This window comes from Leeia aquatica, assembly GCF_012641365.1.
In the GTDB taxonomy this organism is placed as follows: domain Bacteria; phylum Pseudomonadota; class Gammaproteobacteria; order Burkholderiales; family Leeiaceae; genus Leeia; species Leeia aquatica.
This window is the reverse complement of the sequence record NZ_JABAIM010000005.1, coordinates 111,696-167,197: the sequence shown is the minus strand read 5'-3', so window position 1 is coordinate 167,197 and position 55,502 is coordinate 111,696. Positions and strand designations below refer to the sequence as shown.

At 61.0% G+C, this 55,502-nt stretch carries 58 protein-coding genes and 1 tRNA gene (2 of these 59 cut by a window edge); 28 read left to right on the top strand and 31 right to left on the bottom strand.

Annotation, left to right across the window (positions count from 1 at the left end):
* Window positions 1-188, top strand: partial view of a DUF599 domain-containing protein gene (locus HF682_RS17310; protein WP_168878594.1) — the 3' end only. The gene continues 511 nt to the left of window position 1, outside the view; the window shows 188 of its 699 coding nt (coding positions 512-699); the start codon falls outside the window, past its left edge; it ends in the stop codon at window positions 186-188.
* A 507-nt stretch (window positions 189-695) separates the two neighbouring features.
* On the opposite strand, the gene HF682_RS17305 is transcribed toward HF682_RS17310, so the two are convergent.
* Both HF682_RS17305 and HF682_RS17300 read right to left on the bottom strand, forming a co-directional pair.
* On the bottom strand, window positions 696-1,556 hold the full coding sequence (locus HF682_RS17305) for a class I SAM-dependent methyltransferase (protein ID WP_168878593.1): 861 nt from the start codon (window positions 1,554-1,556) through the stop codon (window positions 696-698).
* A gap of 179 nt (window positions 1,557-1,735) precedes the next feature.
* Window positions 1,736-2,281 (bottom strand): DUF4442 domain-containing protein, encoded by a 546-nt coding sequence (locus HF682_RS17300; RefSeq protein ID WP_168878592.1) that lies wholly within the window; start codon window positions 2,279-2,281, stop codon window positions 1,736-1,738.
* A gap of 116 nt (window positions 2,282-2,397) precedes the next feature.
* Here HF682_RS17300 and HF682_RS17295 point away from each other — a divergent pair.
* From HF682_RS17295 to HF682_RS17285, 3 genes are all read left to right on the top strand, one after another.
* A tRNA-Gly gene (locus tag HF682_RS17295) sits at window positions 2,398-2,471 on the top strand.
* Window positions 2,472-3,065: 594 nt separating this feature from the next.
* A complete protein-coding gene (gene gstA, locus HF682_RS17290; protein WP_168878591.1) occupies window positions 3,066-3,668 on the top strand; it encodes a glutathione transferase GstA in 603 nt (200 codons plus the stop codon).
* Window positions 3,669-3,840: 172 nt separating this feature from the next.
* On the top strand, window positions 3,841-6,375 hold the full coding sequence (locus tag HF682_RS17285; protein ID WP_168878590.1) for an AsmA family protein: 2,535 nt from the start codon (window positions 3,841-3,843) through the stop codon (window positions 6,373-6,375).
* 66 nt (window positions 6,376-6,441) lie between these two features.
* Here HF682_RS17285 and HF682_RS17280 read toward each other — a convergent pair whose 3' ends face one another.
* The 9 genes from HF682_RS17280 to hutH form a co-directional block, all read right to left on the bottom strand.
* Entirely contained in the window at window positions 6,442-7,590 is a 1,149-nt protein-coding gene (locus HF682_RS17280; RefSeq protein WP_168878589.1) for an ABC transporter substrate-binding protein, read from the bottom strand.
* Window positions 7,591-7,652: 62 nt separating this feature from the next.
* Window positions 7,653-8,840, bottom strand: a complete 1,188-nt coding sequence (locus HF682_RS17275; protein WP_168878588.1) for an ABC transporter substrate-binding protein — start codon at window positions 8,838-8,840, stop codon at window positions 7,653-7,655.
* Window positions 8,841-9,048: 208 nt separating this feature from the next.
* Complete coding sequence (locus tag HF682_RS17270; RefSeq protein WP_168878587.1) at window positions 9,049-9,549, bottom strand: MarR family winged helix-turn-helix transcriptional regulator; 501 nt, start codon at window positions 9,547-9,549, stop codon at window positions 9,049-9,051.
* 94 nt (window positions 9,550-9,643) lie between these two features.
* Entirely contained in the window at window positions 9,644-10,588 is a 945-nt protein-coding gene (hutG, locus tag HF682_RS17265; RefSeq protein ID WP_168878586.1) for a formimidoylglutamase, read from the bottom strand.
* Window positions 10,589-10,600: 12 nt separating this feature from the next.
* Window positions 10,601-11,815, bottom strand: a complete 1,215-nt coding sequence (hutI, locus tag HF682_RS17260) for an imidazolonepropionase (protein ID WP_168878585.1) — start codon at window positions 11,813-11,815, stop codon at window positions 10,601-10,603.
* Window positions 11,805-12,440 carry a HutD/Ves family protein gene (locus HF682_RS17255; RefSeq protein WP_168878584.1) on the bottom strand — a complete coding sequence of 212 codons (636 nt, stop codon included), beginning with the start codon at window positions 12,438-12,440 and terminating at the stop codon, window positions 11,805-11,807. Before HF682_RS17255 ends, hutI begins: the two co-directional genes overlap by 11 nt.
* A 1-nt stretch (window position 12,441) precedes the next feature.
* Window positions 12,442-14,121 (bottom strand): urocanate hydratase, encoded by a 1,680-nt coding sequence (gene hutU, locus HF682_RS17250; RefSeq protein WP_168878583.1) that lies wholly within the window; start codon window positions 14,119-14,121, stop codon window positions 12,442-12,444.
* A 23-nt stretch (window positions 14,122-14,144) separates the two neighbouring features.
* Complete coding sequence (gene hutC / locus HF682_RS17245; RefSeq protein WP_168878582.1) at window positions 14,145-14,840, bottom strand: histidine utilization transcriptional repressor HutC; 696 nt, start codon at window positions 14,838-14,840, stop codon at window positions 14,145-14,147.
* Window positions 14,841-14,842: 2 nt separating this feature from the next.
* Entirely contained in the window at window positions 14,843-16,372 is a 1,530-nt protein-coding gene (gene hutH / locus HF682_RS17240; protein ID WP_168878581.1) for a histidine ammonia-lyase, read from the bottom strand.
* A gap of 114 nt (window positions 16,373-16,486) precedes the next feature.
* On the opposite strand from hutH, the gene mutY reads away from it, so the two are divergent.
* Genes mutY through HF682_RS17215 form a run of 5 tightly spaced genes read left to right on the top strand, consistent with a single transcriptional unit; the run spans window position 16,487 to window position 20,894 of the window.
* Window positions 16,487-17,539 (top strand): A/G-specific adenine glycosylase, encoded by a 1,053-nt coding sequence (gene mutY / locus HF682_RS17235; protein ID WP_168878580.1) that lies wholly within the window; start codon window positions 16,487-16,489, stop codon window positions 17,537-17,539.
* A gap of 58 nt (window positions 17,540-17,597) precedes the next feature.
* Entirely contained in the window at window positions 17,598-18,836 is a 1,239-nt protein-coding gene (argJ, locus tag HF682_RS17230) for a bifunctional glutamate N-acetyltransferase/amino-acid acetyltransferase ArgJ (RefSeq protein WP_168878579.1), read from the top strand.
* 5 nt (window positions 18,837-18,841) lie between these two features.
* Window positions 18,842-19,702 (top strand): ATP-binding protein, encoded by an 861-nt coding sequence (locus HF682_RS17225; RefSeq protein WP_168878578.1) that lies wholly within the window; start codon window positions 18,842-18,844, stop codon window positions 19,700-19,702.
* On the top strand, window positions 19,699-20,469 hold the full coding sequence (gene mutT, locus HF682_RS17220; protein ID WP_168878577.1) for an 8-oxo-dGTP diphosphatase MutT: 771 nt from the start codon (window positions 19,699-19,701) through the stop codon (window positions 20,467-20,469). Before HF682_RS17225 ends, mutT begins: the two co-directional genes overlap by 4 nt.
* Window positions 20,466-20,894 (top strand): hypothetical protein, encoded by a 429-nt coding sequence (locus tag HF682_RS17215; RefSeq protein WP_168878576.1) that lies wholly within the window; start codon window positions 20,466-20,468, stop codon window positions 20,892-20,894. Before mutT ends, HF682_RS17215 begins: the two co-directional genes overlap by 4 nt.
* Window positions 20,895-20,902: 8 nt before the next feature.
* Here HF682_RS17215 and HF682_RS17210 read toward each other — a convergent pair whose 3' ends face one another.
* From HF682_RS17210 to HF682_RS17175, 8 genes are all read right to left on the bottom strand, one after another.
* A complete protein-coding gene (locus HF682_RS17210; protein ID WP_168878575.1) occupies window positions 20,903-21,094 on the bottom strand; it encodes a DNA gyrase inhibitor YacG in 192 nt (63 codons plus the stop codon).
* The gene (gene zapD, locus HF682_RS17205) at window positions 21,094-21,849 is read right to left on the bottom strand and encodes a cell division protein ZapD (protein ID WP_168878639.1); all 756 of its coding nucleotides are present in this window, start codon (window positions 21,847-21,849) and stop codon (window positions 21,094-21,096) included. Before zapD ends, HF682_RS17210 begins: the two co-directional genes overlap by 1 nt.
* A gap of 67 nt (window positions 21,850-21,916) precedes the next feature.
* Window positions 21,917-22,549: a dephospho-CoA kinase gene (coaE, locus tag HF682_RS17200; RefSeq protein ID WP_168878574.1), complete on the bottom strand. Its 633-nt coding sequence runs from the start codon at window positions 22,547-22,549 to the stop codon at window positions 21,917-21,919.
* A gap of 2 nt (window positions 22,550-22,551) precedes the next feature.
* Window positions 22,552-23,460 (bottom strand): prepilin peptidase, encoded by a 909-nt coding sequence (locus HF682_RS17195; RefSeq protein WP_168878573.1) that lies wholly within the window; start codon window positions 23,458-23,460, stop codon window positions 22,552-22,554.
* On the bottom strand, window positions 23,460-24,698 hold the full coding sequence (locus HF682_RS17190; protein WP_168878572.1) for a type II secretion system F family protein: 1,239 nt from the start codon (window positions 24,696-24,698) through the stop codon (window positions 23,460-23,462). The genes HF682_RS17195 and HF682_RS17190 overlap by 1 nt, the downstream gene beginning before the upstream one ends.
* A 19-nt stretch (window positions 24,699-24,717) precedes the next feature.
* A complete protein-coding gene (gene pilB, locus HF682_RS17185) occupies window positions 24,718-26,409 on the bottom strand; it encodes a type IV-A pilus assembly ATPase PilB (RefSeq protein WP_168878638.1) in 1,692 nt (563 codons plus the stop codon).
* A gap of 132 nt (window positions 26,410-26,541) precedes the next feature.
* On the bottom strand, window positions 26,542-27,807 hold the full coding sequence (locus tag HF682_RS17180) for a CNNM domain-containing protein (RefSeq protein ID WP_168878571.1): 1,266 nt from the start codon (window positions 27,805-27,807) through the stop codon (window positions 26,542-26,544).
* Window positions 27,808-27,830: 23 nt separating this feature from the next.
* Window positions 27,831-28,631, bottom strand: coding sequence for a cytochrome C assembly family protein (locus HF682_RS17175; protein ID WP_168878570.1), 801 nt, complete (start codon window positions 28,629-28,631; stop codon window positions 27,831-27,833).
* A 136-nt stretch (window positions 28,632-28,767) separates the two neighbouring features.
* Here HF682_RS17175 and ffh point away from each other — a divergent pair, with 136 nt between their 5' ends.
* The 18 genes from ffh (at window position 28,768) to HF682_RS17085 (ending at window position 47,335) form a co-directional block, all read left to right on the top strand.
* The gene (gene ffh, locus HF682_RS17170) at window positions 28,768-30,126 is read left to right on the top strand and encodes a signal recognition particle protein (protein ID WP_168878569.1); all 1,359 of its coding nucleotides are present in this window, start codon (window positions 28,768-28,770) and stop codon (window positions 30,124-30,126) included.
* Between the two features lie 151 nt (window positions 30,127-30,277).
* Entirely contained in the window at window positions 30,278-30,517 is a 240-nt protein-coding gene (gene rpsP / locus HF682_RS17165) for a 30S ribosomal protein S16 (protein WP_168878568.1), read from the top strand.
* 30 nt (window positions 30,518-30,547) lie between these two features.
* On the top strand, window positions 30,548-31,078 hold the full coding sequence (rimM, locus tag HF682_RS17160; RefSeq protein ID WP_240947329.1) for a ribosome maturation factor RimM: 531 nt from the start codon (window positions 30,548-30,550) through the stop codon (window positions 31,076-31,078).
* A gap of 23 nt (window positions 31,079-31,101) precedes the next feature.
* Window positions 31,102-31,920 carry a tRNA (guanosine(37)-N1)-methyltransferase TrmD gene (gene trmD, locus HF682_RS17155; protein ID WP_168878567.1) on the top strand — a complete coding sequence of 273 codons (819 nt, stop codon included), beginning with the start codon at window positions 31,102-31,104 and terminating at the stop codon, window positions 31,918-31,920.
* A gap of 4 nt (window positions 31,921-31,924) precedes the next feature.
* Window positions 31,925-32,317, top strand: a complete 393-nt coding sequence (gene rplS / locus HF682_RS17150) for a 50S ribosomal protein L19 (RefSeq protein ID WP_168878566.1) — start codon at window positions 31,925-31,927, stop codon at window positions 32,315-32,317.
* 169 nt (window positions 32,318-32,486) lie between these two features.
* On the top strand, window positions 32,487-34,148 hold the full coding sequence (locus HF682_RS17145; protein ID WP_168878565.1) for a hypothetical protein: 1,662 nt from the start codon (window positions 32,487-32,489) through the stop codon (window positions 34,146-34,148).
* Between the two features lie 2 nt (window positions 34,149-34,150).
* Complete coding sequence (locus HF682_RS17140) at window positions 34,151-34,624, top strand: methylated-DNA--[protein]-cysteine S-methyltransferase (RefSeq protein ID WP_168878564.1); 474 nt, start codon at window positions 34,151-34,153, stop codon at window positions 34,622-34,624.
* Window positions 34,593-35,528: a site-specific tyrosine recombinase XerD gene (gene xerD / locus HF682_RS17135; protein ID WP_168878563.1), complete on the top strand. Its 936-nt coding sequence runs from the start codon at window positions 34,593-34,595 to the stop codon at window positions 35,526-35,528. Before HF682_RS17140 ends, xerD begins: the two co-directional genes overlap by 32 nt.
* A gap of 61 nt (window positions 35,529-35,589) precedes the next feature.
* Window positions 35,590-37,473, top strand: a complete 1,884-nt coding sequence (locus HF682_RS17130; protein WP_168878562.1) for a potassium transporter Kup — start codon at window positions 35,590-35,592, stop codon at window positions 37,471-37,473.
* 217 nt (window positions 37,474-37,690) lie between these two features.
* Window positions 37,691-39,310, top strand: a complete 1,620-nt coding sequence (locus HF682_RS17125) for an ABC transporter substrate-binding protein (protein WP_373282899.1) — start codon at window positions 37,691-37,693, stop codon at window positions 39,308-39,310.
* A 195-nt stretch (window positions 39,311-39,505) separates the two neighbouring features.
* Complete coding sequence (locus HF682_RS17120) at window positions 39,506-40,975, top strand: ABC transporter substrate-binding protein (protein WP_168878561.1); 1,470 nt, start codon at window positions 39,506-39,508, stop codon at window positions 40,973-40,975.
* Window positions 40,976-41,180: 205 nt separating this feature from the next.
* A complete protein-coding gene (locus HF682_RS17115; protein ID WP_168878560.1) occupies window positions 41,181-42,227 on the top strand; it encodes an ABC transporter permease subunit in 1,047 nt (348 codons plus the stop codon).
* Between the two features lie 36 nt (window positions 42,228-42,263).
* Window positions 42,264-43,181 (top strand): ABC transporter permease subunit, encoded by a 918-nt coding sequence (locus HF682_RS17110; RefSeq protein ID WP_168878559.1) that lies wholly within the window; start codon window positions 42,264-42,266, stop codon window positions 43,179-43,181.
* A gap of 15 nt (window positions 43,182-43,196) precedes the next feature.
* Complete coding sequence (locus HF682_RS17105; protein WP_168878558.1) at window positions 43,197-44,195, top strand: ABC transporter ATP-binding protein; 999 nt, start codon at window positions 43,197-43,199, stop codon at window positions 44,193-44,195.
* On the top strand, window positions 44,192-45,175 hold the full coding sequence (locus HF682_RS17100) for a peptide ABC transporter ATP-binding protein (RefSeq protein ID WP_168878557.1): 984 nt from the start codon (window positions 44,192-44,194) through the stop codon (window positions 45,173-45,175). The genes HF682_RS17105 and HF682_RS17100 overlap by 4 nt, the downstream gene beginning before the upstream one ends.
* Window positions 45,176-45,296: 121 nt before the next feature.
* Window positions 45,297-45,791, top strand: a complete 495-nt coding sequence (gene coaD / locus HF682_RS17095) for a pantetheine-phosphate adenylyltransferase (RefSeq protein WP_168878556.1) — start codon at window positions 45,297-45,299, stop codon at window positions 45,789-45,791.
* The gene (locus HF682_RS17090) at window positions 45,788-46,780 is read left to right on the top strand and encodes a class I SAM-dependent methyltransferase (RefSeq protein ID WP_168878555.1); all 993 of its coding nucleotides are present in this window, start codon (window positions 45,788-45,790) and stop codon (window positions 46,778-46,780) included. Before coaD ends, HF682_RS17090 begins: the two co-directional genes overlap by 4 nt.
* Window positions 46,781-46,795: 15 nt before the next feature.
* Window positions 46,796-47,335: an adenine phosphoribosyltransferase gene (locus tag HF682_RS17085; protein ID WP_168878554.1), complete on the top strand. Its 540-nt coding sequence runs from the start codon at window positions 46,796-46,798 to the stop codon at window positions 47,333-47,335.
* Between the two features lie 24 nt (window positions 47,336-47,359).
* On the opposite strand, the gene HF682_RS17080 is transcribed toward HF682_RS17085, so the two are convergent.
* The 3 genes from HF682_RS17080 to upp form a co-directional block, all read right to left on the bottom strand.
* Window positions 47,360-47,932 (bottom strand): TMEM165/GDT1 family protein, encoded by a 573-nt coding sequence (locus HF682_RS17080; protein ID WP_168878553.1) that lies wholly within the window; start codon window positions 47,930-47,932, stop codon window positions 47,360-47,362.
* Window positions 47,933-48,146: 214 nt separating this feature from the next.
* The gene (locus tag HF682_RS17075) at window positions 48,147-48,641 is read right to left on the bottom strand and encodes a 2-thiouracil desulfurase family protein (protein ID WP_168878552.1); all 495 of its coding nucleotides are present in this window, start codon (window positions 48,639-48,641) and stop codon (window positions 48,147-48,149) included.
* 9 nt (window positions 48,642-48,650) lie between these two features.
* The gene (upp, locus tag HF682_RS17070; protein ID WP_168878551.1) at window positions 48,651-49,283 is read right to left on the bottom strand and encodes a uracil phosphoribosyltransferase; all 633 of its coding nucleotides are present in this window, start codon (window positions 49,281-49,283) and stop codon (window positions 48,651-48,653) included.
* A 117-nt stretch (window positions 49,284-49,400) separates the two neighbouring features.
* On the opposite strand from upp, the gene HF682_RS17065 reads away from it, so the two are divergent.
* A complete protein-coding gene (locus HF682_RS17065) occupies window positions 49,401-50,579 on the top strand; it encodes a BaiN/RdsA family NAD(P)/FAD-dependent oxidoreductase (protein ID WP_168878550.1) in 1,179 nt (392 codons plus the stop codon).
* A gap of 14 nt (window positions 50,580-50,593) precedes the next feature.
* On the opposite strand, the gene tatC is transcribed toward HF682_RS17065, so the two are convergent.
* The 9 genes from tatC to hisH all read right to left on the bottom strand — a co-directional run.
* The gene (tatC, locus tag HF682_RS17060; protein WP_205882154.1) at window positions 50,594-51,313 is read right to left on the bottom strand and encodes a twin-arginine translocase subunit TatC; all 720 of its coding nucleotides are present in this window, start codon (window positions 51,311-51,313) and stop codon (window positions 50,594-50,596) included.
* 5 nt (window positions 51,314-51,318) lie between these two features.
* Window positions 51,319-51,828 carry a Sec-independent protein translocase protein TatB gene (tatB, locus tag HF682_RS17055; RefSeq protein WP_168878548.1) on the bottom strand — a complete coding sequence of 170 codons (510 nt, stop codon included), beginning with the start codon at window positions 51,826-51,828 and terminating at the stop codon, window positions 51,319-51,321.
* A gap of 30 nt (window positions 51,829-51,858) precedes the next feature.
* The gene (gene tatA, locus HF682_RS17050) at window positions 51,859-52,089 is read right to left on the bottom strand and encodes a Sec-independent protein translocase subunit TatA (protein WP_168878547.1); all 231 of its coding nucleotides are present in this window, start codon (window positions 52,087-52,089) and stop codon (window positions 51,859-51,861) included.
* A gap of 22 nt (window positions 52,090-52,111) precedes the next feature.
* Window positions 52,112-52,444 (bottom strand): histidine triad nucleotide-binding protein, encoded by a 333-nt coding sequence (locus HF682_RS17045; protein ID WP_168878546.1) that lies wholly within the window; start codon window positions 52,442-52,444, stop codon window positions 52,112-52,114.
* A 14-nt stretch (window positions 52,445-52,458) separates the two neighbouring features.
* On the bottom strand, window positions 52,459-52,788 hold the full coding sequence (locus HF682_RS17040; RefSeq protein ID WP_168878545.1) for a phosphoribosyl-ATP diphosphatase: 330 nt from the start codon (window positions 52,786-52,788) through the stop codon (window positions 52,459-52,461).
* On the bottom strand, window positions 52,781-53,191 hold the full coding sequence (gene hisI, locus HF682_RS17035; protein ID WP_168878635.1) for a phosphoribosyl-AMP cyclohydrolase: 411 nt from the start codon (window positions 53,189-53,191) through the stop codon (window positions 52,781-52,783). The genes HF682_RS17040 and hisI overlap by 8 nt, the downstream gene beginning before the upstream one ends.
* A gap of 79 nt (window positions 53,192-53,270) precedes the next feature.
* Window positions 53,271-54,041, bottom strand: a complete 771-nt coding sequence (gene hisF / locus HF682_RS17030; protein WP_168878544.1) for an imidazole glycerol phosphate synthase subunit HisF — start codon at window positions 54,039-54,041, stop codon at window positions 53,271-53,273.
* Between the two features lie 60 nt (window positions 54,042-54,101).
* Window positions 54,102-54,836 carry a 1-(5-phosphoribosyl)-5-[(5-phosphoribosylamino)methylideneamino]imidazole-4-carboxamide isomerase gene (hisA, locus tag HF682_RS17025; protein ID WP_168878543.1) on the bottom strand — a complete coding sequence of 245 codons (735 nt, stop codon included), beginning with the start codon at window positions 54,834-54,836 and terminating at the stop codon, window positions 54,102-54,104.
* 20 nt (window positions 54,837-54,856) lie between these two features.
* Window positions 54,857-55,502: the 3' portion of an imidazole glycerol phosphate synthase subunit HisH gene (gene hisH, locus HF682_RS17020; RefSeq protein ID WP_168878542.1), read on the bottom strand. 8 nt of this gene lie beyond the right edge of the window; only the last 646 of its 654 coding nucleotides appear in the window; its start codon lies off the right edge, out of view — the gene reads right to left on this strand; it ends in the stop codon at window positions 54,857-54,859.

Below are 55,502 nucleotides of genomic sequence, written 5' to 3'. Positions count from 1 at the left end.
CCCGCATTAACAGCTACGCCGGGGATGAGTTCAACCGGGGAATCCGGGCCTACTACTTTGGGCTGGCAGCGGCGAGCTGGTTCATTCAGCCCTGGCTGGTGGTGGGGCTATGCACGCTGGTGGTGTGGATTCTGTATCGGCGGGATTTTGCCTCCCCCGCCTTGTGGGCGCTGCGTGGGCAAGCCTGAAAAACTGAGCCCCGCTGTTACCAGCGGGGCTCAGGGTCTCTACTCTTTTTTCGTGCAGCACCGGCGTACAGGATGGTCGCGGGTGTCTGCATCTCCTTTGTGTTTGCGCTTTGCGTCCGGCGTTAGCGGTGGTGGGTGCTGAGGCCGGCTACTCAATCGGTGATGAGTTTCGCCATTCTCCAGTATTCGGAAGCAGCGTCAAGCAAAAAGTGAAAGCCATATTTACGTTTACGTTAACGTAAATATTAAGGGTTAACGTTAACGTTAATTAAGTGTAATGCATTGTTACTATTGAACAATTTGTTATTACCATATCGATATCCATGCAACGGGCATGAAAGTGACTTGCTGACCTGATGGTTTTTAATGTCTATGGCATGTTAAATATCCATATAAAACATAGGGATATAGGTTTTATGAAAATTTTCTCGGGGTGGATGCACTGCTGGGTTGTAAACTTATGTTCATATTTCAAATTGTCGTGAAATCACAACAATCGGGCAGGCCTTAGTGAACCTCGATCTGCAAGCCTTGTGTCAGCGCCATAACCGGTGCACCGGCTGCGTAGTTCGCACGTATTGTCAGTTTCATGCCGGGCTGCAGTTGCATCGGCTTGGGCAGGGGCCAATGCAGGTACTGACTGTGCCAGTCGATGCTGCGTGCAGTGTCCGGCAAGATGGCGAGCAAATGCTTGGTGATCAGCCTCAACGCGTTACACAGGCCGCTCTGCTCAATGTGAAAGGTATGTGCCCACTGCATGGACGCTGGCAAGGGCTGCCGATAATCCAGTGACAAGACACACTGTGCCTCGGAGCGAAGCCGGACGTGCTCGTCCAGGCTGTCGGCCTGGCGAAATAGCGGGACCGGTGCGTGGTAACCAGCAAAATCGTACTGCTGTTCAATCAGCTGCACGCCGAGCAAGGTAGCCTCAGGCAGAAAGCGGGGCAGGTTGCCAAAGTGTGCCTGATAGCGCTGACAGAACGTGCGCATGACAGAGAGTTGGGATTCCTGCAGCAGCGCACTGTGTAGCATCTCGCAGATCACCACATCCACCGGCTCGGGCGGCAGATAGTCATGCGCATCCGCGTGAATGACCTCTACTCGGTCCGCTACGCCATTTTGGGCCAGCAAATGCCGACTGGTGTTGACCATTTCTGGCAACAGTTCTACCGCCCACACTTTCCGGGCGCGCTGCGAAGCCAAAAACGACAGCACGCCGGTGCCACAGCCCAGCTCCAGTACCACTTGCCCTGGCTGAACCACGGCGGCAATGGCTTGCTGAAAAGCCCCCAGTCGTGCCTGATCGCTCAGCATGTGGTAATGGTACTGCAGCGGGATCAAGGCGCCGGGCAGGGCGGGTGAAGGCATGGGCAGTGCTCCATGGAAGGGCATGACACATTATAGGTGGGGATCGCACTGATCCGTGTCATGAACCTGTCATGCTTGCCTGCTAATGTTGCGCCCGTGTAACCGGCGCCAGACGCCGCACCGCTCCGGGCCGGGGGAGCGGAATGCATACCCGGCACCAGATTCCTTGAGGGCAACCGTTAGCCAGCTGCATTCGGTTCCGCCCGTCGCGCCGCCAGTTTGGATTCATAGACATGGCGGTGTGCGATGTACAGCACCCGCTCAATTTCCGCGTAGACCTGCCCTTCCGCGTCCACCAGTGGTACACGATAGTGGCGGTCAATCTCCGGCTTTTGTGTCAATGCCTCTCGCACCGCAGCCAGTTCGGCATCGTCCAGCCGGAAGTCGGCGTACAGGGTGCGTTTGCCAGGGCGCTTGAAGCGGATGCTGCCTTCCTTGTCCCACACCACATAGTCATTGCCCAGATTGAAATAGAGCAGGCTCATGTAGATCGGGTCGGTGATGGCAAACATGCTGCCGCCAAACAGGGTGCCATTGATGTTGCGGGTGCGCCAATTCAGGGGCAAGGTGACCCGGACATGCCGGACATCGGGCGAGACGTGGGTGATGCGCCCACCGGTACGGCGGATGGCCGGAAACCAGTTAAAGCCCAGCTTCATGACGCGTGCCGCCAGCCGCGGGCGGGCAGCAACATATAGGGCAAGCTTGCGGAACAGGGGATTCATGCCACCACCTCGCGTCAACCAAGCAAGCGCTTTATAGAATTTATATGCGATGCTGTCAATGGCTCTGTTCGTCCCTTGTGCATAACGGACTGCCTGTCGTACAATACCCCTCCTTCGCGGGCGTCGTATAATGGTAATACCCAAGCTTCCCAAGCTTGTGCCGTGGGTTCGATTCCCATCGCCCGCTCCAACGCGAATTCTGACAGCGCATACCTGTCCAAAAGGCCAACCGGAAGCGGTTGGCCTTTTGCTATAAGGCTTTTTGCATGGAATGCTGAGGCTATACGGGGAGAAGATGTGCGATTCATCCGAGTAAGCGATTACATTGGAGTGGTGAGAATCACAGGGGCCGCACATAATTTGCTGTTGCTACAACTTGCAGAGGGGCCGCAAGCCAACTTACTCTGTGAGAGCTTGTCTGTAGGTACCGGAGAGCATGAGGCGCTAAATGAGTGCGACATCATTTCTGCTGTCCTTGATGGTGTGGCGGAGGCCAATGAAAGGCTAGGTGGCGCTCATGCGGTAACCCACATTCAATACCTTGCCACGGATACCAAGCCCGAAAGTGTTTATCGGTATCTGGCACAGCGAATAGTTGAGCATTTGAATGCAGGCTTATCCTTCGAAGCGTGTTGATCTGCTGGTAAAGGTTGAGCAACACTGAGGGCGAGCATGGCGCTTTTATTAGCCCCTCGAAAAGTGCATGGCGTGTCAATCCGCCGATTGCGACGATCATCCCCGCCTGCTATGGTAGCCCTTCATCCCGTTGCAAGGAGTCATTGCCATGAAACTGTATTTCGCCCCCGGTGCCTGCTCGCTGGTGCCGCATATCATCATCAAGGCCACCAATCAGGATGTTGAGCTGGTGAAGGTGAGCAAGTACAAGACGCCGGATGGTGGAGATTTTTTCCAGATCAACCCCAAGGGCAGTGTACCGGCATTGCAGCTGGATGATGGCAGTGTGCTGACCGAAGGGCCAATCATCGTGCAGTATCTGGCAGATCGGGCGGGTGAGGTGTCGCTGATGCCTGCGGCGGGCAGCATGGCGCGCTACCGGGTGATGGAGTGGCAGAACTACATTACCTCCGAGTTGCACAAGGGCTTCAGCCCAATGTTCAACCCAGCGGCGGATGAGGCCACCAAGGCTTACCACCATGCCACCCTGCTGAAGAAGTTTGCATGGGTGGATCAGCAGCTGGCGGGCAAGACCTGGCTGACCGGCGATACGTTTACGGCGGCCGATGCCTATCTGTTTGTGGTGAGCGGCTGGGCACGCTATGTGAATATGGATACCCAGCAGTTTGCAAACTTGAGCGCCTTCCTGCAGCGCGCTGCTGCGATGCCTGCGGTGCAGGCGGCCATGAAGGAAGAGGGCTTGCTGGGTTGAGACTTGGCGGCCTCGAAAAACCCACAGCCTGGCTGTGGGTTTTTTATTGTCTGCTAGGGAGCAACTGCACTGAGACGTGACGAAGTTTTGCAGTCAGTAGACCCGTCTTCCGTTAGACTGTTGGCATGGGGCAGCACGGGCTGTCGGTATTTGAGTGTGAGGGTAAATGGGCATGCGCTGGGTAAAGCGGATTGCAATCGGGTTCGGGATTTTGCTGGTGCTGCTGGCGGTGGGCATCGGCATCCTGTTTGCTACCTTTGATCCGAATGACTACAAGGATCGTATCGTCACGGCCGTGCGCGACCAGACGCAGCGTGAGCTGAAGATCGGCGGCAAGATCGAGCTGGTGATTTTTCCGAACATTGGCCTCAAGCTGCATGATGTGTCGCTGTCGGAATACCAGAAGCCGGACGAGTTTGCACGGCTCACCGAGTTGCGTGCCGGGGTGCGCCTGATGCCCTTGCTGGATCGGCGGGTGGAGGTGGATGCGGTGACGGTGGATGGCCTGCAGCTGCATCTGCGCCGGGATGAGCAAGGCAAGCTTAACATCGACGACCTGATGCAACCAAAACCCAAGCCCGCCGGGGAAGAGCGCAAGTTCTCGCTGCAAATGGCCAGGCTGACGCTGACCCAGGCGCAGCTGGACTGGCAGGATGCGGTGAGCAAGCAGACGGCTCGTGTGCAGGGCCTGAATCTGGAAGCGACCGATATAGACCCGGAGAAAGGGGCGCAGCTCAAGCTGGACACCCAGCTGAGCGCCGGAACGCTGGAGGCCCCCACCGCGCTGGTGGAGGGTAAGCTGGGCCTGAGTGGGGCGCTCGCCATGCAAGCCTCGACCAAAGCGCTGGATGCAAAAGGCTTGCTGCTGACCTTTAATGGCAGCGCCCAGCAGCAAAAGGGTTTGGCGCTCAAGGTGACGGGAGATGCGCACTATGAGGCGCAACAACTGGCCGCCAATCAGCTGGAGGTGTTGCTGGATCAGTCCGCAGGCGGACTGACGCGCCACGTGGCACTCAAGCTGCCCAAGCTGCAGGCCACCCCGACCGAACTGCTGGTGGACCAGCTGGATGCCGAGCTGAAGCAGCAAGGGCAAGGACAGCAGCTCAGCGCTGCCGTGCGGGCACCCAAACTGCGGGTCACCCCGGCGGAATTGCTGGTGGATAAACTGGACATGCAGTTTGCACAAGAAGGCGCCGGGCGAAAGCTGAGTGCTTCGGTGCAGGCCCCTAGCCTGAAAGCAACCAAAGCGGCAGTCAGCGGGCAGACCATTCAGCTGAAAGCCAACTTTGCCCAAGGCAAGGACAATATGGTGCTCCAAGGCAGCATCTCGGGCCTGTCGGGCAGCCTGCAGCAGATTGAGGCCAAACAGGTGGCGCTGACAACCCATGGCCAAATGGGTGGCAACGGGCTGGAAATGCGGCTGGATGCTGCGCTGCAAGTGATACTGAAGCAAACCCCGAACTTGAAGCCCGAGCTGCTGCGTTTGACAGGCCTGTCCACCCAGGGCAAGGCTGTCTTGCCCGGTGCGCCCGCGCTGAGCTGGAAGCTGGCGGGTCAGTTGCAGACTAATCTGGCGACCCAGCAACTGGATACGCAGCTCAATGGCGTTCTGGATGCGTCGACCTTGAAGCTTGCGGCTTCGCTGCAGGGCTTCAGTGGCATCCCGGCCTTCAAGCTGGACGCTTCGCTGGATGCGCTGGATCTGAACCGCTATCTGCCACCGTCGAAGCCGGGTCCGGCGACGCCCTCGCAAGGTGGTGGCGTGATCCTGCCGGATTCTCCGTTATTCCATAAGTTGAGTGGTGTGGCAGACATTCGCATCGGTCGTTTGAGCAAGGCACCGTGGGTGGTGAATGACCTCAAGCTGCACTTTGACGCCAAACCCGGCAACTGGCGGCTGGACCCGTTCTCGGCCCAGCTGCTGGAAGGCCAGCTGCAAGGTAGTGCATCGGCACGCTTTGGGGCGCAACCTGTGCTGTCGTTGACACATCAGTTCAGCGGGGTGTCCGTCGGCACCCTGATGAAAACCGTCAGTGGCGAGGATAAAGTCACCGGCACCGGCAACCTGTCCGGTACCCTCAGCATGAGTGGTCGCACTGTGCCACAGTGGCTGGCCAGTCTGAATGGCAACAGCAAGGTGCGGGTGCAGAATGGGGCCATCAAGGGTATCAGCATTGTCGATACAGTGCAGAAGGCTCAGTCTTCCATCAACCAGCTGCGGGAAAAGGCCAAGCCGGAAGCCAAGTCCAACGCCAAGACCGAGTTTTCTGATCTGTCCGCCAGTTTCAATATTCACAATGGTGTTGCCCAAAACGACGACCTCAGCATGGTCGGCCCCTTGCTCAAGGGTAGCGGCAAAGGCCACTTCAATCTGCCCGCCCAGACCATAGACTACGGGCTGCTGGCCGGGGTGGAGTACAAAAAGGATGCGGGTGCACTGGGCGGTGTCACCGTGCCGGTGAAAATTGGCGGCACCTTTGCTGCGCCCACGTTTACCGTGGATTACGGCGCGCTGGCCAAGCAGTTACTGGAAAACAAGCTGAAGATTGATACCAAGGCGGCGGAAGAGAAAGCCAAAGCGCAATTGCAGGCTGAGCAGGACAAGGTCAAACAGCAGCTGGCAGACGAGAAAGCCAAGCTGAAACAGAAAGAAGATGCCGAGAAGGCTAAGCTGAAAGACAAGCTCAAGGGACTGCTGGGTAAATAAGCGGCACCCTGCCATGCAAAAGGCCCACCGTATGGTGGGCCTTTTGCATGGTGGCCGTTGTACCGTTTAATTCAATACCCTGCCATCCTTGCTGATGACAGCGATGTCTACGGCGCTGGAGCCGCGATGGTCACCCGTGCTGTATTCAATGGTGTAGCCGCCCAGGTCCATGCTACCCATGGACTCGGCAATCTTGCTCAGCTTGTCGGGGCTCCACTGTGCACCGGCTTTCTGCAGGACTTCAATCAGGCTGCGTGCGCCCAGATACCCTTCCAGACCGGCGTAGGTGATTTCCTTGCTGCCATTTCGGGCCACGGCATCACGATAAGCGCGGGCCACCGGTGTGGTGCTGTTGAAGGGCGAGGGCACCACCTGCGAGAGCCCAACGCCTTGCGCGGCTTCCAGGCCAGCATCACGGATCAGCTGCTGCGGGCTGATGAGGGAGAGCCCCAGCAGCTGCAAGCCGGGCATGCGTGCACGCATGGCCTTCACAAAACGCGCAGTATTGGCTTCATCTGCCACCATGATCACGGTTTGCGGTTGTGCCTGGCTGATCTGGTTGACGGCCTCGGTGACCTCATTCTTGTTGGGGTCATAATTACCTTTGGCGGCCAGCGCGAGCTTCTTGCGTCCCACCTCGGCCTCAATCGCCTCCAGACCTCGCGTGCCAAAGCTGTCGTTGGCATAGAACACGGCAATCCGGGTCATGCCCAGATTGATCGCCTGTTTCACCAGCTTGCGGGCTTCCTGGCTATAGCTGGCACGAATGTGAAACATCTCCGGGACATAGACATCGCGGCTGTCTCCGCTGCCATTGGCAATGCCACGGATCATGTCCGAGCCCGACAAGGGCGCAAACAGGGACACGCCATTTTTCTGCAAGACCTTGCGTCGGGCGATCTGCTCAATCTGCGCAGAGCCGGTAAAGCCGAACAAGACCTGCACTTTGTCTTTCTCGATCAGTTGCTCGGTGGCGGTCACGCCTTTGCCAGGTTGACCCTTGGTGTCGATCGTGACCAGGCGGAGCTTGCGGCCGTTGATGCCACCTTGCGCGTTGATCTGGTCAAAGGCGGCTTTGGCGCCATTGGTGAAGTCGGTACTCCAGGCCCCTTCCGGGCCGGTCATGTCGGCCACCTGGCCGATGAGGATGTCGTCCGCCCATACCGGCGAGCACAGGCTGCCGGTCAGGATGGCCAGGGTAATGAGTTTACGCATATGAGTACTCCGCCGCCCGGCTGGGGCGGCTTAAGGGAGGAGAGGGGAATCTGGCCGCGTGATCAGTTCAGTAGCTTGCCATCTTTGTTGACCACTGCCATGTCCACATAGCTGGAACCACGGTGGTCGGTGGGCGAGTAGTTGATCTCGTACCCCCCCAGGCTCACGCTGCCCATGGACTCCAGTGCGCGCTGGATTTTCTCCCGGTTCATTTGAGCCCCGGCCCGGTTGAGGCCTTCCACCAGCAGCTTGGCTGCCAGATAGCCTTCCATGGTGTTGTAGGAGAGTTCGGCCTGGTTCTGATACGGCGTCACCATCTCTTTGTGCTCACGCGCAATGATGGTGACCGGGTTGTAGGGATTGGGTACTACCACAGTAAGACCAATGCCTTGTACGTTCTCGATGCCGGCCTCACGGATCAGCACCTTGGGGTTCACCACCGACAGGCCCATCAATTGGGTACCGGTCATCTTGCCGCGGAACTGTTTGACGAAGTTTGCCGTGGCCAGGGTTTCCGACACCATGATCACCGCCTGCGGCTGCGCCCGGGAGAGCATCAGCACCGGCTCGCTGACATCCAGCTTGCGCGGGTCATAAGCACTCTTGGCAACCAGTGTCATGTTGCGCTTGGCCAGTTCGGCCTCCACCGCCTTCAGCCCGCCCTTACCGAAGGCATCGTCGGCATAGAATACTGCGATTTTCTTCATACCCAGGTTGATGGCCTGCTTCACCAGTTTGCGGGCTTCCTGGCTGTAACTGGCACGCAGGTGAAACAGCTGGGGCACAAAGCCTTCCGAGTCCGGCATGGCCACATCGCTTGTTGTGGCGCGCAGTGCATCGGCACCGGTCAGCGGGGCAACCAGGGCGATATTGTTTTTCTGCAGCAGCTTGCTGCGCACCACCAGCGACACGGCAGCGGTCCCGGTATAACCAAACAGGACATCGGCCTTGTCGGTGTCGATCAGTTGCTGGGTAGCCTGGAAAGCCTTGGGTGCGCTGCCTTTGCTGTCGATCACCACTTGCTTGATCTGACGACCAAACACACCGCCATTGGCGTTGACCTCATCGAAGTAGGCTTTGGCACCGATCACATACTCATTGCCACTGTGACCGTCCGAGCCGGTCAGATCGACGACTTGACCTACAATGATGTCGGGTTTGCCAGCGGGGGCGGCGGCAGGGGCGGCTGAAACGCCGGTGGCAGTCAGGCTGCAGGCAGCCAGCAAGCTGACAAGATGTCGCAAGCGCATCGTGTGTATCCTCACTCTATGTCTTTGTTATGCCTGACGCACACCCGAAGGGTGATCAGTCGGTTGCTTCACCGGTGTTGGTCCCGATGTTGGCTTTCCGGGGCAAGTCTAATGCAATCAAAAAGGCTTGAGAATAGGAACGGGCACATTGAGCGCACGCTTGATCAAACGCGTGCGACATGTCAATCGGGTAGCGCCGCTTGCCGGCTTACTCGGAGTCTGAAACGGGTGGACGCAGCTTGGCCAGCAGCTGGCGCAACTGCATGCGCTCTTCCTCGTTGAGACGGGTGAACAGGCGGGCAATCCGCGCGTAGTGCGGTGGCAGCAGGGTGTCCATCAGGTCACTGCCGGCCTGGGTGAGGCAAACCAGTGCGCTGCGACGATCGACCGGGGTATCCAGCCGGGCCACCAGCCCGTCACGGGCCAGGCGTTCGACGATACCGGTCATGGTCGGCGGCGACACATCCACCCCCTGCGCCAGGCGGGAGGGGGTCAGCCCGTCCGGGTGCCGCTTGAGCAGCAGCAGTACGAAAAACTTGGTGGGCGACACACCATACTGTGACAGAAAGGTCTCAAACGCGTGGACCTCATCGCTGGCGGTACGCAGCAAGGTCAGCCAGCTTTCCAGCGCACTGATGTCCAGGTCCGGATAGCTGCGGGCAAAGCGCAGCATGGTGTCATGGCTGGGGAGTTCTCGCAGGTCAAACATGGTTGCGTACCGCTGAAAGGAAGGGGGGAATGTCGCTTGTTCGCCGCATTCTGTCAATTCCCTTTGGCTACGGAGTACCGACCGCAGATCACCTTCAAACCCCGCGTGCCAGCAGCCAGACCAGACGGGCTGCCACTTTGGCGGTGCGGTGATCCTGATCATGCTGCGGATTGAATTCGGCCAGATCGGCCAGCTTCAGCTTGCCGCTGCGCAGGATGTCATCCAGCAGGGCCTCGATCACCGGTAGCTCCACCCCGTGCGCAGCGGGTGCCGAAACGCCGGGCGCCACCGCTGCGGGCAGCACGTCCAGATCAATGCTCAGGTATAACCAGTCGACCTCGGTCAGAAATGCTTCCAGCTGTGCACGAATGGCGGGCAGCTGGCTGGCCAGCATCTGCTGGTCGGTCCGCCACCAGACACCCAATGATTCAGCGCGGGCAAACAGCGCCTGGGTGTTGGCGGTTTCGGCCACCCCCAGGCAGGCGTAATGGAAGGGCCAGCCGCGTGCCTGGCAGTCTTCCGCGATCTGGCGGAACGGGGTGCCGGAGCTGGCGCGCGCCGCTTGCCGCAAGTCAAAATGGGCATCGAAGTTGAGGATGCCAATGCGCGGAGGCTGTGCCAGGCTTGCTGCATGTGCCGCCAGCCCTTGCCAGCTGCCCCAGGCGATCTCATGGCCGCCGCCCAGCACGATAGGGGTGTGCCGGGCCGCCATGGCCGTGGCGACATGCGTGCCCAGCAGTGCTTGCGACGCTTCCAGCGCGTCGCCTTCACATACCACGCTACCGCCATCATAGACCGGCTGCGGGTGGTGCCAGGCCAGATTGGCCAGTGCCTTGCGGATCAGGTCCGGCCCGGCTTTGGCGCCGGTGCGGCCCTGGTTGCGCGCGACGCCGGCATCACAGGCAAAGCCGAGCAGGGCGAAGCCGGGCGCAGCCCCGGCCTGCAGTGCCTGCACTTGCTGGTGCCAGCGTAGTGCGCGCTCCCCTTCTTCGTCATCCACCCGGCCTTGCCATAGTTTGAAATCGGTATGCTGAAACATGAAGATTCCTTTTTAACTGGCCTGTCCGGCCACCCAGCGTTGCAACAGAGGTCTGGCGCCCAAGGTATAGACCAGTTCGCGCGGGTGATGGATGGCCCAGAGTGCCAGGTCTGCCCGCTTGCCCACCTCCAGCGTGCCCCGATCGTGCAGCAGACCGAGTGCACGCGCGGCCTCACGGGTGGCGCCCGCCAGTGCCTCAGCAGGTGTCAGGCGGAACAGGGTGCAGGCCATGTTCAAAGCCAGTAGCAGCGAGGTCATCGGTGAGGTGCCCGGATTGCAATCGGTGGCAACGGCCATCGGCACCCCGGCGGCACGTAGCGCGTCAATCGGGGGCAGCCGCGTCTCGCGCAGGTAATAGAAAGCGCCCGGCAACAGTACGGCGACCGTGCCCTGCTGCGCCATGGCCTCAATGCCGCTGGCACTCAGCCACTCCAGATGATCCGCCGAGAGGCCGTGATAGCGGGCGACCAGCGCCGCGCCACCCTGATTTGACAACTGCTCGGCATGCAGTTTGACCGGCAAACCCAGTTGCTGAGCGCATTGAAACAGGCGCTCGGTCTGTGCCGGACTGAAGCCAATGTTTTCACAAAAGGCGTCCACAGCGTCTACCAGTCCTTCGGCGTGCCACTGCGGAAGCCACTGACAGATGGCGTCGATATAGCCGTCGGCATCCCCCGCAAACTCGGGGGGCAGCGCGTGGGCCGCCAGGCAGGTGCGCTGAACCGATACTGCCCGAGCCTGCGCCAGTTGTCCGGCGACTCGCAGCATGCGCGCCTCGTCATCGCGTGATAATCCGTAGCCCGACTTGATCTCGACGGTGGTGACACCTTCCGCCAGCAGATCATCCAACCGCCGCAATGCGGATTGCAGCAGCGTGGCCTCATCGGCTGCACGGGTGTGCTGCACGGTAGAGCGGATGCCGCCACCGGCGCGTGCAATCTCTTCGTAGCGGGCCCCCTGCAGGCGCAGCTCGAACTCGTGAGCACGATTGCCGCCATACACCAGGTGGGTATGGCAGTCGATCAGGCCCGGCGTCAGCCAGGCACCCTGACCATCCTGTTCCGGGCAATCGGGCAATCCAGCGGGCAGGTCCTGCTCGGCGCCCAGCCAGGCGATGTGGCCATCCTGCACCCACAGGGCGGCATCTGGCAGCAGGCCGTAGTCGGCTAGCTCCGGTACAAAGGTGGCCAGATGGACATGGCGCAGCAGGAAGCTGTCATTCGACATCGTGATCTCCACATCGATGAAGCTGGGCGATGATCAATCGCCCAGCCGGGTGCAGCTGCAGGGTTGGCGTGTCATTGCGGCTCCAGCACAGCAAGCTGTCCCCTGGGTGCAGCAGCACGGTCTGGGTCTGACTGGGTGGCTCGGTTCCCGGCATGGGTTGATGGGTGCGCGGCAGGGTCACAATGCAAGGTGCTTCGGTGGCGTGCAGCAGTACCGTACCCGTGACCACCAGCGCGCCGGTTTGCTGCTCACTGGTGAGGGTGCCGTGCCAGCGTCCACGCCGCAGCATCAGGTTGAAATCGCGCACCGGGCCGCCGGGCAAGGTGGCGGTGATGCTGGCCTCCCCGGCAAAAGCATGGGCAGGATGATCCGGCGACAGCATCAGCACCGTTCCCGCTTCCTCCTGCAGCTGGAGTTGCCCATCCAGCAACAGCAAGTGGCGGTCCACCCCAGGAAAGCGGGAGAACGGCCCGCTGGCCGCAACTTCGGCGCTGCTGATGCGCCACTCGAAGTCGTCCAGACTGCTGTTGGCCGGAAAGCGGGCGATTTCCCGCGTCAGCCCGCCCCCGTTCTTCCACGGGGTGGGCGTGAGGCGGTGGTATGGAATGGTTTGCCAGTACAGCACGTCAGCCCGCGTTGCCCAGCATCGGCAGCTTCAAGCCCGCTTCGCGTGCGGTTTGTTGTGCCAGCGGGTAACCGGCATCGGCATGTCGCATCACGCCAGTGGCCGGATCATTGAACAGCACCCGACCCAGCCGCTCGTGCGCGGCATCGCTGCCATCGCAGACGATCACCACGCCGGAGTGCTGCGAGAAGCCCATGCCGACACCGCCGCCGTGGTGCAGCGACACCCAGGTGGCGCCACCTGCCGTATTCAGCAGGGCGTTCAGCAGCGGCCAGTCAGACACCGCATCCGAGCCATCCATCATGGCCTCGGTTTCCCGGTTGGGGCTGGCCACCGAGCCGGTGTCGAGGTGGTCGCGCCCGATCACGATCGGTGCTTTCAGCTCACCGCTCTTGACCATCTGGTTGAAGGCTTGCCCGAGGCGGTAACGATCCTTGACGCCGACCCAGCAGATACGTGCAGGGAGCCCCTGGAAGGCAATGCGTTCACGGGCCATGTCCAGCCAGTTGTGCAGGTGCGGGTCATCCGGGATCAGTTCCTTGACCTTGGCATCGGTCTTGTAGATGTCTTCCGGATCACCGGACAGCGCCACCCAGCGGAACGGGCCCTTGCCCTCGCAGAACAGTGGGCGGATATAGGCGGGTACAAAGCCAGGGAAGTCGAAGGCGTTGTCCACGCCCATTTCCAGCGCCATCTGGCGGATGTTGTTGCCATAGTCGAGGGTGGCCGCGCCGCGTTCTTGCAAGGTGAGCATGGCGCGGACCTGCACCGCCATCGACTGCTTGGCCGGTTGCACGATGCTTTGCGGATTATCGTTGCGGGCGGCTTTCCACTGCGCCATGGTCCAGCCCTGCGGCAGGTAGCCATTGATCGGGTCATGCGCTGAGGTCTGGTCGGTGACGCAGTCCGGGGTAATGCCGCGCGCCACCAGCTCGGTGAACACGTCGGCGGCGTTGCCCAGCAGGCCAACTGACAGCGCCTGACCGTTGCGGCGGGCTTCGTCGATAATGGCGAGCGCTTCGTCCAGCGTGGTGGCCTTGCGGTCCAGATAGCGGGTCTTAAGGCGGAAGTCGATACGTGATTCGTCGCATTCCACTGCCAGCATGGAGAAACCGGCCATGGTGGCGGCCAGCGGCTGTGCGCCGCCCATGCCGCCCAGGCCGCCGGTCAGAATCCAGCGTCCGCGCGGGTTGCCGTCAAAGTGCTGGTTGGCGACCGAGTAAAAGGTTTCATAGGTGCCTTGCACGATGCCCTGGCTGCCGATGTAGATCCAGCTGCCGGCCGTCATCTGGCCGTACATCATCAGGCCCTTGCGGTCCAGCTCGTGGAAGTGGTCCCAGTTGGCCCAGTGCGGTACCAGATTGGAGTTGGCCAGCAGCACGCGCGGTGCGTCGGCATGGGTGCGGAACACGCCGACCGGTTTGCCGCTCTGGATCAGCAGGGTTTCATTGTCTTCCAGCGTACGCAGCGAGGCCAGAATCTGGTCAAAGCAGGCCCAGTTGCGGGCGGCACGACCAATGCCACCGTACACCACCAGCGATTGCGGATGCTCGGCCACTTCCGGGTCCAGATTATTCTGCAGCATGCGGTAAGCGGCTTCGGTCAGCCAGCTCTTGCAATGCAGGGTGTTGCCGCGTGGGGCCTGGATGATGCGGCTGGGATCATGGCGTGGGTCGGTCATGTCAGGGTCCTTTCGGGTTCGGCTCAGAAGTGTCCGGTAAACTGATAACGGCTGCCGGGGTGCCACAGGTCGGCCAGTGAGGCCACCTGGCCTTGTGAAAAGGTGCGGCGGTGCAGCAGCAGGCAAGGTTCATGGGCGTCCATCTTCAGTGCGCTGCGGCAAGCCGCGTCGGCACTGCGGGCTTCAATGCGGTACTCTACTTTCTGCAGCGGGGCCACCCGCACCAGATACTCATTGGGGGTGATGAGGCTGAAATCCTGGGCCGCGTATTCCGGTGCCAGTGCCGGGTTGACCCAGCGTTCTTCCAGCTGGATCGGCAGCCCATTCTCCAGATGCAGCAGGCGCGAGTGAAACAGCGGTGAGCGTGGCTTGACTTGCAGCTCCAGCGCCAGTGCATCGTCTGCCACCATCGCGTCCAGCTGCAGTACCACGCTTTCATGCCGGTGACCGCGTGCGGTGATTTCTTCCGCGATGCTGCGGATTTCCACCAGCGTGGACTGGTACTTGGGTTGCGCCACGAAGGTGCCTGCGCCTTGCAGGCGGGTGAGCACCTGCTCGGCGGTCAATTCGCGCAGCGCCCGGTTCACCGTCATGCGGGCCACCGCGAACTGGCGGGCCAGCTCGTTCTCGGAGGGCACCAGATCGCCTTCCTTCCACGCGCCGCTATGGATGCGGTCGAGGATGAACTGCTTGATCTGCTGGTAAGCCGGGACGCTCATGGTCAGCCCTGCGAAGCAAAGCGGAACGGGCTGTACGCGGCAAATACGGCCGCGCTGACCTGTTGCTGGGTGACCGCTATGTCCGGCGCAAAGTAGCGGTCGATATCGTAATGCGGTACCTGGCTGCGTACCTGTTGCATCACGACTTGCAGACGCGGGCTGGTGACGTGCGGTGCGTGCATGTCCACTCCTTGTGCCGCCGCCAGCAGTTCAATGGCCAGGATGTTGGCCGTGTTCTCAGCCATGTCCCCCAGCTTGCGGGCGGCAAAAGTCGCCATCGACACATGGTCTTCCTGGTTGGCGGAAGTCGGCAGCGAGTCGACAGAAGCCGGGTGGGCCAGTGTCTTGTTTTCCGAGGCCAGTGCCGCTGCGGTGACGTGTGCAATCATGAAGCCGGAGTTCACGCCGCCATCCTTGACCAGGAAGGGCGGCAGGCCGGACAGGGTGGCGTCGATCAACAGCGCAATCCGGCGCTCGGACAGCGCGCCAATTTCGGCCACGGCCAGCGCCAGATTATCTGCCGCAAACGCCACCGGCTCGGCGTGGAAATTGCCACCAGACAGCACTTCCAGCGTATCCGGGAACACCAGCGGGTTGTCGGACACCGCATTGGCTTCGGTCAGCAGGATGCTGGCGGCGTGGCGAATCTGGTCCAGGCAGGCGCCCATCACTTGTGGCTGGCAGCGCAGGGAGTAGGGGTCTTGCACCTTGCTGCATTCACGGTGCGACAGGTTGATGTCGGAGCCATCCAGCAGCGTGCGGTAGGCTGCCGCAGCGTCGATCTGCCCCTGGTGGCCGCGCAGGGAGTGGATACGATGATCAAACGGCTTGACCGAACCGGCCGCCGCGTCTACCGACAGCGCGCCAGATACCAGCGCGGTCTGGTACAGGTCTTCAATGTCGAACAGATGTTTGACGGCCAGCGCGGTGGAAGCCTGGGTACCGTTGAGCAGGGCCAGCCCTTCCTTGGCGGCCAGGGTCATCGGTTCACAACCGATGTGACGCAGGCCTTCCACCGCGCTGCAGCGGCGGCCTTCAATAAACACCTCACCCACCCCCAGCAAGACCGCAGCCATATGCGCCAGCGGGGCGAGGTCGCCGGACGCACCCACCGAGCCTTTGACCGGGATCAGCGGCAGCACGTCGGCGTTGTACAGGCGGATCAGGGTATCAATCACACACAGGCGCACACCGGAGTGGCCGCGCGCCATCGACGACAGTTTCATCACCATCAGCAGGCGCACCACCGGGGCCGACATCGGCTCACCCACGCCGACGGCGTGCGACAGCACCAGATTCTTCTGCAGCAGTTCCAGCTGGTCGTTCGGAATATGGGTACTGGCCAGGCGACCAAAACCAGTGTTGATGCCGTAAGCGGGCTCGCCTTTGGCGACAATGGCGGCTACCGCCTGCGCACCGGCTTCAATGACCGGAACAGCGTCCGCCGCCAGCTTGAGGGTCGTCCGGCTGCGGGCGACCTGTCGCAGTTGCGCCAGGGTCAGGTGGCCGGGGTGGAGGGTCAGTTCGGTCATGATGGCATCCTGTATAGACAAGTTCGTGCAGTATAGGAGAAAAAAATTGTCTATACAAGTGCTCGCAACAGGGTGTGCTACCATCGCAGCGGTCTGAAATGAGGTGGGTGCAGTATGTCGGCAGTGTTCCAGCAACTGGTAGCGTGGCAACGTCAGCATGGACGGCGCGGCTTGCCGTGGCAGCAGTCGGCAGACCCTTACCGGGTGTGGCTGTCCGAAATCATGCTGCAGCAGACACAGGTGGCAACGGTCATAGGCTATTACGAGCGCTTTCTGGCGGCGTTTCCGGATGTGGAAGCGCTGGCTGTGGCCCCCGTGGATGCCGTACTGGCGTTGTGGAGCGGCTTGGGCTATTACGCTCGTGCTCGCAACCTGCATCGCGCCGCGCAGCAGGTGGTGGCGCTGGGCGGCTTTCCGCGCACGCCGGAAGGCCTGCAGGCCTTGCCCGGCGTTGGTCCCTCGACCGCTCACGCCATTGCGGCTTTCAGCTGGGGCGCGCCGGTGGCCATTCTGGATGGCAACGTCAAACGCTGGCTGGCGCGGTGGCTGGCGCTGGATGCGGACCTGAGCCAGAAACCGGTGCATGAGCAGCTGTGGCAGCAGGCACAGGCCCTGGTGCCTGCAGATGCCAGCCATGCCGAGATGGTGGCCTACACCCAGGCCTGTATGGACCTCGGTAATTTGCGCTGTATCCGCCGCCAGCCGCGTTGTGACGATTGCCCATTGCAGAGCAGCTGTGCCGCGCATGCGCAGGGTCTGCAGCAGCAGTTGCCCCGTCCCAAGGTACGCAAGACCCAGCCAGAGCGTGCAGTGGCGCTATGGGTGTGCCTGTGGCGTGATCAGGTGTGCCTGCAGCAGCGGCCCATGCAGGGGTTGTGGGGCGGGCTGTGGTGTTTGCCGGAGTATGCCGGGGATGGCGAGATTGCGGCGCTGTCCGGCGCGGTGCCGCTACAGCATTTACCTGCCTTTACCCACGTGTTTACCCACTTCCGCTTGCAGATCAGCCCCTGTCTGAGCGCGTGGCCGGAGGCCGCGCCTCCGCCACTTGATGGGCGCTGGTTTGCCCTGCCGGATGCCTTGCAACTGGGCTTGCCGCAGCCGATCCGAAAAATCCTGCAGGCAACGGCCGCGATGCAGCAGGATTTTCGTTTACAATCCGAAGCTTAATCTTGCCATTGCAGGATGCAGTGGTGCTGAACTCAACCCTTTCTGGAGTGCGCTGACCATGCCGGTGAACTTGCCGACCTTGCAACCTGCCGACCTGCTGCCGGTGCCCGGTGTTGAACTGGGCTGGGCGGAAGCCGGGATCAAGAAACCGGGCCGTAAGGATGTCCTGGTCATGCGCCTGGCAGAAGGCACGGCGGTGGCCGGGGTGTTTACCCGTAACCGTTTCTGCGCCGCGCCCGTCACCGTGTGTCAGGACCATCTGGCGCAGCGCCCGGCGCGGGCGCTGGTGGTGAACACCGGCTGCGCCAACGCCGGTACGGGCGAAATGGGCTTGCGGGATGCACTGGCGACCTGCCAGCGCGTCGGCGAGCTGCTGGATGTGCCGGCGCAGGCCGTGCTGCCGTTCTCGACCGGGGTGATTCTGGAGCCTTTGCCGATGGACCGCCTGCTGGCCGGGCTGCCACAGGCTGTGAGCCGCTTGCAGCCGGGCAACTGGTACGAGGCAGCGCACGCCATCATGACCACTGATGTCGCCCCCAAGGCGATGTCGCGCCAGCTGCAGCTGGATGGCAAGACCGTCACCATCACCGGTATCGCCAAGGGGGCGGGCATGATCCACCCCAATATGGCGACCATGCTGGGTTATGTGGCGACCGACGCGGCCGTGGCCCCCGGTTTGCTGCAGGAAATGACGCGCCGACTGGCCGATGAGTCCTTCAACTGCATCACGGTGGATGGTGATACCTCAACCAACGACTCCTTCATCGTGATGGCGACGGGCCAGGCGGGCAATGCCCTGATTGCACAGCCGGGCCTGGCGCTGGAGCAGCTCTACACGGCGCTGCGTGAGGTGGCGCAGTTTCTGGCCAAGGCCATTGTGCGTGATGGCGAAGGCGCGACCAAATTGATGACGGTGGCGGTGGAAGGGGGGCGCTCGCTGGAGGAGTGCAAGGCGGTGGCCTACGCCATCGCCAAGTCACCGCTGGTCAAGACGGCGTTTTTTGCTTCCGACCCCAATCTGGGGCGGATCCTGGCGGCGATTGGCTATGCACCACGCGAATGCGCCAGTCTGGCGGATCTGGATACCAGCGCGCTGCAAGTTTATCTGGGCAAGGTGCTGGTGGCCGAGCACGGTGGCCGCGCCAGCAGCTACCGTGAAGAGGACGGTCAGGCGGTGATGCAGGAGGCCGAAATCCTGATCCGGGTGGTGCTGAATCGGGGTTCGGCACGCAGCACCGTCTGGACCTGCGATTTCTCCTATGACTATGTGAAGATTAACGCGGATTACCGGAGCTGAGCTGCATGAGCCTGGATATTCAGCAGCAGGTGCTGCAGCAGCTGGCCCGCATTGCCGATGCCCTCGAGGGCGGGGCATTGCCCGTCAACGACTGGCAGGCCAGTGCCTACCGCTGGCGGCGGCAGGGGGCGCGGGGCTATTTGCAGCCGGTGCCGCACTGGCACCGCATTGCGCTGGATGATCTGCACAGCATCGAGCCGCAGAAGCAGCAGATGCTGCAAAACACCCGCCAGTTTGTGGCGGGCCGTCCTGCCAACAATGTACTGCTGACCGGCAGCCGGGGGACCGGCAAGTCCTCGCTGATCAAGGCCATGCTGACCACCTTTGTTGATCAGGGGCTGCGGCTGGTGGAGGTGGACAAGAGCGAGCTGCAGGATCTGCCGGAGCTGATCGAGCAACTCTACGGGCGGCCTGAGCGCTTTATCGTGTTCTGCGATGACCTGTCGTTTGACGAAGGCGACGGCAGCTACAAGGCGCTGAAGGTGGCGCTGGACGGTACGGTGACGGCACCGGGTGAGAACGTGCTGATTTACGCTACCAGTAACCGACGCCATTTGGTGCCCGAGTATTTTGAGGACAATGCACGCAGCAAACTGGTGGGCGAGGAAATCCATCCCGCCGAGGCGGTGGAAGACAAGATTGCCCTCTCGGAGCGCTTTGGTCTGTGGCTGTCGTTTTACCCGTTTGACCAGAACGAGTATCTGGCGGCAGCGGCACACTGGTTGCAGCATTTTGGCGCCGTGATGGATGATGCCGCACGCCAGCAGGCGCTGCTGTGGGCGCTGTCTCGTGGCGGGCGTAGCGGGCGGGTGGCGTGGCAGTTTGCCCGCGATTATGCCGGTCGGCAAAGCGGGGTGCAGCCATGACCAAGCGCTTCGTGCACGTTGCTGCGGGCGTGATCAAACGCCCGGATGGCACCTTCCTGTTGGCCAGCCGTCCCGAAGGCAAACCAATGGCGGGTTACTGGGAATTTCCCGGTGGCAAGATCGAGGCTGGAGAGTCTGCTGCGGAGGCCCTGCAGCGTGAGCTGCATGAGGAGCTGGGCATTACCATGCAGGAAGCGCTACCGTGGGTGACGCAGAACTTTGATTACACCCATGCGCGGGTGCGCCTGCACTTCTTCCAGGTGGAGCAATGGCAGGGTGAGCCGCAGGCGCACGAAGGCCAGCAAATGGCCTGGGTGTCACCTGCGCATCATGCGGTTGAGCCGGTGTTGCCGGCCAATGCCGCGATCCTGCGCTGGCTGGCACTGCCGGACCAGATGCAGGTGGGCAGTGCCGCGGCAGAGTGTGTATTGCTATCACAGCTGCCGCAGCAGAGCCAGCGTGGCGAGGTGTGTGGTGTACTTGGGCCACAGCCCTTGCAGCATTGGTCGGCCAGCGATTTGATGCTGCAGACGGTCCGGCCTGCAGCGGTGAGCTGGTGTGGAGCGCAGGTCCAGTCGCACGAGCAGCTGCTGCATGCCGCCCGGTTGGGCCTGGACTATGTGTGGGCGGATGACAGCGTGACCCTGGCGGAGATACAGGCGTGGTGCGTGGATGGCCCGCCCTTGCCCTTGTTTGCCAGCACGCACCGCTTCCCTGAGGGGCTGGCGGCGGCCCGACACATCGGGGTGCACGGATTGCTGCGATGAGGTTGCTGTTTCGCGCAGGGTGGTTGCTGCTCACCTTGCTGGTGGTGGGGGCCATGGCCTGGGGCTGGCTGAAGCAGCGTAGCCAGTTGACGGGGCACGTGGTGAGTTGTGCAGACCCGCTGCAGGGGTGCCGTGGGTCAACTCAGACTGGCTCGGCATTGCAATTGCGCTTCTTGCAGCCGGCCTCCGGCTTGCAGCGGTTTGCCGTCACGGTCAGTGGCGTACAAGCAAAGCAGCTATCGGTGCAGTTCGATATGCAAGGCATGCAGATGCCGCCAGCCCGCTTTGCCCTGCAACAGCAAACAGCAGGCTGGCAGGGCTCGGCCATTTTGCCGGTGTGTGTGCAGGGACGGCGCGACTGGCAAGTCACAGTCTGGGCGGATGGGACGCCTTACCGCTTTCAGTTCAGCCAGCCATCACGCTGAGGCGCAGCCTAGTTCAGATGCTCTGCGCCGGTTTCATCCTGATCTTCTGCGGCAACTCGGTATTGTTCCGTGGCCCATTGGCCAAGATCAATCAGCTTGCAGCGCTCGCTGCAGAAGGGACGCCAGCGGTTATCCGGCGAAAACGGGGTGAGGGTGCCACAGCTGGGGCAGGGAACCTGCCGGATCGTACGGGAAGGCATTACAGGTTGCAGTAGGTCAGGGTGAACGTCACATCGCAATCCAGCGTTTTCGGGCGTACTTCGCCGCCCGGGCTGGTGAAGCGGATATTGATGGCATATTTGTTGGCGGAGAGCTCGGGTACGCCAATCAGCTCGTCCGGCATGTCGACGCGAAGCAGCTGCACCAGTTTGCCACCGGACATCTGCTGAAACATGCCGTTGCGGGCAACGTACTGATGGGTTTTGCCGGAGTCTCGCAAGAGGCGCAGCACGATGGCAACGCCATCGCGAATCGGTAGCAGCGGCTTCATCCAGGCAACGAGATCATACTGGCGCACCATGGCTTCGTGGTTCAGCCAGAAGTGATAGGACGGGATGTCAAACTCGCAGACCCCACCCGGGATGCTCATGCGCTGCTTGATGCCCATCAGCCACTCGTTCTCGCGGATGTGCTGGCCAAACTTGCCGGTGACTTCCAGCAAGCGGGCACTGGTCTGCTCGATCTCCTGCAGGATGCGGTCCAGCGCATCTTCTGAAATCTGTGGATTGCTGCGCAAGGCTTCCAGCGTGGTGCGCTGGCGTTCCAGCTCTTGCAGCAGATCAGACTTCAAATCTGCCCGCGCGCCAATTTCGATGATCTCGAAAAGGGTCTGCAAGGCAAAGTGGTGTTCAAATCCCGCTGTCTTGGCGGAAAAGTGCTCAAAGCGCTCGTACAGGTCTTCCAGCCGCAGCAAGCTGCGGATGCGTTCGCTCAATGGGAACTCGTACTGGATCACGATGGCCTGGCAGGAGTAAGGTTTGCCACATTCTGCACCAACAAGCCCAAATATACAAACCGCTTCATCATGCAAAGCCTGTATTGGCGCGCCATAGGCGGGTTTTTTCAAGGTAAGCCTGATGCAAAGGCCATAATTGCGCCTGCAGCTCGTCCAAACTGCCCTGATTATCGACTACATCGTCGGCAGCGGTCAGGCGTTGCTGACGATTCCATTGCTGCGCCATGATGCGGCGAACCATGTCCGCATCCAGCTGACTACGCTGCATTACCCGTGCAATCTGGAGGTCTTCCGGACAGTCTACCACCAGCGTTCGGTGCACCCGCTGCGTGTAATGGCCGGTTTCAAACAGCAGGGGTACCACCAACACCACATACACCCCCTGAGCCTGTTGCACGGCATCTTCGGCGCTGTGCTGGATCATCGGGTGCAGGATGGCCTCCAGCTGCTGACGGGCTGTGGGGTCATGAAACACCCGCTCTCGCATCACTGTACGATCCATGCTGCCATCCGCTGCAGCAATGGCTGTGCCGAAAGCCTGGATCAGGGCGGGCATGGCCGCGCCTTGCGGTGCGGTGAGCTGATGGGCGAGCTGATCGGTATCCACCACGGTGGCACCCCACTGCTGCAGGATGTCCGCCGCGGCAGACTTTCCGGAGCCGATGCCGCCGGTCAGGCCCAGGACCCAGGGACGGTGCATGCCTAGTGCAGGATCAGGTTGCCGGCAAACAGGGTAATGACCCCACCCATTGCCAGATAGGGGCCAAATGGCAGTTTCTTCTGCCAGGCGTGCTTGCCCAGCACGATCATCAGGATGCCCACTACCGCGCCAACGGCAGAGGCGATAACGATGATCTGCGGCAGGGCTTGCCAGCCAAGCCAGGCACCCAGCGCGGCCAGCAGCTTGAAGTCGCCATAACCCATGCCTTCCTTGCCGGTGGTCAGCTTGAACAGCCAGTACACGCTCCACAGCAGCAGGTAACCAGCGACTGCACCCAGCACGGCTTGTGGCAGGGCGACCAGACCGTGACCGGCCCACGCCAGCAATACGCCGACCCACACCAGCGGCAGGGTGAGGTCGTCCGGCAAGTACATGGTGTCCAGATCAATGAAGGTCAAGGCCAGCAGGATGGCACACAGCCCATAGAGCGCCAGTGCTAGCCAGAGGTCATGGCCGCCAAACTGTGCCATGCAGCTGGCCGCAGCCAGCCCGCTGAGCAGCTCCACCAGCGGATAGCGTGGCGAAATGCGCGCCTGGCAACCCTTGCACTTGCCGCCTTGCAAGGCATAGCTCAGCAAGGGGATGTTTTCCAGCGCGCTGATGGCATGACCGCAGTGCGGGCAGGCTGAGCGCGGCACCACCAGGTTATAGCGCTGCGGGCTGAGGGTGCTACCCACCACCTTGGAGGCCTGCTGGTATGCGGCCGCATGGGGGCCGCCGTCCTCGCCCAGCTGACCCAGGATGTCACGGGCATCGCTCAGCCAGCCGGTTTCCAGCATCTTCGGCAGACGGTGGATGACCACGTTGAGAAAGCTGCCCACCAGCAAACCAAACCCGCCCGCAATCGCCACCCATACCGCGAGCGGCATGCTACCGAACAGTTCCTGCATCAGACGACCTGGCCGATCTTGAAGATGGGCAGGTACATGGCCACCACCATGCCGCCGATCAGGGTACCCAGTACCACCATGATCATCGGTTCCATCAGGCTGGAGAGGGCCTCTACGGCACGGTCTACTTCCTCTTCGTAGAAGTCGGCCACCTTGGCCAGCATGGAGTCCAGCGAGCCGGATTCCTCACCAATGGCCGTCATCTGCAGCACCATATTGGGGAACACCTTGCTGTTCTGCATGGCGATGGTCAGGCTGGTACCCATGCTGACTTCGGCCTGAATCTTTTTGGTGGCTTCGACATAGACCTGGTTGCCGGAAGCGCCCCCCACCGAGTCCAGTGACTCCACCAGCGGGACACCGGCAGCAAACATAGTGCCCAAGGTACGCGACCAGCGCGCCAGCGTGGCTTTGCGGATCACATCGCCAAACACCGGCAGCTGCAACATCAGCTTGTCCATGCGCATCTGCATGGTGCGGGAGCGTTTCCACATGTAGAAGAAGGCATACAGGCCGCCAAAGATGCCACCAAAGATGGCCCACCACCACTCGACAAAGGCATCCGATAGCGCCATCACGAACAGAGTCGGTGCTGGCAGGTCCGCACCAAAGCTGGTGAACAGCTCCTTGAACGCGGGAATCACGAAAATCATGATCACGGCCGTGATGACGAAAGCCACCACAATGATGGATACCGGATAGAACAGGGCAGACTTGATCTTGCCCTTCACTTCCAGGATCTTTTCCTTGTAGATGGCCAGACGGTCCAGCAGGGTATCCAGAATACCAGCCTGTTCGCCGGCCTCGACCAGATTGCAGAACAGGTTGTCGAAGTAAAGCGGATACTTGCGGAAGGCTTGCGACAGGCTGCTACCGGTCTCCACATCCGACTTGATGTCCATCAGCAGCTTGGCTACCGACGGGTTACCATGCCCTTTGCCCACAATGTCAAAAGCTTGCAGCAGCGGCACACCGGATTTCATCATGGTGGCCAGCTGGCGGGTGAACAGGGTGATGTCCTTTTCCGAGATCCGCTTGCCGCGTGAGCGGCGGGCCTTCTTGATCACGGCAGGTTTTAGCCCCTGCTTGCGCAGCTGGGAGGCGATGGCCTCGCGGGTAGCCGCGCGCATTTCGCCCTTGACGGTCTTGCCGCTTTTGTCTTTGGCTTCCCACAGAAACAGGGCTTCCTGGGGGCCGGACTTGCCGGCGGTTTTCTTGACTGCGGTTGCGGTGGCCATGGCGGTTATCCGTAATGGTTCATTCGTTGGTAACGGCTTCGATCTCTTCCAGCGAGGTTAGCCCTTGGCGGACTTTCAGCAAGCCGGATTGTCGCAGGTCACGAACCCCTTCGCGCTTCGCCTGATCGGCAATGTCGATGGCGTTGCCGTTAGACATGATGATACGCTGCATTTCTTCACTGATCGGCATCACCTGATAGATCCCCAGGCGGCCTTTGTAGCCGGAGCCTTTGCAGGCATCGCAGCCCACATGCTGGTAGGGCTTCCAGCTGCCGTCCAGGTCATCCTCGGTGAAACCGGCACGCAACAAGGCGGCGGGCGGAAGGTCAATCGGCTTCTTGCAGGCGCTGCACAGGCGACGAGCCAGCCGTTGCGCCGTGATCAAAATCACCGAGCTGGCAATATTGAACGGGGCCACGCCCATGTTCATCAGGCGCGTCAGCGTGGTAGGCGCATCATTGGTGTGCAGGGTAGAGAAAACCATGTGACCGGTCTGCGCGGCCTTGATGGCAATATCTGCGGTTTCCAGGTCCCGGATTTCACCCACCATGATGATGTCTGGATCCTGCCGCAGGAAGGATTTCAGCGCGGCGGAAAAGGTCAGACCCGCTGCGTCATTGACGTTTACCTGGTTAATCCCGGCCAGGTTGATTTCAGCCGGGTCTTCAGCGGTGGCAATATTGATGCCAGGCTCGTTGAGGATGTTCAGGCAGGTGTAGAGCGACACCGTCTTGCCGGAACCGGTGGGTCCGGTGACCAGCACCATGCCGTAAGGTCGCTTGATGGCATTCATCAAGCTTTCCTTCTGCTCCGGCTCATAGCCCAGCGCGTCGATGCCCAGCGTGGCGCTGCTGGGGTCGAGAATACGCATCACGATCTTTTCGCCATGCAGGGTCGGCAGGGTGGACACCCGGAAGTCGATGGCGCGGCTCTTGGACAGCACCAGCTTCATGCGGCCATCTTGCGGCACCCGCTTCTCGGCGATGTTCAACTTGGAAATCACCTTGATGCGGGAGGCAATTTTTTCCTTGATGGCGAGCGGGGGCTGTGCGACCTCATGCAGGACACCATCGGTACGGTAGCGAATACGGTAGAACTTCTCGTAAGGCTCAAAGTGAATATCCGAGGCGCCGCCATTGATGGCGTCCATCAGGATCTTCTGGATGTAGCGGACGACAGGTGCATCATCAATGTCCGCACCGCCATCGGCCTCTTCCTGCTTTTCCTCGCCCGCGGACAACTGCAGGTCCGAGTCGTCGAGCATCAGGTTTTTCAGGTTGGCACCGCTGGCCTCGATCTGGGCGTCAATCAGCTTGCCCAGCTTGTCGTCCTCGACCACCACGGCTTCGATGGTTGAGCCGAGCTTGAACTTGATCTCGTCCAGCGCGTCATTATTGGTCGGGTCCGCAATGCCGATGAACACCGTGTTGCCGCGCTTGTACAGCGGCACCGCCCGGCGTGACATCATCAGTTTCTGGTCGAGCAGGTTCTTGGGCAGATAGTCCAGGTTGAAGCTGGACAAGTCGAGCAGCGGGAAGCAGAAGGTATTGGCCGCAAATTCGGCGACCTTGCGAGCGGGCATCTTCTTGCTTTGCACCAGCTGCTGTACAAAGCCAATCCCGCCTTGCTGGGCTTGCTCCTGCAGGGTGAGCGCATCGGCTTCGCTCAGCAGGTTCTGCTGGATCAGGGCCCGGGCCAGGCCAGGCAGCATGTTGGGAGAGATTGCCACGGTATCGCTTTCGCTAACAATTCGTCTTTAACTTTAGCGCAATTTCCGGCGTTAGAGCAGGCCGGGAGCGGCGCAATGATAATGGAATTATTGCTGGGCTGCCCAGCAAAACCTTCAAGTGTTGCTTGCCTGCGACACTCTGTGGCTCAGGCGGGCCCGCTTGACGCCCCGTTCCTGCATGCTGATGACCTCGATGATGACCTCGCCCAGGCGCAGGCAGGTCCCCACTTCGGGCAGTCCTTCCAGTTGCTGCAAAATCAGGCCATTCAAGGTTTTCGGACCATCCAGCGGTAAAGGCAGCCCGCACTGTTGCTGCAGGTCGCGCAGCAGGCAGGCGCCATCGGCCAGTACCGAGCCCGACTCAGCCGCTTGCCAGCCTGCCTGATTGCGGCCCTCCGAGGGGAGTTCACCGAGCACCTCGCCCAGTATATCGGTCAAAGTCAGCAGGCCTTGAATCTCCCCATATTCGTCCACGACCAGCCCCATGCGCTGCCGCTGCCGCTGGAATTCCCGTAGCTGCGTCAGCAAGGGGGTGCCGGAGGGGATGAACAGGGGAGGGCGAATCAGTGGCTGCAGGGTGGCCAAGGGGCTGTCATCCCGCTGGCGCAGGGAGAGGGCTTTGCGGGCGTGCAGGATGCCGCTGATCTGCTCGTCGTCCCCCTGATAGGCTGGCAGCAGGGTGTGCCGGGCCATGGCGAGGTGATGCCAGCCTTGTCCGGCAGGCTGCGACAGGTCAAATCGCTCCATGTGCTGGCGCGGCGTCATGATGTCATCCACCGTGCGGGAGGACAGGTCCAGCAGGTTCAGCAGCAGGGTGCGGTGCTGCGCCTGAAACAAGTGCGGCGACTCGCCGAGCAGCAGTCGCAGGGCATCATGGTCATCCTGCGGGCGGGCATGGGCCAGTGGCCGCAGCAATTGCCGGATACTCCATTGCAAGCCCTGGCTCAGCGGCAGGCAGATGACCCGCAGCACATACAGCAGATAGCTGCAGGCGTAGGCCAGGGCCGGTGCGGGCAGCAATGCCGCCAGTCGTGGTGCCAGCTCGCTGACGGCCACGATGGCCAGCAGGCAGCACGCCCAGGTCAACAGCATGGCGGGCAAGGCCAGCTCGGTAAAATGATCGACTGCCCACAAGGTGGCGAAACCGGCCAGGCTCAGATACAGCGCAATGCGGCATAGCAGGAGGGTCGCCAGCAGCTGCTCGGGTTGCTGCAGCAGACGCAGGGCCAGTCTAGCCCCCCAGTGCTTGTTCTGGACATGCTGGCGCAGCAACAGTCGGTTGACAGAAAGCAGGCTGAATTCTGCTGCCGCCAGCAGGCCGCAACCGGCCAGCAAGCCCAAGGTGAGCCACAGCAGGCGGTAGGAGGGAATGTCGTCCAAAGCAGGGCCTCAGGGCTGGATCGTCAGCGCCGCAACACCACTTCCAGCACAAACTTGCTGCCGACATAGGCCAGCAACAGGAAGACGGAGCCCAGCAGGGTCAAGCGTGTGGCCAGACGTCCGCGCCAGCCCAGGGTGTGGTGGCCCAGTAGCAGGCCACCAAAGGCCAGCCAGGAGATCAGCGAGAAAATATTCTTGTGATTGGGAAGGAACCAGGCACCAAGACGGCTGTGAGAGAACAGCGCGCCAGAGATCAGCGCTGCAGTCAGCAGCAGGAACCCCACCAGGATAGTATTGAACAGCAATCGCTCCAGTCCCAGTAGCGGTGGAAGTTGCTGCAGGCTGCGATGGTTCTGTACATGGTGCAGGTTGTACTCCACCACCGTCATGAACAGTGCCAGCAACGTGGCCACGGATAGCAGGCTGTAAGCCATCAGCGCCAGCAACAGGTGCAGCTTGAACCAGGGCTGGCTGGCATCCACCAGCAAGTGCTGGGCTGGCAGGATGGCCTGCAGCCCGGTGCCGAGTGCGGCCAGTGGCAGCAGCAAGGGATAGAGACCGGAGAGGTTTTGCCAGTGTGCGCTGCAATACACCATGAGCAAGATCAGGCAGGCCAGCATGGAGGTGGCGTTACCAATGCCCAGGTTGACGCCCAGTGGGGTCACTACCGCCAGCCCCAAGACCGCAGCATGGGCCAGCAGGGCGACACCGAGCACGTAAGGCTCGGCCTGGATCGGCAGCAAAGGCGAGCGCCCGGCCCAGCGGGTGCGCTGAAAGTGCCAGGCCAGCATCAGGTAAATCAGGGCTATGACAAAGGAAAACATGTAAGCCGCGTGTGAGTCGGGTAAAATCGACAGAATGGCAGTCTATCATCACTTGCACTGCTTGCGGGTGTGCAACAGGGCACACCTTTGCTTTCCTGAACCTTCCGCCGGTCAAACCGGTGAGTAATGTGACGCCATGCTTGATAATCTGACCGGTCGTTTGTCGACCATCATGAAAACGCTGCGCGGTGAAGCGCGGCTGACTGAATCCAATATCAGCGATGCGATGCGTGAAGTGCGCATGGCACTGCTGGAGGCCGATGTGGCCTTGCCGGTGGTGAAGACCTTCATCGCCCAGGTCAAGGAAAGGGCCATGGGGCAGGAGGTGATTGGCAGCCTGAGCCCGGGCCAGGCCGTGATCGGTGTGGTCCATCAGGAGCTGACGCGGCTGATGGGTGAGGCCAATGTCGACCTCAACTTTGCCTCACAACCCCCGGCCATCGTATTGATGGCTGGTCTGCAGGGGGCGGGCAAGACCACCACCGTGGGCAAGCTGGCCAAGTACGTGCGCGAGCAGCACAAGAAAAAAGTGCTGGTGGTCAGCTGTGACGTGTACCGCCCGGCGGCCATTGAGCAGCTACGCCTGCTGGCCGAGCAGGTGGGGGTGGAGTGGTTCCCTTCGTCTGACCAGGATGAGCCAGTGGCCATTGCCCGTGCTGCACTGGAGCATGCCCGCCGCCATCTGTTTGATGTGTTGCTGGTGGATACGGCAGGTCGCCTGGCCATTGACGAGGCCATGATGCAGGAAATCAAGGCGCTGCACGCCGCCTTGAATCCGATCGAGACCCTGTTTGTGGTGGATGCCATGCAGGGGCAGGATGCGGTCAATACTGCCCGCGCCTTCAGTGAGGCGCTGCCGCTGACCGGCGTGGTGCTGACCAAGCTGGATGGTGATGCTCGTGGTGGTGCAGCCTTGTCCGTGCGGCAGATTACCGGCAAGCCGATCAAGTTTGTCGGCGTGGCTGAAAAAGTGGGCGGGCTGGAGCCTTTCCATCCGGAGCGGATGGCGTCCCGTGTGCTCGGCATGGGCGATGTGCTGAGCCTGATCGAAGAGGCGCAGAAGTCGGTCGATCAGGAAGAGGCCAAGAAGATGATGGCCAAGGTCAAGTCCGGCAAGGGCTTTGACCTGGAAGACTTCAAGATGCAGATCGTGCAGATGCGCAAGATGGGCGGCATCAGCGGGCTGATGGACAAACTGCCCGCGCAGTTGACGGGGCAGCTGGGCGGGCAGCTGCCAGCCGGCGCGGACGAGAAGGCCATCAACCGCATTGAAGGCATCATCAATTCGATGACACGGCAAGAGCGCAGCAAGCCCGAGCTGATCAAGGCTTCGCGCAAGCGCCGCATCGCGGCGGGGGCGGGTGTGTCGGTGCAGGAGGTCAACCGCCTGCTGAACCAGTTTGAAACCACACAAAAAATGATGAAGCAATTCAGCAAGGGCGGTATCGGCAAGCTGATGCGCGGCATGAAGGGCATGTTCCCCGGCATGCGCTGAGCCGGTGCGGACGGCGGTGTTTGGCGGTCTTGCAACAGCTTGGTGAGGTGGCTAGGGCTGATATGTGCAAAGACTTGCCAAACAGTTGAATGTGCGCGTAAAATCTGCCCTCTTTGGCATAACACCCATTTTACTATTCAGGTAGAGAATCATGGTCGTAATTCGTCTGGCTCGTGGCGGTGCAAAGAACCGTCCGTTCTACAACGTGGTGGTAACGGACTCCCGCAACCGTCGTGATGGCCGCTTCGTCGAGCGCATCGGTTTCTACAACCCGGTGGCTGCCGAGGGCGAGGAAGGCCTGCGTCTGGCTCAGGATCGTCTGGCCTACTGGATCGGTGTTGGCGCTCAAGTGTCCGACTCGGTTGCCAAGCTGGTCAAGCGCACCAAGTAAGTCTGTACAGGCCAGCTGCGGGTGAGCACCTTGCAACGCGCTGACACGCCTGTCGCAGTACCCGACGCCGACCTCGTGCCCATGGCCAAGGTCGGCGCGCCTTTTGGGGTGCTTGGCTGGGTGCATGTCTATGCCGATACCGAATATCCGGACAGCCTGTTCGATTACGAGCAGTGGCATCTGGGTAACGGCAAGGTCTGGCGACCCTATCAGCTGGAAACCGCCAAGCTGCACGGCAAGGGGCTGGTTGCCAAGTTCGTGGGCTGTGATGACCGCGATCAGGCCGCCCTGTTGCGCAACCTGACGGTGGCTGTGCCTCGCAGCGAGCTGCCGGTGCCGGAAGAGGACGAGTATTACTGGTCTGATCTGGTTGGCATGTCGGTGGTGAACCTGCGTGGCGAGGCGCTGGGTGTGGTGGACCACTTGCTGGAGTCTGCCGGCAATGATTTGCTGGTGCTGCAAGGTGAGCCGCAGCGGCTGATTCCGTTTGTGCGGCAGATTGTGCATGCAGTCAGCTTGGCTGACCGGCAGATTACGGTGGACTGGGAGCGCGACTATTAAGCGCTTGGTGCGGGGGCAGGGTCATGCGCTTTGATGTGGTGACCTTGTTTCCGGAGATGTTCAAGGCGTTGACTGATGTGGGGGTCAGCGCACGAGGCTTCCGCATTGGGGCGTGCAGCCTACAATGCTGGAATCCACGGGATTACACCAGCAATGCCTACCGTACGGTGGATGATCGTCCGTACGGGGGCGGGCCGGGCATGGTGATGCTGCCGGAGCCACTGGAAAAAACGCTGGCTGCCGCGCGCGCTGCACAGCAGGCCGCTGGTGTGGCGCAGCCGCATGTGGTGTACCTGTCGCCGCAGGGGCGGCGGCTGGATCACGCTGCAGTACAGAATTTGCGCCAGCGTGAAGGTTTGATTTTGCTGGCCGGGCGTTATGAGGGTGTGGATGAGCGCCTGATCGAACGCCAGGTAGATGAAGAGCTGTCGATTGGCGATTATGTACTGTCTGGCGGTGAGCTGCCGGCGATGGTGCTGATGGACGCGCTGATCCGGCTGCTGCCGGGCGTGCTGAATGATGCCGCGTCGGCAGAAGAAGATTCGTTTGTTTCCGGCTTGCTGGATTGTCCGCATTACACGCGGCCGGAAGTGTATGAAGGTATGGCGGTGCCCGGCGTCTTGCTGTCCGGTCACCACAAAGAGATCAACCGCTGGCGGTTGAAACAGGCGTTGGGGCGCACCTGGCTGCGAAGGCCGGATCTGCTGCAACAACGCCCGCTGTCGAAAGAGGAGTCTCGTCTGCTGGCTGCGTTTCAGGAGGAAACGCGGCAGGCCACTCGCCAAGATGCGGGTGCCCCGGGTTGTCCGCCGCAGGAACAAGACACCAAGCAACAGGAATAGCATCATGAACCTGATCCAGATTCTGGAACAAGAAGAAATCGCCCGCCTGGGCAAAACCATTCCGGCATTCGCCCCGGGCGACACCGTGGTGGTGCAAGTGAAGGTGAAGGAAGGTAACCGTGAACGTCTGCAGGCTTACGAAGGCGTGGTGATCGCCAAGCGTAACCGTGGTCTGAACAGCTCCTTCATCGTGCGCAAGATTTCTTCCGGCGAAGGCGTGGAACGTACTTTCCAGCTGTACTCGCCGCAAGTGGCTGCCATTGAAGTGAAGCGCCGTGGTGACGTGCGCCGCGCCAAGCTGTACTACCTGCGCGAGCGTTCCGGCAAGTCGGCCCGCATCAAGGAAAAGCTGCCGGCACGCAAGGTTGCTGCCGTGGCTGCCCCGGCTGCAGAGTAAGTCAGGACTTCGGGATGCCTGTGCATCCCCTGATCCGGAAAACGCGGAGCGCAAGCTCCGCGTTTTTTTTTGCGAATAAACATGTAAAAAGTGCGTGATGGCTCTTGCTCTTGCGGGGCGGGCCAAGCAACATGCCGCCAGGATTCTGTTGTGGATGGACTGAGGCGTGATGCAAAGCAAGACATGGTGGATCGGCCTGTGTGCCGGGGTATGGTTAACCGGGCAGGCGCTGGCAGACAATATGCCTTTGGCGCAGTGGCTGAAGGAGGGGCAGGCGACGGCGGTATTGTACTGGCTGGATCAGCAACCCGCCGTGGAGCTCACTGATCCGGCCTGGAGTACGCGCGAAACCTTCCGCCTGCAAGCGCTGCTGCAACAGCAGCAACTGCCTGCCCTGCAGCAGCATCTGACACCCGGCGCGCCCCTGTTGTGGCCGGCGGCCAATCTGTGGGTGGCGCAGCAAGCGCTGAAGCAAGGGCAGCTGACCGCCGCACGACAATATCTGGCGCCACTGCTGGCGGCTGAACATACCCTGTCCCCCGAGATGCGGGCGCAAGCTTCAGCCGCCTTGCTGGAGAGCCTGCTGCGCGACAATCAACTGGACGATGCCTTGCGCGAAGCGGGGCGAGCCGGTGGACTGGGGCTGCGCTTGCCCGAGGGATTGTTGCGCCAACTGGCGGTGCAGGCCTTGCTGCAAAGCCAGCCCGACCTTGCTGCCGTGAAGGCTCTGCCGCTCCCGGCAGACAGCCTGCCTGCGCAGGTACTGGCCTGGCGCAGTGGTCAGGCCAATGAAGCGGTGCTGGTGGCCTGGCTGCTCAAGCAGCTGGCAAATCCCGGCATGACGTGGCAAGCCGAGGAACTGCAGCTGCTGCATCGGGTGTCGGCCGATCTGAATCATGCCCGCCTGCAAGTCGAGATCGGACGCGTGCTGTTGTCGCAAGCCCGGCTGCCGACGGGCGTGGAGGCCTCGGCGCTATTGGCGCAATGGGCCCGGCAGGGCGAGCGCATCGGTAATCAGGCGCAATTGCTGACCGGTGACGATGACGCTTGGTGGGCTTTGCAGACCAAGCTGCCCGCCGAACAGCAATGGCAGGCCATCCCGCTGCTGGCATACCAGAACCGTGAAGCCAGTACCCCGGAGCGCCGTGCGCAGGCGGCACAGGCGCTGTTGGCACAATTGTCTAACCAGCCGGTAGCACAATGGCAACTGTTGCCGCAATTGCTGCCTCAGGGTCAGGCTGAATGGTCGGCGCAGCTATCCGCGGCGCAACGGCAGGCGCTGGCGATGCAGCTGGGTATGGGGCCGCAAGGCCGCGAAGGTGGCGACGCGCTGTTGGCCGCCAAATGGTGGCAGGGGCTGGCCGATGACTTGCCCGCCCCGGCGCAGCTGGCACGCCAGCGTGACCTGCTGGCGATTGGTGCCCGGGATGAGGCGCGCAAGCGCTTGCTGGCATGGGCCAAACCAGGTGCCACGGATGAATGGTTGACCGCACTGCCGCTGTGGACAGAAAAAGCCAAACCGGGCGAACTGGCTGCACTGTGGCAGGCGCTGGCGCGTAACGCGGGCACGGAAGTGGGGGCGCAACGCGAGCTGCAGCGTGCCAGGTCCGCCTTGGGGCTGGGCTTGTGGACGGAAGCAGCTGCGCACGCCCTGGCCGCCCGGCAGGGTTCGAGTGGAGCAGCCCGGCAGGAAGCCAGCCTGTTGGCACGGCAGGCCTTGTATCGGCTGGGTGCGGTGACCGAAGCGCAAGCGCTGGAGGCGGCGCCTGCTGCGGAGACGGTGGCTGCGGCAAACAAGCCGTTATCCCCCGCCAAGCCGCGCAAGAAGTGAGCATGTGGACCCTGCGCTTCCCCTTTCCGGATTTCTCGCTAGGCGTACGCTGTAGCACCGATGCCGTGCTGGAAGCCGCCTTTTTGCCGGTGCATTCCGGCGAGGAGGGTGCGACTGTACTGGCCAATACGGTCTGGCAGCAGCTGCTGCAATATCGGGCGCAAGGCCAGTTCTGTTTCACGCTACCCTTGCAACCGGAGGGTACCGAGCATGATCGCAAGGTATGGCAATGGTTGTGCCAGTTACCGGCCGGGCAGCCCGCCCGCTATGGCGAGGGCGCGGCCGTGCTGGGTTCCAGCGCCCAGGCGGTGGGCAATGCCTGCGGGCGTAATCCGATTCCCTTGCTGATTCCTTGCCACCGGGTGGTGGGGCAGCATGGACTGGGGGGCTTCATGCAGGGCAGGCAGGAGGGCCCCCTGTCCATCAAGCAATGGCTACTGCAACATGAATCCCGACAAGCCAGCCTCTTCGGTTGATGCCGACAGCCAGCAGTGGCTGGCGCGTTTTCTGGATGCCATCTGGCTGGAGGATGGTCTGTCACGGCAGACCATTGCGGCGTATCAGCTGGATCTGCAGCAACTGATGGTGTGGCTGGCGTCGCAAGGGCTAGGCTTGCGTCAGGCCGATGCCAGCCAGTTGGGGACGTACCTTGGTGAGCGCTTGCAGCACAGCAAGGCCAGCAGCGTGCGGCGTGCACTGTCGTCCATCAAGCGTTGCTATCAATATCTGCTGCGTGAGTCTGCCGTGCTGCAAGACCCGAGCGTGGCACTGGAGATGAAAGCCGCTCCGCGACCGTTGCCCAGCACCCTGTCTGAGGCGGAGGTCGTAGCCTTGCTGCAGGCCCCTGATGTGGCGACCCCGCTGGGGCTGCGCGACCGTGCAATGCTGGAGACCCTGTACGCAACGGGGCTGCGGGTCACCGAGTTGACCGAGTTGACGCTGGCCCAGACTGAGCTGACCGCGGGCTTTGTACGTTTGTTTGGCAAGGGCAACAAGGAGCGGCTGGTGCCGCTGGGGGATGTGGCGCTGGACTGGCTGCAGCGCTATTTGCGGCAAGCACGTGCTGAGCTGCTGCAAGGGCGCCAGAGTGAAGCCCTGTTTGTTACCCGCCGGGGCGAGGCGATGACACGGCAGATGTTCTGGCAGTTGATCAAGCGCTATCTGCTGGTGGGGGGCGTTGTCGCTGCGGGAAGTTCACGCACGATTTCCCCGCATACCCTGCGCCATGCGTTTGCCACTCACCTGCTCAACCATGGTGCCGACCTGCGCGTGGTGCAGCTGCTGCTGGGGCATGCCGATATTTCCACCACCCAGATTTACACCCATGTCGCGCGCGCGCGACTGAAAGCCCTGCACAGCGAGCATCATCCACGGGGCTGAGCTTTCGTGCTGCAGTGCAAACTGTTAGCATGCTTACTCCAAATTCTGGAGTTCCTCCCAAATGAGTTCGTCCTCAGCCACCAGTCCGCAGAAAGCTGCCGGACTGATTGTGGGCGCAATCGGCGTGGTGTATGGCGATATCGGCACCAGCCCCTTGTATACCTTGAAAGAATGCTTTGGCGGGCCGCATGCGATTCCGTTCACGGCAGACAGCATTTACGGTGTGCTGTCACTGATCTTCTGGGCACTGATGATCGTTGTGTCCATCAAGTATGTGGTGTTCATCATGCGCGCCGACAACAATGGCGAGGGCGGGATTCTTGCGCTGATGACGCTGGCACTGCGTGGTACCGAGCGCAAGACCACCCGCTGGTTCCTGATGGTGCTGGGCATCTTTGGGGCGTCGATGTTTTTCGGCGATGGCATGATCACCCCGGCCATGTCAGTACTGTCCGCGGTAGAAGGCCTGACGCTGCTCAATCATGAGTTTGAGCACTATGTGGTGCCTGCCTCAGTGGTGATCCTGTTCCTGCTGTTTGCCATTCAGCGCTTTGGTACGGCCAGCGTCGGCAAGCTGTTCGGGCCAGTGATGCTGCTGTGGTTTGGCTCGCTGGCGGTGTTGGGTCTGGCGCAGATCGTGCATCACCCGGAAGTGCTGAAGGCGATTAACCCTTGGTACGGGCTCAGCTTCATCCTGGCGCACAAGGTGCAAGCTTTCTTTGTGATGGGCTCGGTGGTGCTGGCGATTACCGGTGCCGAGGCGCTGTATGCCGATATGGGCCACTTTGGCCGCTTCCCGATCCGGGCGGCGTGGTTTGGCTTTGTGATGCCCTCGCTGGTGCTGAACTACTTTGGGCAAGGGGCGCTGCTGATTGCGGATCCTGATGCGGTGAAGAATCCCTTCTACCTGCTGGTGCCGGAGTCGTATCGCTGGATGATGGTGATTCTGGCAACCTGCTCGGCGGTGATCGCGTCGCAGGCTGTCATCTCCGGCGCATTTTCGGTGGCAAGGCAGGCGGTGCAACTGGGCTATTGCCCACGGCTGGACATCCTGCACACGTCTGAACGGGAAATTGGTCAAATCTACATCCCCTTCATCAACTGGGTGTTGATGATCATCGTGTTGCTGCTGGTGCTGACCTATCGCTCCTCCAGCAATCTGGGTGCAGCCTACGGTATTGCGGTGACCACCGAAATGGTGATGGCCACCATCCTGACCTTTGTGGTGATGCGCCGCATCTGGAAGTGGCATATCGGCTTGATCAGTACCGGCATTGCGCTGCTGCTGATTGTCGACATCGCCTTCTTCTCGGCCAATGCCATCAAGATTCCGGAGGGCGGCTGGTTCCCGCTGGTGATTGGTGCGGTGACCTTTACCCTGCTGACCACCTGGAAACGTGGCCGCAGCATCCTGTTCAAACGCCTGAACGAAGACAGCCTGCCGCTGGAAATGTTTGTCGAGAGTGTCGGGGCCCATCCGCCGCATGTGGTGGAGGGAACCGCCGTGTTCATGACCGGCAGCAAGACCGGGGTACCGCATGCTCTGCTGCACAACCTGAAGCACAACAAGGTGTTGCATGAGCGCAACGTGCTGCTGACCATCACCACGGAGGATATTCCCTATGTGCCGGATATTGACCGGCTACGGGTGCAGAGCCTCGGCCATAATTTCTGGCAGGTGGAAGCCATTTACGGCTTCAAGGAAGAACCGGATATCCATGAGATTCTCAAGATCAGTGGCGAGCAGCACAACTTGGCTTTCGAGATGATGGAGACCTCCTTCTTCCTGACCCGTGAAACGCTGATTGCCAGCAAGGTGCCGGGTATGGCCATCTGGCGGGAGAAGCTGTTTGCCTGGATGTCGAAGAATGCGACCAAGGCGACAGACTTTTTCCGCATTCCGACCAACCGGGTGGTGGAGCTGGGTACACAAGTCGAGTTGTAATGCGGCTTGCAGGGTCGTTGCGGCGACCTGTTCGGGTGGACAGTGTTCATGCTCTTGTCAAATTGCTAAAGAAAAAGTTTGGCGAGGGCAAAAAATCCTGTTCACCTGCACGCTGGACTATGCTAATTTGCGCGCCATATGTGCTGCAGTTCGGTATGTCGCCGTGGTGGTTCATATAAACCAAAAAGCCAAGGTATTCTGAGAGAGGACGATCTACATGATGAAGCTTCGCACTGTGAAAGTAGCCGCTGTTGTCGCACTGGCGCTGAGCGCCATGGGCGCACAGGCAGCCAAGACCCTGGTGTACTGCTCCGAAGGCAGCCCGGAAGGTTTCGATTCGGCCCGTTATACCGCGGGTACCACCTTTGATGCCTCCTCCCACACCGTGGGTAACCGTCTGGTTGAGTTCGAACGCGGCACCACCAAAGTGGTTCCTGCACTGGCTACCAGCTGGGAAATGTCGGCAGACGGCCTGACCTATACCTTCAAGCTGCGTCCGGGTGTGAAATTCCACACCACCGAATACTTCAAGCCGACTCGTGATTTCAACGCCGACGACGTGGTGCTGACCTTCGAACGCCAGCTGAAGAAAGACCACCCGTACAACAAGGCAGTGAGCCCGGCTCCGGAATATCCGTACTTTGGCGACATGGGCCTCGACACCACCATCAAGTCGGTGGAAAAGGTTGATCCGCTGACCGTGCGCTTCGTGCTGAACAAGCCGTCTGCCACCTTCCTGGCCGACATCGCGCTGCCGCCGACCGGCACCGTGATCTCCGCCGAATACGTCAACAAGCTGCTGGCTGAAGGCAAGGCCAACGAACTGAACAACGCCCCGATCGGCACCGGTGCCTTTGTGTTCAAGCGCTACGAAAAGGATGCGCAGATTCGCTTTGCCGCCAACCCGACTTACTGGGGCGGCAAGCAAGCCATCGACAACCTGATTTTCGCCATCACCAAGGACTCCGCTGTCCGCGCCCAGAAGCTGAAGGCCAATGAGTGCCAGGTGGCCTTTGCCCCGAAGCCGCAAGAACTGAGCAGCCTGAAGGGTGATCCGAACATCAAGATGACCAACCAGGCTGGCCTGAACGTGGGTTACCTGGCTTACAACACCCGCCACAAGCCGTTCGACAACCGTGATGTGCGCCTGGCCCTGTCGATGGCCATCAACAAGCAAGCCATTCTGGATGCGGTGTACAAAAGTGGTGACATCAGCATCGGTAACGCTGCTGTGAATCCGATCCCGCCGACCATGTGGTCCTATAACAAGGGCACCAAAGACTACGGCTACGACACCGCCAAGGCCAAGGACATGCTGGCCAAGGCCGGTTTCCCGAATGGCTTTGAGACCACCCTGTGGGCCATGCCGGTGGTGCGTCCGTACAACCCGGATGCCAAGAAGATGGCCGAACTGATCCAGGCAGACTGGGAAAAGATCGGCGTCAAGGCCAAGATCGTGACCTACGAATGGGGCGAATACCTGAAGCGTACCAAGGCTGGTGAGCATGACACCATGCTGCTGGGCTGGACCGGTGACAATGGCGATCCGGACAACTTCCTGTACGTGTTGCTGTCCTGCGACGCCGTCGCGGGTGGCAATAACCGTGCTGGCTGGTGCCAGAACGAGTTCTCTGACCTGGTGGGCCGTGCCAAGCTGACCACCAATGTCAAGGAACGCACCAAGTACTACATGCAAGCTCAAGACGTATTCAAGCGTGAAGCACCGTGGCAAACCATCGCCCACTCTGTGGTGTATGTGCCGATGCGCAAGAACGTGCAAGGCTTCGTGCAAAGCCCGCTGGGTGACATGATCTTCAAGGGCGTTAGCCTGAAGTAATGCCGTAACCCGTGAAACCGCTGGGTGGCTTTGGCTGCCCGGCGGTTTTTGTTTGTAGCGTCCTGGTGGAGTGGCCAAACAGTGCGGTTCCGGTTCCTGGTTACCTTGACGATCGCTTGTGGTGTCTCCCTTTCCGGGTGGGGTGCCAGCAAGAGCCTGACGGTATGCACTGAGAATGCGCCGGAAGGTTTCGACATGGCGCGCTACCAGTCGACCGTCACCAATGATGCCTCCAGTGAGGCTCTGTATGACCGCCTGCTGGATTTTGAGCGCGGTACCACACGGGTCATCCCCAGTCTGGCGGAGCGTTACCAGGTATCCCGCGACGGGTTGAGCTACACCTTTTACCTGCGTCAGGGCGTGCGTTTTCATCGCACCGAGTATTTCACCCCAACACGAACACTGAATGCGGATGATGTCCTGTTCACCTTCCAGCGCATGCTGGATCGTAATCATCCCTGGTATGCCTCGGCGCCTTCCGGCTATCCCTTTGCCAGTAGTCTGGGCCTGGCGGGGCTGATCAAATCCATCGACAAGCAGGGCCCCTATGTGGTCCGCTTTACCTTGCAGCGTACAGAGTCACCGTTCATCGCCAATCTGGCGATGGGCTTTGCATCCATCCTGTCCAAGGAATATGCCGATCAGCTGCTGCGGACGGGCCGCTTGGAGGACTTGAATACCCACCCGATTGGCAGCGGTCCGTTCCTGTTCAAGCGCTATGACAAGGATGCGACCATCCGCTATCAGGCGCACGCCGATTACTGGCGCGGCGCACCTCGTATTGAAAATTTGTACTTTTCCATCACGCCGGACCATGCTGTGCGGGTCCAGCGCCTGCTGGCCAATGAGTGCCAGATTGCCATTCAACCCAAGCCGGAAAGCCTGCCGCAATTGCGCAGCCACCCTGAGATTCAGGTAAACAGCATCCCGGCGCTGTGGACCATGTATGTGGCTCCCAATACCTCCCGGCGCTGGCTGTCGGACAAGCGCTTCCGCCAGGCGCTCTGGATGGCCATGGACAAGGCCGCCTACATCAAGGCGGTACTGAGCGGCAATGCGACACCGGCCTGGAACCCGATCCCGCCCGGTATGTGGTCGTATAGTACTACGACATCCGATTACCCCTATGATCTGGTCAAAGCCCGCAAGCTCGTCAAAGCATCCGGCTACGACGGCACGGAGCTGGTGATGCTGGCGCGAACGGGCGGCCTGATTGATGCCAAGAAAGCGGCCGAGCTGCTGCAGGCCGACTGGGCCAAAATTGGCGTCAAACTCAAAGTGGTGCAGATGGAGTGGGGTGAGGTATTGCGCCGAACCGCGCGTGGCGAGCACGATCTGGCCTTGTTTGGCTGGGTCAGTGACAATGGCGACCCTGATAACTTCCTCACGCCCAATCTCTCTTGCGCGGCTGTCGCCAGCGGGGGGAATCGCTCGCGCTGGTGCAACCCGGATTTTGACATGTTACTGAGCCGAGCTCGCGCCTCTTCGGACATCCGGGAGCGTGCGCGGCTGTATGAAGCAGCGCAGCAACTGTTTCATGAAGAAGCGCCCTGGATACCGACTGTATACCCGATGCAGCCGATTGCCATGCGCAAGTCGGTTCGGGGCTTTGTGCAAAGCCCGTTTGGCAGTCACAATTTTTATAAAGTCTATCTGACCGATTGAACAGTTGTTTTTTGTTGCACTAAAACACAAACCCTGTTTTTTGTTGCACTGCAACCAGTTGATTTGCTTGAACAAGCCGCCTTGCGCGGGTATTATCGCGCCCGCCTCTACGTAAAATTACCTAGAATGAGGTCAGGCACTTCTGTTAACCGGTAGCCGTGTCCGTCAGGCATGGTTCACCCCCACCAACCACAGGCGAACCCCTATGTTTTCGTTCATTCTGCGCCGCTTGCTGTTGGTGATCCCTACCTTTATCGGGATTACCATCATCGCCTTTGCCCTGATTCACCTGATACCCGGCGACCCGGTATTGCTGATGGTGGGCGAGCGCAAGCTGGATCCCGAGTTTTATCAACGTGCCATGCACAACCTGGGGCTGGATCTGCCGCTGTATGAGCAGTATCTGAACTATGTGAAGCATGCACTGCATCTGGATCTGGGCAAATCCCTGGTAACACACGAGCCTGTCTGGGGTGAATTCATCAAGCTGTTCCCGGCCACCGTCGAGCTGTCGGTCTGTGCGCTGCTGTTCGCCGCGGTGTTTGGTATCCTGGCTGGGGTATTGGCCGCCATCAAACGCGGCTCCATTTTTGATCATGGCGTGATGGGCATCTCGCTGACCGGCTTCTCCATGCCGATCTTCTGGTGGGGCCTGTTGCTGATCATGTTCTTCTCCAATTACATGCGGACCTTGTGGCCAGAGATAGCTCTGCCGGTATCCGGCCGGATGGATCTGGAGTTTGATATTGTGCCGAAAACCGGCTTCATGCTGATCGACAGCTGGATGGCCGAATCTGCCGATCCGGAGCTCAATGCGGGTGCCTTCCGCTCGGCATGGACCCACCTGATCCTGCCGACGGTGGTGCTGGGTACCATTCCGCTAGCGGTGATTGCCCGGATGACCCGCTCTTCCATGCTGGAAGTGCTGCGTGAGGACTATGTGCGTACCGCTCGGGCCAAGGGCCTGTCGTCCATGCGGGTGATCTTTGTACACGCCCTGCGCAATGCGTTGATTCCGGTGATTACCGTGATTGGCCTGCAAGTGGGCACCTTGCTGGCGGGTGCTGTGCTGACGGAAACCATCTTTTCCTGGCCCGGCGTGGGCAGCTGGCTGATCAACGCCATCAGCCGCCGCGATTATCCGGTGGTGCAGGGCGGTATCCTGATCACAGCGACCATGGTGATTCTGGTCAACCTGATCGTGGACCTGCTCTATGGCGTCGTCAACCCGCGTATCCGTCATGCCCGCTAAGGCGTGGCCCCTGCATGCACTGAGTGAGACACTAGCATGAGTCAAAATCAAACCCTGGCGGCAGTGGCCGCAGAGGAACCCGTAGCCCAGTATCCGCACCCACTGAAAGAGTTCTGGCGCAGTTTTTCCCAGAACAAGGGGGCCGTGGCGGGGCTGTTCGTCTTCATCTTCATGATCCTGTGCGCTTTGTTCGGCCCCATGCTGGTCAGCCACAGCCCGATCGAGCAGTATCGAGAAGCCATGCTGCAACCGCCTTCCTGGGCGGGGGGCAATTCGACGTTCCTGCTGGGTACCGACGATGTCGGCCGTGACATGTTGTCCCGCCTGCTGTCCGGTGCTCGCCTGTCGCTACTGATCGGCCTGTTCTCGGTGCTGATGTCCATGATTCCGGGAGTGATTCTCGGCCTGCTGGCAGGTTTCTTCCCGCGTGCACTGGGGACCACCATCATGCGGCTGACCGACATCATGCTGGCGCTGCCCTCCCTGCTGCTGGGGCTGGTGATCATTGCCATCCTCGGGCCCTCGCTGGTGAACACCATGATCGCCATTGCGGTGGTGGGCTTGCCGGGCTACGTGCGGCTGACCCGCGCGTCGGTGATGGCTGAGCTGGCCAAAGACTACGTCATTGCTTCTCGCGTGGCGGGGGCGGGCATCTTGCGCCTGATGTTCAATACCGTATTGCCGAACTGCATGGCACCGATCATCGTGACGGCTACCATGGGCTTCTCCAATGCCATTCTGGAAGCGGCTGCCTTTGGCTTCCTGGGGTTGGGCGCACAGCCGCCGACGCCGGAGTGGGGCACCATGCTGGCCAATGCCCGTGATTACATGGAAACCGCCAGCTGGGTGGTGACCCTGCCGGGTCTGGCCATCCTGATTACGGTATTGGCGATCAACCTGATGGGTGACGGCCTGCGCGACGCGCTGGATCCGAAACTGAAGCGCCTGTCCTGAGCGGAGACTGAATCCATGAGTTTGCTGGAAATCAAAAACCTGTCGGTCGAGTTCGGACCGGTTGGTAAAGCGTTTGCCGCCGTATCAGGCATGGACCTGTCGGTGGATGCGGGTGAGCTGGTTGGTATTGTGGGCGAGTCCGGTTCGGGCAAGAGCGTCACCATGCTGGCCATGATGGGCCTGATTGATGCACCGGGCCGGGTTACGGCGGACAAGCTGATGTTCGATGGCCAGGACATGCTGAAGATGACGCCGCGTCAGCGCCGCAAGATCATCGGCAAGGACATCTCGATGATCTTCCAGGATCCGGGCACCAGCCTGAATCCGAGCTACACGGTGGGTCACCAGATCATTGAAACCCTGAAGGAACACCAGCCGGCCAGCCGCTCGGCCATGAAGGATCGTGCGCTGGAGCTGCTGTCGCTGGTGGAGATCCCTGATCCGGCATCGCGTCTGACCGCCTATCCGCACCAGTTGTCGGGCGGGATGGCGCAACGGGTGATGATTGCCATGGCGCTGGCCTGTAATCCCAAGCTGCTGATTGCCGATGAACCGACCACCGCGCTGGACGTGACCATTCAGGCACAGGTGCTGGAGTTGCTGGTACGTCTGCAGAAGCAGAACAATATGGGCCTGATCCTGATCACACACGATCTGGCCGTGGTGGCGGAGACCGCTCAACGTGTGGCGGTGATGTACGCGGGCCAGGTGGTGGAAACTGCAGGTGTTCCGGCGATTTTTGAAGCGCCGCATCATCCCTACACCCAGGCGCTGCTAGACTCCATTCCGGAGCACAGCAAGGGCGCCGCTCGCCTGCCCACCCTGCCGGGTGTGGTGCCGGGTGCGTATGACCGTCCGCAAGGTTGCTTGTTGTCTCCCCGCTGCAAGTTTGCGACCGATCGCTGCCGTAAGGAACGTCCGAAGCTGACCCCGGTTAACGGTGGCGCAGCGCGCTGTTTCTTCCCCCTGAATCTGGCCGAGACGCGTGCCGACCAACCAGGAGTGCCGGCATGAGCAAGCCACAACCCATTATCCTCTCTTCGCGCAACCTGACCCGTTACTACGATGTGTCGCGTGGTTTCATGAAGCCGCACGCCACGGTCAAGGCGCTGAACGGTGTGTCGTTCGACCTGCGTGCCGGCCAAACGCTGGCGGTGGTCGGCGAGTCTGGCTGTGGCAAGTCCACCCTGGCCCGTGCGCTGACGCTGATCGAGCGGCCCACCAGTGGCGAGCTGGCGATTGACGGTGTGGACATTGTCACTGCCAATACCGCGACGCTGAAGGAGATGCGCAGCAAGGTGCAGATGGTGTTCCAGAACCCATACGGCTCGCTGAACCCACGCAAGACCGTCGGCCAGATGCTGGAAGAGCCGCTGATCATCAACACCCAGCTCAGCCGTGACGAGCGGCGCGAGAAGGTGCAGGCGATGATGAAGAAGGTCGGCCTGCGCCCGGAATTCGTGCAGCGCTACCCGCACATGTTCTCTGGCGGTCAGCGCCAGCGGATTGCCGTCGCCCGCGCCATGATGCTGAACCCGAAGATCATTGTTGCCGATGAGCCGACCTCCGCACTGGATGTGTCGATCCAGGCACAGATCCTCAACTTGTTCATGGATCTGCAGGATGAAACCCAGGTCGGCTACGTGTTCATCTCGCACAACCTGTCGGTGGTGGAGCATATCGCTGACCAGTTGATGGTGATGTACTTGGGCAGCGCGGTTGAGTTCGGCGACAAGGAAAAGATCTTCAGCCGCCCGCTGCACCCGTACACCAAGGCGCTGCTGTCCTCCACGCCGACCATTGACCCGGCACACCGTACAATCAAGATCAAGATCACCGGTGAACTGCCATCGCCGCTCAACCCGCCATCGGGTTGCACTTTCCACAAACGCTGCCCTTATGCCAACAGCCGTTGCAGCAGCGAAGTGCCGCAACTGCGCAAGGTAGAAGATCGGCAGATTGCCTGCCATCTGGTCGAACAGATCAACCAGTAAAACAGGTCAGGCGCAGGATGCCCGCCGGCTGGTCCGGCGGGCATTTTTACTTTGGGCCGCATGGGTAGCGTATCCACCCGATGCGCGGTATAGTCTGCGCAACATTCAACGAGGCAGGGCCATGTCCAAAGCCGTATATGCAGGCAGCTTTGATCCGGTCACCAAGGGCCATTTGTGGATGATCGAGCAGGGCGTGAACCTGTTTGATGAACTGGTGGTCGCCCTGGGGGTAAATCCGGACAAAAAATACACCTTCACCCGTGAAGAACGGCTGATGATGTTGCGCGATTCCACGCGCCACCTGCCCAACCTCAAGGTGGATGCCTTTGATAACCAGTTTCTGGTGAACTATGCCCAGACGGTCGGGGCCAATTACATCCTGCGTGGCGTGCGCGGCAACAGCGACTACGAGTTCGAGCGCAATATGCGCTATGTCAACGATGATCTGGTGCCCACCATCACCACCGTCTTCCTGATGCCGCCCCGCGAGATCGCGGAAGTCAGCTCCACCATGGTCAAGGGCATGGTCGGCCCGGAAGGCTGGGAGCTGATTTTGGGCAAGTACGTGCCCCCTGCTGTACTGGATTTGCTGAAAGCCAAAGCTACACACCGATGACTGAACCCGTTTTGCCGGATGGCGCAACCCTGCTGCAGGCCGTAGACATCGCCCCCTTTGCCAATCGCTTGGCCAAGAATGCCCGTCACCTGCACAAGTGGGCGCGACGCAACGATCTCCAGTGTTACCGTCTGTACGACCGGGACATCCCGGCCTTCCCGCTGGCGGTGGACTGGTACGATGGTCGCCTGCACCTGCAGGAGTTTGATACCGGCTGGAAGCAGACCCCAGAGCAACACTATGCCTGGGTGATGGCGGTGGAATCGGCGGTCAGCGAAACCCTGCAGGTGCCGAAAGAGCAGATCTGGTTCAAGCTGCGCCAGCGTCAGCGTGGTGAAACTCAATACCAGAAAACCGGCGAAGAGGGCGAGGATTTTGTGGTCAGCGAGCGCGGCCACCGTTTCTGGGTTAACCTCGCAGCCTATCTGGATACCGGCCTGTTTCTGGATCATCGTAACGCTCGGCAATGGGTCGGTGAGCTCGCAGACGGTGCACGCTTCCTCAACCTGTTCGCCTATACCGGCAGCTTCACCATCTATGCGGCGGCGGGAGGGGCGGTCAGCACCGATACCGTTGATCTGTCCAATACCTATCAGGCGTGGACTGCTCGCAATCTGGCGTTGAATGGCTTTACCGGCCCGCAGCACCGACTGCACCGTGCAGATGTGTTCAGCTGGTTGCGGGAGGCAGTTGGGCGGGGAGATCGTTACGATCTCATCGTGCTCGACCCGCCCACCTTCTCCAACTCCAAGAAGATGCTGGGCATTCTGGATGTGCAGCGAGACCACCCGTGGATGATCCGGCAGTGCCTCAGCCTGCTGTCCCCCACTGGCACGCTGTTCTTCTCCAACAATCTGCGGCAGTTTGAGCTGGATGCGGGCATCCGCGCCATGGCTCAGGTCGAGGACTTGTCGGCCCGCAGTGTGCCGGAAGACTTCCGCAACCAGAAAATCCACCACTGCTACCGCATCCGCCATCGCGCGGCTTGAGCAAGGAAAGCCCCCATGCTGGACGCCAATTACATTCGTGACCGTATTCGCACTGTGCCGGACTGGCCACAGCCTGGTGTGCAGTTCCGCGACATCACGCCGCTGCTGCAGGACCGCAAGAGCTTCCGGGTGCTGGTCGATATCTTTGTCCACCGCTATATGGACCAGCAGCTGGACGTGGTGGCGGGGATTGATGCCCGCGGCTTTATTCTTGGTGCGGTGGTCGCCTATGAGCTGAACCTCGGCTTCGTACCGATTCGCAAGAAGGGCAAACTGCCGTTCCAGACCGTGTCGGAAGACTACGAGCTGGAGTACGGCAGCGCCACGGTGGAGCTGCATGCCGATGCCTGCAAGTCGGGTGACCGGGTGCTGCTGATCGACGATCTGATCGCCACTGGCGGCACCCTGCTGGCCGCCAACCGGCTGCTGAATCGCCTGGGTGCGCAAGTCGTGGAGGCCGCGGTCATCGTGGACCTGCCGGAGCTGGGCGGCTCCCGCCTGATTGCGCAGGAGCAGATTCCGCTGTTCACCGTCTGTCAGTTTGATGGTCACTGAGCCCGGCAAGCCTGCGCCAAGTCGCTAGAACCCGAACGACAGCCCGCTCAGCACCGCCACGCCAATCACGGCAAATACCAGCGCCGCCACCGCATGCACCCAGCGGGTGGGCAGGCGGTGAGCGGCGGCTTCACCCATCAGCACCGCTGGCACATTCGCCAGCATCATGCCCACCGTCGTCCCCATCACCACGGCCAGCATGTCGTGATATCGGGCGGCCAGCGCCACGGTGGCAATCTGGGTCTTGTCCCCCATCTCCGCCATGAAGAACACCACGATGGTGGTCATCAGCACGCCAAAGTGCCCCCGGGTTTGCGCCTCTTCCTCATCCACCTTGTCCGGTACCAGCAGCCAGGCCGCCATGGCGATGAAGCTGCCACCCAGCAGCCAGCGCATCCAGTGCGGTGGCACCAGCTGGGTCAGCCAGTGGCCCAATGCGGCGGCCCCGGCATGGTTAAACACGGTGGCGAGGAAAATACCCAGAATGATGGGGACAGGGCGGCGATAGCGTGCTGCCAGCATCAAGGCCAGCAATTGGGTTTTATCGCCGATTTCCGCCAGCGCAACCACGCCGGTCGAGGTCAGGAAAGGATGCATGGGAATACCTCGGGAGCTGCCATACCGATGACCCAAGATGCGCCGCAGCTCCCACAGGGGCGACATCAGGGTCAAAGGTCTTGCCACGACAGACTTGCCGTCTGCCTGCCCGTGCCATGCCGCGCTTTCCGGCAAGTATGTTGACAACGGGTTCCGGTCGGGGCGACCGGCTGGCTACTCCCCCAAGACGGGGCAAATCATAACAGGCGCGGGCTCAGCTGTCCACGCTCGCCAGCCAGGCCGCGACCTGTTCAAGCTGGTGCTCATCAAACACATGGATACCGTTGGCACGCAGCAGCGCAGCGGTGACACCGTCTCCTGCGGTTTTGCCACCGCTAAAACGACCATCATAAATCAGGTCATGGCCACAGGAGGGGCTGCCGGCCTTGAGCACCGCCACCCGGCAAGCGTGTTGCCGGGCGAGCTGCAGCGCCTGCTCAGCGCCGGCGAGGAAAGGGCGGGTATAGTCGTGGCCGTCCTTGTCCACCACCCGGGCCAGCCCGCGCCAGACGGCTTCACCACCACCGGCGCCGAGGATTTCTGCCGGAGCGCGTGGTGCAGGCAAGCCACCGGCCATCTCCGGGCACAGCGAAACCAGACGACCTTCATCTAGCCACTGTTGCCACAGCGGATGGGGCACCGGCACCGGTCGTGCATCGTAGCGCACTGGTGCGCCAAATAGGCAGGCGCTGACCAGAATCTTCTGCATCAGCGGGCCTTAGCGATGCTTGGTGCCGAAGATCTTGTCGCCCGCATCACCGAGGCCTGGGATGATGTAGCCATGCTCGTTCAGGTGGGAATCGACTGCTGCGGTGTAAATGTCCACCTCCGGATGGGCGGCTTCGACCGTGCGGATGCCTTCCGGCGCGGCCACCAGCACCAGGGCGCGGATCGACTTGCAGCCTGCGCGCTTGAGCATGTCGATGGTGGCGACCATGGAGCCACCGGTGGCCAGCATCGGGTCAATGATCAGCGCCATGCGTTCGCCGAGGTCACCCACGAACTTCTCGAAGTAGGGCTCCGGCTGCAAGGTTTCCTCATTACGCGAGAGGCCCACCACGCTGATCTTGGCGCTGGGGATCATGTCGAGTACACCATCGAGCATGCCGATACCGGCGCGCAGGATCGGCACCACGGTGACTTTCTTGCCCTTGATCTGCTGAATGTCCACCGGGCCACACCAGCCTTCAATGGTCACAGTCTCCAGTGCAAAATCCTTGCTGGCCTCATAGGCGAGCAGGCGACCGACTTCGCCGGTCAGTTCGCGGAATTTCTTGGTGCTGATATCGACTTCGCGCAGCAGACCAACTTTGTGCTGTACGAGGGGGTGGCTCACGAGATGAACGGCCATGCGGGGTCTCCTGGGCTGGCGTATGGGGGAAGCTGCACGGGCAGGGTGGGCCCGGCTTGCTATAATGGGCGCCATTTTACTCTAAACGCTGGTTCATCGGCGTACTTGCGGGGCCATATGGCGCAATATGATGTGCTGGTGATCGGAGCGGGCGCGGCGGGCATGTACTGTGCGGCGCTGGCCGGGCAGCGCGGTCGCCGGGTGTTGCTGATCGACCATGCCACCCGGCTCGGTGAGAAGATTCGCATCTCCGGTGGTGGACGCTGCAACTTTACCAACCTGCACGCCAGCCCGGCACAGTACCTGTCGGACAATCCACACTACTGCCGCTCTGCACTGGCGCGGCACACCCCGCAGGATTTTCTCAAGCGGGTGCGGCACCACGGCATCCGCTGGTTCGAGAAACACAAGGGGCAGCTGTTCTGCGAGGACAGCAGCCAGCGCATCATCGACCTGCTGCAGGCCGAATGTGATGATGGCCGGGTGGACTGGCGCATGCCTTGCACGGTAACGGCGGTGACGCCCGAGGCGGGTGGCTGGGCGATTGCCACCGATCAGGGCACTTTTGAAGCGCCGTCGCTGGTGGTGGCAACCGGTGGCATGGCCATCCCCAAGATTGGCGCGACAGACTGGGGCTTACGGCTGGCCAAGCAGCAAGGCTTGCCCCTGGTGTCGCCACGCCCGGCGCTGGTACCACTCACCTTTGCCCGCGAAGACTGGGCCCCTTTCGCAGAACTGGCCGGGGTCGCGCTGGAGGTGATGCTTCGTTGCAATGAGGGTGAATTTCGTGAGGACCTGCTGCTGACTCATCGCGGGCTGTCCGGCCCTGCCATCCTGCAGATTTCCTCCTACTGGCAGCATGGCGACGAGCTGGTGGTGGACCTGCTGCCGGAGCAGGATCTGGCCGCCTTGCTGCTGGAGGCCAAGCAGGGCAGCCGCCAGCAATTGCTTACCGTGTTGTCGCAGCTGCTACCGCGTCGTCTGACTGAACTGTGGTTGCAACGCCATGATTTACTGGGGCGGGCGCTGGCGGAAGTCAGCGACAAAACCCTGCGGCAACTGGCGCACGGATTGCAGCACTGGGTGCTGCGGCCGGATGGCTCGGAGGGTTTCCGCAAGGCCGAGGTGATGCGTGGCGGCGTAGACACCCGCGCGCTGGATTCCCGCACCATGATGGCACGTGAGCGGCCCGGTCTGTACTTCATTGGTGAAGTGGTGGATGTCACCGGCTGGTTGGGCGGCTATAACTTCCAGTGGGCCTGGTCCAGCGCCTTTGCGGCAGCGCAGGCGGTATAAGCGGTGCGGGAGGGTTATTCCCGCGTCGGTTTGGGCCGCACCATGATGCCAGCGGCCACCACGCCCAGCTCGTACAGCCACCACAAGGGGATCGCCAGCATCAGTTGCGAGGCAACATCCGGCGGGGTGACGACGGCGGCGACGGCGAAGGCGCCGACGATGACATAGGGGCGGGCGGTTTTCAGTTTGGTCACCGGCACCACCCCCAGCTTGGCCAGCAGCACCACGGCTACCGGTACTTCAAAGGTCAGCCCGAACATGAAGAACATGTTGAGGATGAATTCAAAGTAGGCGGCGGAATCCGGCGTCCAGCGCATATTGGGCGGGATGATGGCGGCAATGAACTTGAATACCATGCCGAAGACAAAGAAATAGGCAAAGGCCATGCCAATCAGGAACAGCACGGTGGCCGAAATGATGAAGGGCAGGACCAGCCGCTTCTCATGCGCATACAGGCCCGGCGCGACAAACGCCCAGATCTGGTACAGGGTGTGTGGCAGGGTAAGTACAAAGGCCACCAGTGCCGCAATCTTCATCAGGATCACGAAAGGGGCGGTGACGCCGGTTGAGATCAGGCCAGCCGGGGAGATCTTGATCAGGGGGGCGGTGAGCCAGCTATAAAGGGGATTGGCGAAATACAGTCCAATAAAAAACACCACCACAAAAGCCAGTACTACCCATAGCAGGCGATTGCGCAGCTCGATCAGGTGCGAGATCAGGGATTCACCTTGCAGACTGCTCACACCGGTTCCTTGCGCGGAGGTTCATCAAACAGGTCAAGCTGGCGCTCGTCCACTTCACGGACAAGCAGGGTTTCTGCTGCGGGTTCCAGCGAGAGGGTCGCCACTTCGGGCGGGCTGAACAGGTCCGGTGTTGCCAGTGTCTCGGCGGGCGGCGTGGCCTCGACGGCTGGGGAGGCAATCGATAGAGGTTCCGTTACCACCGGTTCATGCACCACCGTTTCGACCGCCTGTACGCCATCTTGCAGGCTGCGCTCCGCCTCGTGCAGCGGCGCCAGCACCTGCTGGCTCAGGTCTTGCAGCGAGCGGGTGGCTTCCTCGTGCGCCTTGCGCAACTCGGCCAGCTCTCCCTCGCGTGCCAGCTCGTGGCGGATGTCGGAGACCTGCCGCTGCAAGCGGCCAATCAGGCGGCCCAGGGTATGGGCGACCTTGGGCAGGCGCTCGGGGCCGAGCACCAGCAGCGCGACCACGAACACGATGAACAGCTCGCCAAAGCTGATATCAAACACGGCGGCACCCCGCAGGCGGGAGGATCAGCCTCATGCCTTGCTGTCGTCTTTCTGCTCAATGGCCTTGGTTTCTGGCTTGGCTTCGGCCTCGCCTTCACCCTTGACGCCATCCTTGAAGCCTTTGACGGCCGAGCCCAGGTCCTGGCCGACGTTACGCAGCTTCTTGGTGCCAAACACCAGAACCACGATCACCAGCAGGATCAGCAGATGCTGAATGCTGAGGAAACCAGCCTGACGCCGGAGATTACGGGGTGCGCGCATGATAGATACTCCTGTAATGGGGTCAGGCAGCCGCCGGACCACCGCCAAACACATGCAGGTGCAGGTGGAAAACTTCCTGCCCACCGGCACGACCAGTATTGATGTTGACCTTGAAACCCTCGCCCAGGCCTTGCTCGCGGGCCAATTGTGGCACCAGCGTCATCAGCTTGCCCATCAGGGCAGCGTGAGCGGGCTCCACCGACAGCATGGATTCGATGTGCAGCTTGGGGATGATCAGGAAGTGCACCCGGGCCGCCGGGCGGATGTCGTGAAACGCCAGCACCTCATCATCTTCATACACCTTGCGGCTGGGGATCTCACCACGGCTGATCTTGCAGAACAGACAATCGTCCATCGTTCTTCCTTTGTTCACTCTGTCGGGCGGGCTGCTTTTTCAGCCAGGCCACTCAAACCTTCACGCCGGGCCAGCTCCAGCTCTACCTGCTCCGGACGCAAACCATGCTGCTCCAGCAGCACCATGCAGTGAAACCACAAGTCGGCCACTTCATACAGCAGATGCTGCGCGTCGCCATCCTTGGCGGCCAGCACCACCTCGGTGGCTTCCTCGCCAATCTTTTTCAGCACAGCGTCCGGCCCCTTGCTGAACAGTTTGGCCACGTAAGAGCTGTCCGGCGAGGCGTCACGCCGCGTGGCGATGGTCTCGGCAACCCGTGCCAGAATCCGGCTGCTGTCACTCATGGCCTGAGCCCTTGCTGTAAATGTGCGTGGGGTCTTTCAGCACCGCGTCGCGGATTTCCCACTGTGGTGCATCGCCTTCCTGCGCCAGCACCCGGTAAAAACAGCTTTCCCGCCCGGTATGACAGGCAATGCCGCCTTGCTGTTCCACCTGCAGGATCACCACATCACCATCGCAATCCAGCCGGATTTCCTTCACCACCTGTACATGACCGGATTCTTCGCCTTTATGCCACAGCTTGTTGCGGGAGCGACTCCAGTAGGTGGCCGTTTGGCGCGCCGCCGTCAGCTGCAGGGCTTCACGGTTCATCCACGCCACCATCAGTACCCGCCCGCTGGCGGCATCCTGCGCGATGGCCGGAATCAGACCATCCTCGTTCCAGGCGACATTATCCAGCCAGTGCAAGGCGCTCAATTGTGTGTATCCCGTATTGCGGTTTCATGACAGCGCTCCATTTTACCCATGAAGCGCTGGTTGAGGGGGCTCAGTCGCGTACTTCGATGCCCGCGGCGCGCATCGCTGCCTTGGCTTGTTGCACCGTGTACTCGCCAAAGTGGAAGATGCTGGCGGCCAGTACCGCATCCGCATGGCCCTCCAGCACGCCTTCCACCAGATGCTGCAGGTTACCGACGCCACCGGAGGCGATCACCGGGATGTTGACGATGTCCGAAATGGCACGGGTCAGCGGCAGGTTGAATCCGGCCTTGGTGCCGTCACGGTCCATGCTGGTGAGCAGGATTTCCCCGGCACCCAGAGCCTCCACCTTCAAGGCCCACTCAATGGCGTCCAGCCCGGTATTGTGGCGGCCCCCTTTGGTAAACACTTCCCATTTGGGCAGCTCGTCGCAGCCGGTATTCTTGGCGTCGATGGCGACGACAATCGCCTGCGAACCATAGCGGGCAGCGGCTTCGGCCACCAGCTGCGGGTGGTTGACGGCAGCGGAATTGATGCTGACCTTGTCGGCGCCGGCGTTGAGCAGGCGGCGTACATCCTCAACCTCGCGCACCCCGCCCCCCACGGTGAGCGGAATGAACACCTGGCTGGCGACGTCTTCGATGATGTGCAGGATCAGATCCCGGTTGTCAGAACTGGCGGTGATGTCGAGGAAGGTCAGCTCGTCCGCGCCTTGCTCCTGATAGCGGCGGGCAATCTCGACCGGGTCACCCGCGTCACGCAGGCCGATAAAATTGACCCCTTTGACCACCCGGCCGTCGGTGACATCGAGACAGGGGATGATGCGCTTGGCTAAGGTCATGATGACTTCACTTCTGGATCGGCAGCAGCCCGCCCGCAGGGGCGGGCGGTATGGGGGCGGTTAGCTCAGGCTGTCTGCCAGTTCCTGGGCTTCGCGGAAGTCGATGGTGCCCTGGTAGATGGCACGGCCGGTGATGGCGCCGGAAATGCCTTCGCCCTCCACCTTGCATAGCTCGCGCACATCGTCGAGGCCGGTCAGGCCGCCGGAGGCAATCACCGGAATGGTCAGCGCCTGTGCCAGCCGGACTGTGGCTTCAATATTGACGCCAGACAGCATGCCGTCGCGACCAATGTCGGTATAAATCACCGCTTCCACACCATAATCCTGGAAGCGACGCGCCAGATCCACCACCTCATGCTTGGTGATCTTGCTCCAGCCATCGGTGGCCACCATGCCATCCTTGGCGTCCAGCCCCACCATGATGTGGCCGGGGAAGGCATCACAGGCTTCGTGCAGGAAGCCCGGCGTTTTCACCGCCGCCGTGCCGATGATGATGTAGCTGATACCGGCATCGAGGTATTTTTCGATGGTGTCCAGATCACGGATACCGCCGCCCAGTTGCACCGGCATGTCACCGGCGACCGAGAGGATGTCACGGATGGCGGGCAGGTTGACCGGCTTGCCGGCAAAGGCACCATTAAGGTCTACCACGTGCAGCCGACGGGCGCCTTGCTCACGCCAGTGGCGGGCAGTGGCACCAGCATCTTCAGAGAACACGGTGGCGGCATTCATGTCGCCTTGTTGCAGGCGGACACACTGGCCATCTTTCAGGTCAATAGCGGGAATGATCAACATAGCTGTGGTCGTGGGGTGCGTTAAACGTTACCGTTCCAGTTGACGAAATTGTGCAGCAATTGCAGGCCTGCACGATCACTCTTTTCCGGGTGGAATTGTACGGCAACCAGCTTGCGGTCGGCCACTGCTCCACAGAAGGAGAAGGGGTAATCGGTGGTGCCAATCACCAGCTGGCTGTCTGCCGGGTGCACAAAGTAGCTGTGCACGTAATAGAAACGGCTGTGATCCTCAATGTTCTGCCAGATCGGGTGGCTTTTGACCTGACGGACATGGTTCCAGCCCATGTGCGGCACTTTCAGCTTGCTGCCATCGTCGCCCACCATCAGCGCCGCCGGGAAGCGCAGGCTGCGGCCCGCGTAGCGGCCAATGCCGGGTGTGGCAGCTTCTTCACTGTGCTCAAACAGCATCTGCATGCCGACACAGATACCCAGAAAAGGCTTTTCATCGGCAGCCTGCATCAGCGCAGCGCGCAGGCCTGAGGCATTGAGGTGGGCCATGCAGTCGCGCATGGCACCCTGGCCGGGAAACACCACCCGGTCTGCACGGGCGACCACGTCCGGATCGCCGGTCAGCAGCACCTCGTGCTCAGGCGCAACACGTCGCATGGCCTGATGAACCGAGCGCAAATTGCCCATGCCGTAGTCCACGACGGCGATACATTGCGGC

Bases quoted from the DNA above. Each gene is read 5' to 3' on its own strand.
- HF682_RS17305 (WP_168878593.1), bottom strand. From the start codon at position 1,556: ATGCCTTCACCCGCCCTGCCCGGCGCCTTGATCCCGCTGCAGTACCAT.
- HF682_RS17300 (WP_168878592.1), bottom strand. From the start codon at position 2,281: ATGAATCCCCTGTTCCGCAAGCTTGCCCTATATGTTGCTGCCCGCCCG.
- gstA (WP_168878591.1), top strand. From the start codon at position 3,066: ATGAAACTGTATTTCGCCCCCGGTGCCTGCTCGCTGGTGCCGCATATC.
- HF682_RS17285 (WP_168878590.1), top strand. From the start codon at position 3,841: ATGCGCTGGGTAAAGCGGATTGCAATCGGGTTCGGGATTTTGCTGGTG.
- HF682_RS17280 (WP_168878589.1), bottom strand. From the start codon at position 7,590: ATGCGTAAACTCATTACCCTGGCCATCCTGACCGGCAGCCTGTGCTCG.
- HF682_RS17275 (WP_168878588.1), bottom strand. From the start codon at position 8,840: ATGCGCTTGCGACATCTTGTCAGCTTGCTGGCTGCCTGCAGCCTGACT.
- HF682_RS17270 (WP_168878587.1), bottom strand. From the start codon at position 9,549: ATGTTTGACCTGCGAGAACTCCCCAGCCATGACACCATGCTGCGCTTT.
- hutG (WP_168878586.1), bottom strand. From the start codon at position 10,588: ATGTTTCAGCATACCGATTTCAAACTATGGCAAGGCCGGGTGGATGAC.
- hutI (WP_168878585.1), bottom strand. From the start codon at position 11,815: ATGTCGAATGACAGCTTCCTGCTGCGCCATGTCCATCTGGCCACCTTT.
- hutU (WP_168878583.1), bottom strand. From the start codon at position 14,121: ATGACCGACCCACGCCATGATCCCAGCCGCATCATCCAGGCCCCACGC.
- hutC (WP_168878582.1), bottom strand. From the start codon at position 14,840: ATGAGCGTCCCGGCTTACCAGCAGATCAAGCAGTTCATCCTCGACCGC.
- hutH (WP_168878581.1), bottom strand. From the start codon at position 16,372: ATGACCGAACTGACCCTCCACCCCGGCCACCTGACCCTGGCGCAACTG.
- mutY (WP_168878580.1), top strand. From the start codon at position 16,487: ATGTCGGCAGTGTTCCAGCAACTGGTAGCGTGGCAACGTCAGCATGGA.
- argJ (WP_168878579.1), top strand. From the start codon at position 17,598: ATGCCGGTGAACTTGCCGACCTTGCAACCTGCCGACCTGCTGCCGGTG.
- HF682_RS17225 (WP_168878578.1), top strand. From the start codon at position 18,842: ATGAGCCTGGATATTCAGCAGCAGGTGCTGCAGCAGCTGGCCCGCATT.
- mutT (WP_168878577.1), top strand. From the start codon at position 19,699: ATGACCAAGCGCTTCGTGCACGTTGCTGCGGGCGTGATCAAACGCCCG.
- HF682_RS17215 (WP_168878576.1), top strand. From the start codon at position 20,466: ATGAGGTTGCTGTTTCGCGCAGGGTGGTTGCTGCTCACCTTGCTGGTG.
- HF682_RS17210 (WP_168878575.1), bottom strand. From the start codon at position 21,094: ATGCCTTCCCGTACGATCCGGCAGGTTCCCTGCCCCAGCTGTGGCACC.
- coaE (WP_168878574.1), bottom strand. From the start codon at position 22,549: ATGCACCGTCCCTGGGTCCTGGGCCTGACCGGCGGCATCGGCTCCGGA.
- HF682_RS17195 (WP_168878573.1), bottom strand. From the start codon at position 23,460: ATGCAGGAACTGTTCGGTAGCATGCCGCTCGCGGTATGGGTGGCGATT.
- HF682_RS17190 (WP_168878572.1), bottom strand. From the start codon at position 24,698: ATGGCCACCGCAACCGCAGTCAAGAAAACCGCCGGCAAGTCCGGCCCC.
- pilB (WP_168878638.1), bottom strand. From the start codon at position 26,409: ATGCTGCCTGGCCTGGCCCGGGCCCTGATCCAGCAGAACCTGCTGAGC.
- HF682_RS17175 (WP_168878570.1), bottom strand. From the start codon at position 28,631: ATGTTTTCCTTTGTCATAGCCCTGATTTACCTGATGCTGGCCTGGCAC.
- ffh (WP_168878569.1), top strand. From the start codon at position 28,768: ATGCTTGATAATCTGACCGGTCGTTTGTCGACCATCATGAAAACGCTG.
- rpsP (WP_168878568.1), top strand. From the start codon at position 30,278: ATGGTCGTAATTCGTCTGGCTCGTGGCGGTGCAAAGAACCGTCCGTTC.
- trmD (WP_168878567.1), top strand. From the start codon at position 31,102: ATGCGCTTTGATGTGGTGACCTTGTTTCCGGAGATGTTCAAGGCGTTG.
- rplS (WP_168878566.1), top strand. From the start codon at position 31,925: ATGAACCTGATCCAGATTCTGGAACAAGAAGAAATCGCCCGCCTGGGC.
- HF682_RS17145 (WP_168878565.1), top strand. From the start codon at position 32,487: ATGCAAAGCAAGACATGGTGGATCGGCCTGTGTGCCGGGGTATGGTTA.
- HF682_RS17140 (WP_168878564.1), top strand. From the start codon at position 34,151: ATGTGGACCCTGCGCTTCCCCTTTCCGGATTTCTCGCTAGGCGTACGC.
- xerD (WP_168878563.1), top strand. From the start codon at position 34,593: ATGAATCCCGACAAGCCAGCCTCTTCGGTTGATGCCGACAGCCAGCAG.
- HF682_RS17130 (WP_168878562.1), top strand. From the start codon at position 35,590: ATGAGTTCGTCCTCAGCCACCAGTCCGCAGAAAGCTGCCGGACTGATT.
- HF682_RS17125 (WP_373282899.1), top strand. From the start codon at position 37,691: ATGATGAAGCTTCGCACTGTGAAAGTAGCCGCTGTTGTCGCACTGGCG.
- HF682_RS17120 (WP_168878561.1), top strand. From the start codon at position 39,506: ATGGCGCGCTACCAGTCGACCGTCACCAATGATGCCTCCAGTGAGGCT.
- HF682_RS17115 (WP_168878560.1), top strand. From the start codon at position 41,181: ATGTTTTCGTTCATTCTGCGCCGCTTGCTGTTGGTGATCCCTACCTTT.
- HF682_RS17110 (WP_168878559.1), top strand. From the start codon at position 42,264: ATGAGTCAAAATCAAACCCTGGCGGCAGTGGCCGCAGAGGAACCCGTA.
- HF682_RS17105 (WP_168878558.1), top strand. From the start codon at position 43,197: ATGAGTTTGCTGGAAATCAAAAACCTGTCGGTCGAGTTCGGACCGGTT.
- HF682_RS17100 (WP_168878557.1), top strand. From the start codon at position 44,192: ATGAGCAAGCCACAACCCATTATCCTCTCTTCGCGCAACCTGACCCGT.
- coaD (WP_168878556.1), top strand. From the start codon at position 45,297: ATGTCCAAAGCCGTATATGCAGGCAGCTTTGATCCGGTCACCAAGGGC.
- HF682_RS17090 (WP_168878555.1), top strand. From the start codon at position 45,788: ATGACTGAACCCGTTTTGCCGGATGGCGCAACCCTGCTGCAGGCCGTA.
- HF682_RS17085 (WP_168878554.1), top strand. From the start codon at position 46,796: ATGCTGGACGCCAATTACATTCGTGACCGTATTCGCACTGTGCCGGAC.
- HF682_RS17080 (WP_168878553.1), bottom strand. From the start codon at position 47,932: ATGCATCCTTTCCTGACCTCGACCGGCGTGGTTGCGCTGGCGGAAATC.
- HF682_RS17075 (WP_168878552.1), bottom strand. From the start codon at position 48,641: ATGCAGAAGATTCTGGTCAGCGCCTGCCTATTTGGCGCACCAGTGCGC.
- upp (WP_168878551.1), bottom strand. From the start codon at position 49,283: ATGGCCGTTCATCTCGTGAGCCACCCCCTCGTACAGCACAAAGTTGGT.
- HF682_RS17065 (WP_168878550.1), top strand. From the start codon at position 49,401: ATGGCGCAATATGATGTGCTGGTGATCGGAGCGGGCGCGGCGGGCATG.
- tatA (WP_168878547.1), bottom strand. From the start codon at position 52,089: ATGCGCGCACCCCGTAATCTCCGGCGTCAGGCTGGTTTCCTCAGCATT.
- HF682_RS17045 (WP_168878546.1), bottom strand. From the start codon at position 52,444: ATGGACGATTGTCTGTTCTGCAAGATCAGCCGTGGTGAGATCCCCAGC.
- HF682_RS17040 (WP_168878545.1), bottom strand. From the start codon at position 52,788: ATGAGTGACAGCAGCCGGATTCTGGCACGGGTTGCCGAGACCATCGCC.
- hisF (WP_168878544.1), bottom strand. From the start codon at position 54,041: ATGACCTTAGCCAAGCGCATCATCCCCTGTCTCGATGTCACCGACGGC.
- hisA (WP_168878543.1), bottom strand. From the start codon at position 54,836: ATGTTGATCATTCCCGCTATTGACCTGAAAGATGGCCAGTGTGTCCGC.